The organism is Vicinamibacterales bacterium (assembly GCA_041659285.1).
Taxonomy (GTDB): Bacteria; Acidobacteriota; Vicinamibacteria; order Vicinamibacterales; family UBA2999; genus 12-FULL-67-14b.
Genome location: JBAZYO010000008.1, coordinates 57,672 through 115,191 on the forward strand (window position 1 = coordinate 57,672; position 57,520 = coordinate 115,191).

Annotated in this window: 50 protein-coding genes (2 of these 50 only partly in view); 26 read left to right on the plus strand and 24 right to left on the minus strand. The window is 67.2% G+C overall.

Annotation, left to right across the window (positions count from 1 at the left end):
* The 3 genes in view from odhB to WC815_14405 are tightly spaced (at most 14 nt apart) and all read left to right on the plus strand, a layout consistent with a single transcriptional unit that may run on beyond the window.
* Positions 1-816, plus strand: partial view of a 2-oxoglutarate dehydrogenase complex dihydrolipoyllysine-residue succinyltransferase gene (odhB, locus tag WC815_14395; protein MFA5909966.1) — the 3' portion only. It extends 468 nt beyond the left edge of the window; 816 of the gene's 1,284 nt are visible here — the last part of the coding sequence; its start codon lies off the left edge, out of view; the stop codon is at positions 814-816.
* Between the two features lie 14 nt (positions 817-830).
* Positions 831-1,586, plus strand: a complete 756-nt coding sequence (locus WC815_14400; GenBank protein ID MFA5909967.1) for a hypothetical protein — start codon at positions 831-833, stop codon at positions 1,584-1,586.
* Positions 1,553-2,176 carry a hypothetical protein gene (locus tag WC815_14405; GenBank protein ID MFA5909968.1) on the plus strand — a complete coding sequence of 208 codons (624 nt, stop codon included), beginning with the start codon at positions 1,553-1,555 and terminating at the stop codon, positions 2,174-2,176. The genes WC815_14400 and WC815_14405 overlap by 34 nt, the downstream gene beginning before the upstream one ends.
* A 38-nt stretch (positions 2,177-2,214) precedes the next feature.
* On the opposite strand, the gene WC815_14410 is transcribed toward WC815_14405, so the two are convergent.
* Genes WC815_14410 through WC815_14425 form a run of 4 tightly spaced genes read right to left on the minus strand, consistent with a single transcriptional unit; the run spans position 2,215 to position 6,752 of the window.
* On the minus strand, positions 2,215-3,465 hold the full coding sequence (locus WC815_14410; GenBank protein ID MFA5909969.1) for a CotH kinase family protein: 1,251 nt from the start codon (positions 3,463-3,465) through the stop codon (positions 2,215-2,217).
* 41 nt (positions 3,466-3,506) lie between these two features.
* The gene (locus tag WC815_14415; protein MFA5909970.1) at positions 3,507-4,739 is read right to left on the minus strand and encodes a porin; all 1,233 of its coding nucleotides are present in this window, start codon (positions 4,737-4,739) and stop codon (positions 3,507-3,509) included.
* A complete protein-coding gene (locus WC815_14420) occupies positions 4,736-5,668 on the minus strand; it encodes a phospholipase D-like domain-containing protein (protein ID MFA5909971.1) in 933 nt (310 codons plus the stop codon). The genes WC815_14415 and WC815_14420 overlap by 4 nt, the downstream gene beginning before the upstream one ends.
* Complete coding sequence (locus tag WC815_14425; GenBank protein MFA5909972.1) at positions 5,637-6,752, minus strand: STAS domain-containing protein; 1,116 nt, start codon at positions 6,750-6,752, stop codon at positions 5,637-5,639. The genes WC815_14420 and WC815_14425 overlap by 32 nt, the downstream gene beginning before the upstream one ends.
* A gap of 57 nt (positions 6,753-6,809) precedes the next feature.
* Between WC815_14425 and WC815_14430 the strand changes: the two genes are divergently transcribed.
* The 9 genes from WC815_14430 to WC815_14470 all read left to right on the plus strand — a co-directional run bounded on the left by WC815_14430 (position 6,810) and on the right by WC815_14470 (position 18,048).
* Positions 6,810-7,739, plus strand: coding sequence for a metallophosphoesterase (locus WC815_14430; GenBank protein ID MFA5909973.1), 930 nt, complete (start codon positions 6,810-6,812; stop codon positions 7,737-7,739).
* A 54-nt stretch (positions 7,740-7,793) separates the two neighbouring features.
* Positions 7,794-8,606 carry an FKBP-type peptidyl-prolyl cis-trans isomerase gene (locus WC815_14435; GenBank protein ID MFA5909974.1) on the plus strand — a complete coding sequence of 271 codons (813 nt, stop codon included), beginning with the start codon at positions 7,794-7,796 and terminating at the stop codon, positions 8,604-8,606.
* A 406-nt stretch (positions 8,607-9,012) separates the two neighbouring features.
* Positions 9,013-10,923: a S8 family peptidase gene (locus WC815_14440; GenBank protein ID MFA5909975.1), complete on the plus strand. Its 1,911-nt coding sequence runs from the start codon at positions 9,013-9,015 to the stop codon at positions 10,921-10,923.
* A gap of 8 nt (positions 10,924-10,931) precedes the next feature.
* On the plus strand, positions 10,932-11,591 hold the full coding sequence (locus WC815_14445; GenBank protein MFA5909976.1) for a GNAT family protein: 660 nt from the start codon (positions 10,932-10,934) through the stop codon (positions 11,589-11,591).
* A gap of 475 nt (positions 11,592-12,066) precedes the next feature.
* Positions 12,067-12,729 carry a GNAT family protein gene (locus tag WC815_14450; protein MFA5909977.1) on the plus strand — a complete coding sequence of 221 codons (663 nt, stop codon included), beginning with the start codon at positions 12,067-12,069 and terminating at the stop codon, positions 12,727-12,729.
* Positions 12,730-13,169: 440 nt separating this feature from the next.
* Positions 13,170-15,191 (plus strand): S8 family peptidase, encoded by a 2,022-nt coding sequence (locus WC815_14455; GenBank protein MFA5909978.1) that lies wholly within the window; start codon positions 13,170-13,172, stop codon positions 15,189-15,191.
* An 8-nt stretch (positions 15,192-15,199) separates the two neighbouring features.
* Positions 15,200-15,868: a GNAT family protein gene (locus WC815_14460; protein MFA5909979.1), complete on the plus strand. Its 669-nt coding sequence runs from the start codon at positions 15,200-15,202 to the stop codon at positions 15,866-15,868.
* A 132-nt stretch (positions 15,869-16,000) separates the two neighbouring features.
* Entirely contained in the window at positions 16,001-16,990 is a 990-nt protein-coding gene (locus WC815_14465; protein MFA5909980.1) for an RluA family pseudouridine synthase, read from the plus strand.
* Complete coding sequence (locus tag WC815_14470; protein ID MFA5909981.1) at positions 16,987-18,048, plus strand: D-cysteine desulfhydrase family protein; 1,062 nt, start codon at positions 16,987-16,989, stop codon at positions 18,046-18,048. The genes WC815_14465 and WC815_14470 overlap by 4 nt, the downstream gene beginning before the upstream one ends.
* Before the next feature lie 12 nt (positions 18,049-18,060).
* Here the strand turns inward: WC815_14470 and WC815_14475 are convergent, their stop codons facing one another.
* The 5 genes from WC815_14475 to WC815_14495 are packed head-to-tail and all read right to left on the minus strand — an operon-like array spanning position 18,061 to position 21,673.
* A complete protein-coding gene (locus tag WC815_14475) occupies positions 18,061-18,579 on the minus strand; it encodes a hypothetical protein (GenBank protein ID MFA5909982.1) in 519 nt (172 codons plus the stop codon).
* Positions 18,579-20,027, minus strand: coding sequence for a hypothetical protein (locus WC815_14480; GenBank protein ID MFA5909983.1), 1,449 nt, complete (start codon positions 20,025-20,027; stop codon positions 18,579-18,581). The genes WC815_14475 and WC815_14480 overlap by 1 nt, the downstream gene beginning before the upstream one ends.
* A complete protein-coding gene (locus WC815_14485) occupies positions 20,024-20,722 on the minus strand; it encodes a prepilin-type N-terminal cleavage/methylation domain-containing protein (protein MFA5909984.1) in 699 nt (232 codons plus the stop codon). The genes WC815_14480 and WC815_14485 overlap by 4 nt, the downstream gene beginning before the upstream one ends.
* Entirely contained in the window at positions 20,716-21,084 is a 369-nt protein-coding gene (locus WC815_14490; protein MFA5909985.1) for a hypothetical protein, read from the minus strand. Before WC815_14490 ends, WC815_14485 begins: the two co-directional genes overlap by 7 nt.
* A 37-nt stretch (positions 21,085-21,121) precedes the next feature.
* Positions 21,122-21,673, minus strand: a complete 552-nt coding sequence (locus tag WC815_14495; protein ID MFA5909986.1) for a GspH/FimT family pseudopilin — start codon at positions 21,671-21,673, stop codon at positions 21,122-21,124.
* Positions 21,674-21,969: 296 nt separating this feature from the next.
* On the opposite strand from WC815_14495, the gene WC815_14500 reads away from it, so the two are divergent.
* Positions 21,970-24,228: a DUF5916 domain-containing protein gene (locus WC815_14500; protein ID MFA5909987.1), complete on the plus strand. Its 2,259-nt coding sequence runs from the start codon at positions 21,970-21,972 to the stop codon at positions 24,226-24,228.
* A gap of 68 nt (positions 24,229-24,296) precedes the next feature.
* Here WC815_14500 and pruA read toward each other — a convergent pair whose 3' ends face one another.
* A complete protein-coding gene (gene pruA, locus WC815_14505; GenBank protein ID MFA5909988.1) occupies positions 24,297-25,931 on the minus strand; it encodes an L-glutamate gamma-semialdehyde dehydrogenase in 1,635 nt (544 codons plus the stop codon).
* Between the two features lie 54 nt (positions 25,932-25,985).
* Between pruA and WC815_14510 the strand changes: the two genes are divergently transcribed.
* Complete coding sequence (locus WC815_14510; GenBank protein ID MFA5909989.1) at positions 25,986-28,301, plus strand: PAS domain S-box protein; 2,316 nt, start codon at positions 25,986-25,988, stop codon at positions 28,299-28,301.
* A gap of 66 nt (positions 28,302-28,367) precedes the next feature.
* Here the strand turns inward: WC815_14510 and WC815_14515 are convergent, their stop codons facing one another.
* From WC815_14515 to WC815_14525, 3 genes are all read right to left on the minus strand, one after another.
* Positions 28,368-29,672: a BamA/TamA family outer membrane protein gene (locus WC815_14515; protein ID MFA5909990.1), complete on the minus strand. Its 1,305-nt coding sequence runs from the start codon at positions 29,670-29,672 to the stop codon at positions 28,368-28,370.
* On the minus strand, positions 29,669-30,670 hold the full coding sequence (locus WC815_14520; protein ID MFA5909991.1) for a hypothetical protein: 1,002 nt from the start codon (positions 30,668-30,670) through the stop codon (positions 29,669-29,671). Before WC815_14520 ends, WC815_14515 begins: the two co-directional genes overlap by 4 nt.
* Positions 30,671-30,739: 69 nt before the next feature.
* Positions 30,740-32,479: an amidohydrolase gene (locus tag WC815_14525; GenBank protein MFA5909992.1), complete on the minus strand. Its 1,740-nt coding sequence runs from the start codon at positions 32,477-32,479 to the stop codon at positions 30,740-30,742.
* A gap of 43 nt (positions 32,480-32,522) precedes the next feature.
* Here WC815_14525 and WC815_14530 point away from each other — a divergent pair, with 43 nt between their 5' ends.
* The gene (locus WC815_14530; protein MFA5909993.1) at positions 32,523-33,458 is read left to right on the plus strand and encodes a 2-dehydropantoate 2-reductase; all 936 of its coding nucleotides are present in this window, start codon (positions 32,523-32,525) and stop codon (positions 33,456-33,458) included.
* Here the strand turns inward: WC815_14530 and WC815_14535 are convergent.
* The 4 genes from WC815_14535 to WC815_14550 all read right to left on the minus strand — a co-directional run bounded on the left by WC815_14535 (position 33,424) and on the right by WC815_14550 (position 42,077).
* Positions 33,424-36,762 (minus strand): N-6 DNA methylase, encoded by a 3,339-nt coding sequence (locus WC815_14535; protein MFA5909994.1) that lies wholly within the window; start codon positions 36,760-36,762, stop codon positions 33,424-33,426. The two genes, WC815_14530 and WC815_14535, sit on opposite strands and share 35 nt — an antisense overlap.
* Positions 36,759-39,083 carry a helicase-related protein gene (locus WC815_14540; protein ID MFA5909995.1) on the minus strand — a complete coding sequence of 775 codons (2,325 nt, stop codon included), beginning with the start codon at positions 39,081-39,083 and terminating at the stop codon, positions 36,759-36,761. The genes WC815_14535 and WC815_14540 overlap by 4 nt, the downstream gene beginning before the upstream one ends.
* Positions 39,084-39,201: 118 nt before the next feature.
* Complete coding sequence (locus WC815_14545; protein MFA5909996.1) at positions 39,202-41,811, minus strand: M14 family metallopeptidase; 2,610 nt, start codon at positions 41,809-41,811, stop codon at positions 39,202-39,204.
* A gap of 98 nt (positions 41,812-41,909) precedes the next feature.
* On the minus strand, positions 41,910-42,077 hold the full coding sequence (locus WC815_14550) for a hypothetical protein (protein MFA5909997.1): 168 nt from the start codon (positions 42,075-42,077) through the stop codon (positions 41,910-41,912).
* A 304-nt stretch (positions 42,078-42,381) separates the two neighbouring features.
* Here WC815_14550 and WC815_14555 point away from each other — a divergent pair, with 304 nt between their 5' ends.
* On the plus strand, positions 42,382-43,182 hold the full coding sequence (locus tag WC815_14555) for a hypothetical protein (GenBank protein ID MFA5909998.1): 801 nt from the start codon (positions 42,382-42,384) through the stop codon (positions 43,180-43,182).
* On the opposite strand, the gene queF is transcribed toward WC815_14555, so the two are convergent.
* Positions 43,179-43,529 (minus strand): preQ(1) synthase, encoded by a 351-nt coding sequence (queF, locus tag WC815_14560; protein MFA5909999.1) that lies wholly within the window; start codon positions 43,527-43,529, stop codon positions 43,179-43,181. The two genes, WC815_14555 and queF, sit on opposite strands and share 4 nt — an antisense overlap.
* A gap of 108 nt (positions 43,530-43,637) precedes the next feature.
* On the opposite strand from queF, the gene WC815_14565 reads away from it, so the two are divergent.
* Positions 43,638-43,943, plus strand: a complete 306-nt coding sequence (locus WC815_14565) for an HU family DNA-binding protein (protein MFA5910000.1) — start codon at positions 43,638-43,640, stop codon at positions 43,941-43,943.
* A gap of 16 nt (positions 43,944-43,959) precedes the next feature.
* On the opposite strand, the gene WC815_14570 is transcribed toward WC815_14565, so the two are convergent.
* Positions 43,960-45,342 carry a sigma-54 dependent transcriptional regulator gene (locus WC815_14570; GenBank protein MFA5910001.1) on the minus strand — a complete coding sequence of 461 codons (1,383 nt, stop codon included), beginning with the start codon at positions 45,340-45,342 and terminating at the stop codon, positions 43,960-43,962.
* 45 nt (positions 45,343-45,387) lie between these two features.
* Here WC815_14570 and WC815_14575 point away from each other — a divergent pair, with 45 nt between their 5' ends.
* From WC815_14575 to lipB, 4 genes are all read left to right on the plus strand, one after another.
* A complete protein-coding gene (locus tag WC815_14575; protein ID MFA5910002.1) occupies positions 45,388-45,606 on the plus strand; it encodes a hypothetical protein in 219 nt (72 codons plus the stop codon).
* Positions 45,607-45,788: 182 nt separating this feature from the next.
* The gene (gene lpdA / locus WC815_14580) at positions 45,789-47,213 is read left to right on the plus strand and encodes a dihydrolipoyl dehydrogenase (GenBank protein MFA5910003.1); all 1,425 of its coding nucleotides are present in this window, start codon (positions 45,789-45,791) and stop codon (positions 47,211-47,213) included.
* Between the two features lie 45 nt (positions 47,214-47,258).
* Positions 47,259-48,515, plus strand: coding sequence for a dihydrolipoamide acetyltransferase family protein (locus WC815_14585; protein MFA5910004.1), 1,257 nt, complete (start codon positions 47,259-47,261; stop codon positions 48,513-48,515).
* Entirely contained in the window at positions 48,512-49,159 is a 648-nt protein-coding gene (lipB, locus tag WC815_14590; GenBank protein MFA5910005.1) for a lipoyl(octanoyl) transferase LipB, read from the plus strand. The genes WC815_14585 and lipB overlap by 4 nt, the downstream gene beginning before the upstream one ends.
* Positions 49,160-49,162: 3 nt before the next feature.
* Here the strand turns inward: lipB and WC815_14595 are convergent, their stop codons facing one another.
* On the minus strand, positions 49,163-50,008 hold the full coding sequence (locus tag WC815_14595) for a hypothetical protein (protein ID MFA5910006.1): 846 nt from the start codon (positions 50,006-50,008) through the stop codon (positions 49,163-49,165).
* An 18-nt stretch (positions 50,009-50,026) separates the two neighbouring features.
* Between WC815_14595 and WC815_14600 the strand changes: the two genes are divergently transcribed.
* Positions 50,027-50,743 carry an SDR family oxidoreductase gene (locus tag WC815_14600; protein ID MFA5910007.1) on the plus strand — a complete coding sequence of 239 codons (717 nt, stop codon included), beginning with the start codon at positions 50,027-50,029 and terminating at the stop codon, positions 50,741-50,743.
* Positions 50,744-51,283 carry a hypothetical protein gene (locus tag WC815_14605; GenBank protein MFA5910008.1) on the plus strand — a complete coding sequence of 180 codons (540 nt, stop codon included), beginning with the start codon at positions 50,744-50,746 and terminating at the stop codon, positions 51,281-51,283.
* On the opposite strand, the gene WC815_14610 is transcribed toward WC815_14605, so the two are convergent.
* Positions 51,276-52,259: a pyridoxal-phosphate dependent enzyme gene (locus tag WC815_14610; GenBank protein ID MFA5910009.1), complete on the minus strand. Its 984-nt coding sequence runs from the start codon at positions 52,257-52,259 to the stop codon at positions 51,276-51,278. The two genes, WC815_14605 and WC815_14610, sit on opposite strands and share 8 nt — an antisense overlap.
* A complete protein-coding gene (locus WC815_14615) occupies positions 52,256-52,606 on the minus strand; it encodes a hypothetical protein (GenBank protein MFA5910010.1) in 351 nt (116 codons plus the stop codon). The genes WC815_14610 and WC815_14615 overlap by 4 nt, the downstream gene beginning before the upstream one ends.
* A gap of 17 nt (positions 52,607-52,623) precedes the next feature.
* Here WC815_14615 and WC815_14620 point away from each other — a divergent pair, with 17 nt between their 5' ends.
* The 3 genes from WC815_14620 to WC815_14630 all read left to right on the plus strand — a co-directional run bounded on the left by WC815_14620 (position 52,624) and on the right by WC815_14630 (position 54,210).
* A complete protein-coding gene (locus WC815_14620) occupies positions 52,624-53,295 on the plus strand; it encodes an MBL fold metallo-hydrolase (GenBank protein MFA5910011.1) in 672 nt (223 codons plus the stop codon).
* 208 nt (positions 53,296-53,503) lie between these two features.
* Complete coding sequence (locus WC815_14625) at positions 53,504-53,776, plus strand: type II toxin-antitoxin system prevent-host-death family antitoxin (GenBank protein MFA5910012.1); 273 nt, start codon at positions 53,504-53,506, stop codon at positions 53,774-53,776.
* Positions 53,773-54,210, plus strand: coding sequence for a type II toxin-antitoxin system VapC family toxin (locus WC815_14630; protein ID MFA5910013.1), 438 nt, complete (start codon positions 53,773-53,775; stop codon positions 54,208-54,210). The genes WC815_14625 and WC815_14630 overlap by 4 nt, the downstream gene beginning before the upstream one ends.
* A gap of 533 nt (positions 54,211-54,743) precedes the next feature.
* Here the strand turns inward: WC815_14630 and WC815_14635 are convergent.
* Positions 54,744-55,214, minus strand: coding sequence for a hypothetical protein (locus tag WC815_14635; protein ID MFA5910014.1), 471 nt, complete (start codon positions 55,212-55,214; stop codon positions 54,744-54,746).
* A 22-nt stretch (positions 55,215-55,236) separates the two neighbouring features.
* Positions 55,237-57,520: the 3' portion of an ABC transporter permease gene (locus WC815_14640; GenBank protein ID MFA5910015.1), read on the minus strand. 410 nt of this gene lie beyond the right edge of the window; only the last 2,284 of its 2,694 coding nucleotides appear in the window; the start codon falls outside the window, past its right edge; the stop codon is at positions 55,237-55,239.

Here is a 57,520-nt window from a genome sequence, read left to right on the forward strand (position 1 = left end):
GATGTGTTGAAAGCCGCCGCTCCGGCGGCATCCGCCTCCGCTCGCTCAGGCTCTGGCGAGCTACGGCGAGACCTCGCCGTAGCGGCCTCCGGCCGCGAAGGCGGGCCGGCAGGCGAACGAAGTGAAACTCGTGAGCGAATGAGTAAGAGGCGCGCGACCATCGCCAGGCGTTTGGTTGAAGCCCAGCACACGGCGGCGATGCTCACCACCTTCAACGAGGTGGACATGAGCGCCCTGATGGCGCTGCGCGAGCGGCGCAAGGAAGCCTTCGCCAGGAAGCACGGCGTGAGCGTGGGCATCGCCTCGTTCTTCGTTCAGGCCGCGGTCGGCGCGCTCAAGGCGTTCCCGCAGATCAACGCGGAAATCCAGGGCGACGAAATCGTCTACAAGCACTACTACGACATCGGCATGGCGGTCGGCGCCGAGGGCGGGCTGGTGGTGCCGGTGTTGCGTGACGCCGACCAGCTGGGGTTTGCCGGCATCGAGCTGGGGATTCGCGACTTCGCGGCGCGCGCCAAGGACGGCACGCTGACGCTCGAGGATTTAAAGGGCGGCACCTTCACGATCACCAACGGCGGCGTCTTCGGCTCGCTGATGAGCACGCCGATTCTCAACCCGCCGCAGGTCGGCATCCTCGGCCTGCACAAGATCGCCGACCGCGCCGTGCCGGTCAACGGCCAGGTCGTGATCCGGCCGATGATGTACCTGGCCCTCAGCTACGACCACCGGCTGGTCGATGGCCGCGAAGCGGTCCAGTTCCTGGTGAAGATCAAGGAATACATCGAAGACCCGGCCTGGATGCTGCTGGACGCGTAGCCCCGGCATCCCGAATGGCGCGGACCGCGACGGCCCGGACGATCAAGCAGCTCATGGCCGCGCGTGAGGCGACGCGCGGCCTGCTGATTGCCTTTGAGGGCCCGGACGGGTCCGGCAAGACCACCCAGCGGAAGCTGCTGAAGACGTGGCTCGAGAGCCGGGGCCACCAGGTCCTCTCCACCCGCTGGGCGTCCTCGCCGCTGATCAAGCCGTTGCTCAAGGTCCGCAAGCGCATCCGCACGCTGTCCAGCGAGGAATACTCGCTGCTCCACGCCGTTGACTTCCGCCATCGCATCGAAACCTCGATCCTGCCGGCGCTGTGGGCCGGCAAGACCGTGCTCGCGGACCGCTATCTCTTCACGGCGCTCGCCCGCGACGCCGCCCGCGGCCTCGAACTCGACTGGCTGCTGCACGCCTACTCGCCGCTCCTCTGGCCTGACCTCGTCATCTACTTCTCGATGACGCCGGAGGATTCACAGCGGCGCATCGCCTCCACCCGGTCTCCCCACTTCTACGAGGCCGGCCAGGACGTGACCGGCATCGACGACCCGGTGGCCAGCTATGGCCGCTTCATCGATCGCGTGGTCACCGAGTACGAGAACCTCTCGGTGATCTTCAAGTTCGTGACGGTGGACGCCGGCGAAGCGGTCTATCGCCAGCACACCCAGGTCCGGGAGCTGGTCGAGAAGGTCGAGAAGCGCCCGTGGCCCGTGTTCAGCCAGGAAGCAGTGGAAGAATGGCTCAGGAAACCCAAGGCCCCGGCCGCCTGATCGCCATCGACGGCTCGCGCGGGGCCGACGTCGCCAAGGCCGCGGAGTCACTCGTGGCGCAACTGCGCCGGCGCGGCGTGACCTGTGCCGTCAGCCGCTGGGACGCGTCGGGCCTGTTCGGCGAACTGGCCCAGGCGGGCGAACGCGCCGCCGTCTCGCCGCGGACGCTGTCGCTGGTCTACGCCGCGGATCTCGCCTTCCGGCTGCGATGGGAGATTCGCCCCGCCCTCGACACCGGCGCTCTGGTGATTGCGGCGCCGTACGTGGAAACCGCGATTGCCTTCGGCGCCGGCTGCGGCCTGCCCGAGCAGTGGCTTCGTGAGCTGCTGCGGTTCGCGCCGCCGCCGGACGTGCAGGGCCTGGCGCCCGAACGCAAGGTCCACCGGGCGTGGAAGCCGCGGCTGGACCGTGGCTATCCCGAATACTGCGCCGCGCTCTTCGAAGCGTCGGCGCCCAGGCTGCTCTCGAAGAAGACGCGCGCACAGGTGATTGCCGCGCTCGAGAAGGCACGCGGCAAGCGCGTTTATCAGTTGTCTGGAAACGGGGTTGCGCAGGCCGCCAAGGCCGCTATGATCCGCCTTCGCCGCTGACGCGGCTACGGGCGAGACCTCGCCGAAGCTGGCGTGGATTACTGGCCAGCGGAGGCGGGGCACCCGGCCGGGCGCGTCGTCCCCACAGTCTTCGCCACCTCGCACTGTACGTAAGTAACGCGCGCGGGGCCGAAGGCCAGCATCGCATCGCGGGCGGTCGCGTGCTCGGCATTCGAATACGGCTTCAGCGTGTCGCTCTGCATGGCGTCGGCGATCATCGCCAGCTGGCGCTGCGTCTCCGCCTGCATCCAGTCGCTGGCCGAGGTGGCGGCTTCGAGCAGGACGCTGAAATACTGGGAGCTGAAGGCCGCCAGCTGGATGGTCTTGCGGGCGAGGACGTTCTCGTCCAGGCGCGTCGTGATCTGGAACTCGGGCGAGAGAAACGCGTTGTCTTCGTCCCACGCGATGAACACGTGAGTCGAGCTGTTCTCGAGGCGGTACAGGTAGAAGTTGTTCATTCCGTCGTAGCCGGTGAAGCCGTCGTTCTGCGCGATGAAGTTCTGGGCGGCGATGTAGCGGACGAAGGCGGCCAGGTCGAGCCTGGCCCCGACCGTCGCCTCGAAGCTGGTCGAAGGCGTGTCGTTGACCAGCCGCACCACTTCCTCGATCGGCCCCCAGATCGTGCTGTCGCTCTTGCTCTCGTTGGTCTTGATGGAGAACCGCTGCTTGTACGGTTCCAGGCTCGAACCCTCGTAGTCGAACCGCCACGGGCTGTCGAGCACGTAGTTGTATTCGAACAGGTAGCCGTCGTTCTGGACGTCCTCGCCGATGCTGCCGAACACCCGGCCCATCATCGTCTTGTCCACCGACTCGACCAGGCCGTAGAGCCCGGCGTAGGTGCCGTTCACGTAGAGGGCGGCGTGGGTCTCGCGCGGCGCGGGAATCCCGAGGCGCGCGAGGAACCCCATCGCCACGGTTTCCTTGACGCCCGAATGGTCCTGGGTCAGGTTGTCGAGCACGAACGACTTGAGGCCGAGAAAGGTCTGGTCGGTCGCGTACCTGTCGAAGTCCACGCGCAGGCCCGGCTTGGTGCCGCTGCGCGAGCCGAGGCCGCGCGAGCGGATGCCGACGTTGCGCACCGTGATGCCGTTCCAGGTCACGTCCGCGGGATAGTAGGTGTTCTCCTGGAAAGCGGCCTTCAGCTTGGACCAGTCCGACGAGTTCAACCAGAGCTCGAGGCGCTGCAGGGCCTCCGGGTTGAAGAAATCGCCGGACGTCTGCGCCGCGGCACCGCCCGCCACGCACACGACCATGGCGACGGCGAGGACGCAATGACGAAGCAACTTCATTCATCCATCCTGTGTGGATCAGAAGACAACTTGCAACCTCATCAAGCCGGACAGAACGACGCGGTGCCGGGCTGCGGAGTCCTCGAGCTGTCTTCGAAGTCCTCGTGGATCGCGTTGGTCATCACCCGCACCCAGCGGTTGAGCATCCAGTTCACGCCGAAGGTCCACACCCGATCGGAATTCGTCACCAGGTGATCCGATCGCGGGTTGGTGAAAGGGGTGCCGACTTCCGTCGCGCTGCCGAACGCCAGCCGATCGTAGCGCGCGCCGACCTCGATGGCGCCAATGCCGCCCTGGAAGATCGGGTGCCGCGGGTTGATGTCGTTGTCCTTGTCTTCACCCGTGACGAACCACGTGCCGCTCACATACCAGCCGGTGCCGATGAAATCCGACAGGTCCTGGTTGCGGTTGCTCTGCCCGGTGCGTTCTTCGCGTGACTGCATCCATTCCGCCTTGAGCCCGGTCGGCCCGGGCGTCCAGTCGAACTGCCCGCCGTACCGCTGCCGGCGGCCCTTCACGTAGACCGGCTCGAAGAAATCCTCGGTGCCCCACACCGACTGTCCGCGGAGGCTGTTGAGGCCTTCGGGCACGTCCGCCGTGGTGTAAGCAAAGCCGAAGTTGGCGCTCTTGAGCTTATCGGGCACCGGCAGCGCCCGGAACAGGTCCACCGTCAGGCGGCCGGCAAACGAGGGCCCGACCCCCTTGAGGTCCTCACCCGCCTCGACGAACTGCGGCTCCTTCAGCTCGCCGTTGTCGCCATCGTCATCGAACACGCCGAACTCGTAGCCGAGGCGTCCGAGCTCGCCGTAGGCCATCACGCCGCGATCGCGGCCCGGCGCGATCGTGGACGAGGCCAGGCTGCGATAGGCAAAGTCCACGTCGGTGGCGCCGGTGTTCTGTTCGAGGCCGAACGGCATCTTGAAGCGCCCGCCCTTGATCCGGATGACGTCGAACGTCGTCCAGTTGACGAACACGTCTTTCCACTCGCCGAACTGGCCGTCCTTGTCGATGGCGCGCTCGACCTCGTAGTCGAAGTGACGGGTGAGGTCGCCCTTTATCGCAACGCGCAACGTGCGGAAGTCGTAGGTGTCTTCGTCGATCACGGGATCGAACCGCCGCCAGTCCAGCTGCAGCTTGGCGCGAATGCCCAGCGTGATGTCGTCGCCGAACACGATCGTCGGGCGATCGTCCCAGACCAACCCGCCCTTGTCCTGGGCCGCCGCCGTCGTTGCGCCGGCCACCAGCACCAGGGCGGCCACCAGAATCTTCCTCATGCGATGCGGTCTCCGGGAAGGTGCGCGGCCAATGCCCCGGCCCGCGCGCTCAACTGTTGATACGCCATGTTGAGCTGTTTGACCAGCGCCGGGTGGTGAATGACCACCGAAACTTCCCGCCGGAAGTCCAGGCTCAGCGTTGACAGCGCAGTGCTGCCCAGAATTGCGCGCTGCTCGTCGATGATCATCATCTTGCCGTGCGGCACCACGGCGCCCATCGGGTGGCGGCCGATCACCGACACCGTGATGCCCTCGTTGCGGCGCGCCCGCAGCAGCCCGACCAGGTCGGGGTCCGACAGCTTGTGGTCGAGGATGCGGATGCTGTGGCTGGCGCCGGTAATCAGCGAGCGAATCTCGGCGCGCGACCGTTCGGGCCCGACAATCAGCCGGCGGCTGATCGGGCGCCGCGACGGCAGCGGCGCCCCGGTCGAATCGGCGCGAAACAGCGTCAGCAGGCCCGCCACCACCGAGGTGTCCTGGGTGATCAGCACGGCGTCCCACGTCCGCGAAAAGCACTTCCTGGTCGGATTCAGCGTCGTCACGATCGCCGTGGACTCGTCCGCCACCAGGTACTTGGCGTGGTACTTCACCACCGGGTCGGCGTAGCGCGTGACGACGGCGCCCATTTCTTCGAGGGCGCCCCACAACTTCTTGAGGCGCTTCTTGCCGCCCTTGGCGCGCTTGGTCAGGATGGCTTCGACCTGGCACCCGCGCTCGAGCGCGCTGGCCAGCGCATCGAGCACCGAGAAGTCGTCACACCGGAACAGCGACAGCACGAGACGCTGCTTCGCGCCCGCGATCACGCCCAACAGCGCGGCCTTGCGCTCGGCCGGGTCGAGTATGAGTTGTTCCTTGCCGGGAGTCGCGGCCCCGCGGGGCTTGGCGATGGCGCGCGGCTTAGCCGCGCTTGGGCGCCGACCAGGAGACATTCTTGATGCCCTTCTTGCCGTCGCCCATGAGCTGTCCGCTCAGGTCTTCGAGCGAGTCGGTCGGCTTGAGCGTGGTGAGGTACTTGGCGGTCGCCTCGTCGCCCTGCGACACTTCGCGGGGCTCAAAGAGGATGCCATTCACCGCGAACACGTGGTGCACGTGCGCGGTCGGGAACTCGCGATCTTCAGAAATGATCTCCACCGTCATCGTCCGCGGGCGCTCGGAACTGAAGATGTTGAGGATGGGGATCATGGCGCAGAGAAAGAGCGTGCCCAGCCCCGCCACGGCCAGCGCGCCGAGACCGGCCGCCATGCCGAGGCCCATCAGGATGAACAGGATGGTGATGTCGCGGGCGTCTTCGACCGGCGTGCGAAACCGGATGATGCTGGCGGCGCCGGCGATGCCGAAGGCGCGGGCCACCGAGTTGCCGATGATGATCATCATCAGCGCGCCGGCGATGCACAACAGCACCTGTGCCTGATCGAGCCCGGGGTTGGCTTGCCGTTCCGACCGGTACTGCCGGTGCACGACGGTCACCAGCATGCCGATCACCGCCGCGGCAATCAGCTTGACCAACTCGAACATCGGATGGGACAGCGGATACTCCGCCCCCGATCCGCCCTGGAAGGGCGCGTTGTCCGTCGCCCCGCCTGGGAGCCCGAGACCGGGCCAGGCCATGCCGACGCCGACGAGCGCGAGGCCGACGATGGCCACCGCGACGCCCGACCAGACGCGATCCCAGGGAATGGTCCGGGTCTTGGCCTCGACCAGCGAGTCCACGATTTCGAGCACGCGCGTCAGCAGCGACAGTTCGAGAATCTCGCGCACGCGCGGGTTGGGCGACACCAGCGTGAAGCGGCGATTCAGCCGCTGCGCCGTGGTGTGGCCGCGCACCAGCGCGCGGATGCCGGCGCTGTCGGCGTTGGGCACGCCGCGCAGGTCGATGACCACGTGTTCGTAATTGGCCTTGAACACTTCCTGGATGCGGCGTTCGAGCTCTTCCGCCGGACCTCCGGCCACCAGCGGTTCCTGGGGTGACAGCAGCAGCCGGTTCGACTTGGCGGATTTGTCAGTGGTGGCCATAAGCCTGAGCTTCGGTGGCGGAACGGTACCACGTATGCAACGATGGTGAAAAGGCCGATGCCGTTCACCACTCGCGGGACTCGACTCTTTCGAACGGCGATCACGGCGGCGGCCCTGGGCATGGCCTTGGGGTGTTCGGGCTCTCCCTCCGCGCCCTCTAACCCCGGTGGCGGTAACACGCCGGGCACCGGCACCCCTTCCGGACAAACCGTCGTGATGCTCGGCGTCGGCGACATCGGGATGTGCGACCGGCCCGCCGTGGCGCAAACCGCGCGGCTGGTGGCCGGCCTCGAAGGCCAACTCCTCCTCGCCGGCGACCTCGCCTACCCGCAGGGCACCGCGGCCAACTTCCGCGATTGCTTCAACCCGGAGTGGGGAAGGTTCCGGGCCCGGTGGCACGCCGTGCCAGGTAATCACGAATACGACAGCCCGGGTGCCGCCCCCTACTTCGAATACTTCGGGGCCGCCGCCGGCGTCGATCGCACGGGCTACCATGCCGTCATGGCCGGCGATTGGCTGATCCTGATGTTGAACTCCAACGTCCTCGCCGGACGCGGATCGGCACAGTGGGAGTTTGCCCGGCAACAACTCCAGGCGCAGCGCACGCCGTGCACGATGGCGGTGTGGCACCATCCGCTCTTTTCGTCCGGTCCCAACGGGCCGAACGCCTTCATGCGCGACATGTGGTCGCTGCTCGAAACGTCGCGCGTCGAAGTGGTGCTGAACGGCCACGATCACGTCTACGAACGCTTCGGGCGCCAGCTGGCGGACGGCACCCCCGATCCGGTCAACGGCATCCGCCAGATCACGGCCGGCACCGGCGGCGCCGATCTCTACAGCTTCGTGCGGGTGGCCGCCAATTCCGAGGCGCGCCTCAGGCAGCACGGCGTCGTCCGCTTCATCCTCAGGCCGGCCCTCGTGGAGTGGGCGTTCCTCGGTCTTGACGGCTCGGTCGGCGACTCGGGCCTCGACACCTGCCGCTCGTAGTTGCCGCTGCATTCGATCTTGCGCGGCCGCGGCTCCACGGTCCACGATACGAAGATGACTCGTCTCATTTCGACCCTGGTCCTGACGTTCGCCATGGCGTTGTCGCTGGCCGCGCAGCCGCGCCCGGCCTTCACGCCGATTCCCGCTCCCACAGACGTGGCCAAGCCACCGGCTGACGCCACCAAGACGACGTCGGGCCTGGCCTTCAAGGTGCTGACCCCGGGCACGGGCACCGCCAAACCCGGCGCCACCGACATGGTGACCGTGCACTACACCGGCTGGACGACCGACGGCAAGATGTTCGACAGCTCGCTCGCGCGCAACGCGCCGAGCACCTTTCCCGTGAACCGCGTGATCAAGGGCTGGGGTGAAGGCGTGCAGCTGATGGTGGCCGGCGAGAAGCGTCGCTTCTGGATTCCACAGGAGCTCGCCTATGGCGGCCAGCCCGGACGCCCCGCCGGGATGCTGGTCTTCGACGTCGAGATGATCGAGTTCAGCCCGTCGCCGAGCACCCCGCCGCCCGACGTGGCCGCCGCGCCCGCGGATGCGAAAAAGACGCCATCCGGCCTCGCCTACAAGTCGCTGCGCCCAGGCAAGGGCGGCGCGATGCCCAAGAAGAGCAGCAGCGTGACGGTCCACTACACGGGCTGGACGACCGACGGCAAGATGTTCGACAGCTCCGTCGAGCGCGGCCAGCCCGCGACGTTCGGGTTGAGCGAGGTGATCGAGGGCTGGACCGAAGGCGTTCAGCTGATGACCGTGGGCGAGAAGATGCGCTTCTGGATCCCCGAGCGCCTGGCTTACAAGGGCGAGCGTCCGCCGCGCGGCATGCTGGTGTTCGACGTCGAGTTGATAGCCATCAAATAGGGGCACTGGGGGCCCGGGGTGCCGAAAGGTGCCCTGGGCACCGGGGAGCACGCTTGCCGTAATTTCCCGCCTCTTCGTGTTCCAAAACAGAAATCGCCTCTCAAAATGAAACACGATATGAATAAATAGTTTGTTTTCTAGTAATTAGAGACGCAAATGCGCAGTTTTAATCCGATGGATGGGCTGGATTTGGACAGACAACGTTTCTGTCGTATATCGACGTCCTAATGACTGGCATGACAGGCATTCAAAAACATTGAGGAAACTCGATTAATAGGACTCAATACGACATTGTTGACGACAGAGTGCCAAATGGCCCTGAAATTGCTCTACAATGTGGCGTATGCGACTCCTATCAGCTCCCCCCAGCCCCCGGAAGAAGGCAGTCTGGGGCCGTTCCCTGCTCATGGCTCTGTTCGCGGCACTGCTGGCAACCCCCGTCGCGGCGCAGACCACCACCGACATCACGACCAAGTTTGATGATGCGGTGCGGGAAGCGTGGAATTCCGGCTCCTTCTCCCGGGTCATCATGCGGTTTGCGACCATCGCGGATCGCGACCGCGCCTTCGACGAACTCCTGACCAAGGGCGCCGCGGTGCGGAAGATGGATGGCGAAGAGTCGCCGTCCCTCAACGTGTTCGCGAGCCCGGCGGCGTTCGGCACCGTTGACTACGCGGAGCGCATCTCGTATGACGCGACCGTCGAAGTGGCGGCGGCCGAAACCCAGGCGCGCGCCAAGTTCGTGCGCGGCCTCGGCGCCAAGATCGCCAAGGCCAGCTACAACCGCCGCGGCACCGGCGTGACCGTCGCGGTCATCGACTCGGGCTACCAGCCCCACCCCGACATCGCGCCGGCCCGCATCCTCAAGTTCAAGGACTTCGTGACCGGAGGCACCACGCCGGTTGACGGTTGCGGCCACGGCACGCACGTCGCCGGCATCATCGGCGGCAGCGGCATCGCCTCCGAAGGCGACTACGCCGGCGTCTCGGACGAGTCCAATTTCGTCGTGGTTCGCGTGCTCGGCAACGACTGCTCGGGCAAGACCAGCGACGTCATCGACGCGCTGGACTGGGTCTACAAGAACCGCGCTGCCTACGGCATCAAGGTCGTGAACCTCTCGCTCGGCCACCCCATCTTCGAGCCGTCCTCGAGCGACCCGATGGTGAAGGCCGTGCAGCGCCTATCGGAAGCGGGCGTCGTCGTCGTCACCGCCGCCGGCAACATGGGGATTAACCCCAAGACCGGCGCGGTTGGCTACGGCGGCGTCGGCGTTCCCTGTAATGCGCCCCGCGCCATCTGCGTGGGTTCGGGCGACACCAACAACACCGCTGACTTCGGTGACGACCGCGTCGCCGACTACAGCTCGCGGGGCCCGTCGCGCTTCGACTTCTTCGCCAAGCCCGACATCGTCGCCACCGGCCACAAGGTGATTTCCCTGTCGGCGCCCGGCAGCTACCTGTTCAACACCTATCCTCAGCTGCAGGTCACTGGCGGGCTGGAGGCTGGCGGGCCGGCGCACTACATGACGCTGAGCGGCACCAGCATGGCGTCGCCGATGGCGGCCGGCACCGCGGCCCTCATCCTCGGGACCAACCCGAAGCTGTCGGCCAACAGCGTCAAGATGATCATGCAGTTCACCTCGCGCGTCATGCCCGGCGTGGACGCGCTTTCGCAGGGCGCGGGTTTCCTGAACGCGCTCGGCGCCACGCGCCTGGCGAAGATGATCAACCCCAACGCCAAGAACGGGGCCTACTGGCTGCGCCGCGGTTCGGTCCCCGGCGTCAACGAAGACATGTATGGCCAGACGGTGAAGTGGGGCAAACGCGTCATCTGGGGCGACCGTTTCATCACCGGCGACGCCGCCTACGTGCACATGAGCCGCTGGGACGACAACATCGTCTGGGGCATGGACACGTTGATGGACAACATCGTGTGGGGCAACTGCGCCGATGGTTGCGACAACATCGTGTGGGGCAACTACTGGGACGAGCTCGACAACATCGTGTGGGGCAACGTCTCGATTGCCGACAACATCGTGTGGGGCGACAACATCGTCTGGGGCGACAACATCGTGTGGGGCTACTGGGCCGAGAACATCGTGTGGGGCTTCTGGGACGACAACATCGTGTGGGGCAACGTCCAGAAGTACAACCAGGACAACATCGTCTGGGGCAACGACTGGATGGACAACATCGTCTGGGGCAACAGCGCGGATGACAACATCGTGTGGGGCAACAACGATGACAACATCGTGTGGGGCAACAACATCGTGTGGGGCCTGTTCAGCGCCCAGGTCCTGACGGGAGGGGTGCAGTAATGGAAAAGATGCCCTTCCAACCCGAATTGGCGCGGACCACGGTCATGGCGACCACGACGGCACCGGCGACGGTGACAACCAGCGACTGGAAGTCGGGACTCCCCGTGATGGTGGGCTCGACTTTCACCCTCCGCGAGTTGCGCCTCGAAGACGCCACCTCGTTGCTGGCGATGCTGACCACCGAGGAAGTGGCGCGCTTCATCTCGCCGCCGCCGACCACGGTCGAAGGCTTCGAGCGTTTCATCCAGTGGACGCACCGCGAACGCCAGGCCGGCAACTACGCCTGCTTCGCGGTGGTGCCCGACGGCCTGACGACCGCCGTCGGCATCTTCCAGGTCCGCTCGCTCGAGCCCGGCTTCGGCACCGCCGAGTGGGGCTTCGCGCTGGGCTCGCCGTTCTGGGGCACGGGCGTGTTTGTCGAAGGCGCCCGCCTGGTGCTCGACTTCGCGTTCGACGTCGTCGGCGCGCGCCGCCTCGAAGCGCGCGCGGCGGTGGCCAACGGCCGCGGCAACGGCGCGCTGCGCAAACTCGGCGCGGTGCAGGAAGGCGTGCTCCGCCGCTCGTTCCTGCGTCACGGCCAGTATCACGATCAGGTGCTATGGGGGATTCTCGCGGAGGATTGGCGCCTGCAGCGCCTCTCGCTCCAGTTCGCCGCCGTCACGCACTAACGCTTTTCCGTCGTCACCAGCAATACCTTCAGGCTCGGACATTTCCAGGGGTGTCCGGGCCTTTTTTTGTACCCTCCGCGCACTTCTGCCCGCCCTTCACTTCGGTCGTGTTCCCAGGCCCGGACCCTTTCCTCACCACGCTGCCAAAATGGTCAACCACTGTGCTGTTGCGGTGAATCGTGACCCATAACGACACACTTTTTGTTAAATGCCTATAGGTCAATCAGTTATCGTTGCTAGTTGAGGCAATATTGAGTCAAATTGGCCCTAAACGAGACACAGCCTGCGTCATTGAGTGCCATTTCGCAGTCGCGAATGAGGGCATATAAATACGTGCAAATATTGATGTTTAAGGGACTTTACATGACTGCACACACTGGTGCTTCGGTCGTCATTTCTGGTTGGCGTTCAGATTGCTAATGGCTGAGGTATGAGAACCACCTCACGGATCGGAGGGGCGCGCTAAATGGAAAAGATGCCCTTCCAACCCGACATCGAGCGCGCTTCCGCCATGGCGTCCACGATGCCGAGGCAGACGGGGGTGACGACGAGCGACTGGAAGGCGGGACTCCCCGTAATGGCGGGCTCGACCTTTACGCTCCGCGAGATGCGCCTCGACGACGCGTCCTCGCTGCTGGCGATGCTGACCACCGAAGAGGTGTCGCGCTTCATCTCGCCGCCGCCGACCACGGTGGAAGGCTTTGAGCGCTTCATCCTGTGGACGCAGTGTGAGCGCCAGGCCGGCAACTACGTTTGCTTCGTCGTCGTGCCCGCCGGCATGAACACCGGTATCGGCATCTTCCAGGTCCGCTCGCTCGAGCCCGGCTTCGCGACGGCCGAGTGGGGCTTCGCGCTGGGCTCGGCCTTCTGGGGCACGGGCATCTTCATCGAGGGCGCCCGCCTCGTGCTGGACTTCGCGTTCGACGTCATTCGTACGCGTCGTCTCGAAGCGCGCTCGGCGGTGGCCAACGGCCGCGGCAACGGCGCCCTGCGTAAGATTGGCGCGGCGCAGGAAGGCGTGATGCGCCGCTCGTTCCTGCGCGACGGCCAGTATCACGACCAGGTGCTGTGGGGGATGCTCGCGGAAGACTGGCGCCTGCTGCGCCTGTCGATCCAGTTCTCCGCCGTTTCGCACTAACGCGCCTCTCTCGTCATCAACCGCGGGCCCGGATCTCCAAGGGAGTTCGGGCCCCTGCTTTGTACGCCAAATTCTCAGCTGAACCGTTCCATATCGAGATTCTGTGTGCTGTTTAGAGTCAGTTTCTACTAATGTGTTTATAAACAGTTACTTACGGAATATTTGTAGGCTATTTGCGGCTCTTGATGGCCAATACAGCACACGGTGGACATCAAGAATTGGATTCCTGAGCTCTCCTTGAGTTCTGTATCGATGCATCAGATCTAGCGAATTTACGCGCGTTTAACTGACTCTAGATGACATTGAGCCACTCTTGATTCCTTCGTATACATACTTGGCCTTTAGATTGCACTAAGGGGGGCATGAGCCAGCGTCCGTCTCCTCGCGTAGCAAGCAAATTCACTTGGGGAAGAACCATCCTGTTCTCCCTGATCGCAACCTTGGCCCTGTGGACGCCGGCCGAAGCGCAGCGCGGTCCCGGTGCCCAGCGGCCCGCCAAGGTTCACCACGCCAAACTCGACAATGAGCTGAATCGCCTCGCCGATGGCATCGGCGATTCCGACGTCATTATCGAGTTCAACGACGACTCCGACAGCATCGCGCGGATCAAGGGGTCAGGCGGCAAGGCCGGTCGCCGCCTGGGCATCATCAAGGCGCGCACGGGCCGCATGCCCAACGCGCTGCTCAAGCGCCTCGCCAATGACCCGAAGGTCAAGCGCATTCACATTGACCGCGAGACCGAAGCGTTCGTCGCGCGGACCGCGGCGGCCATTGGCGCCAAGAACGTGCATGCGCAGTACGGCTACAACGGCGCCGGCGTCGGCGTGGCGGTCATCGACTCGGGCATCACCCCGTGGCACGACGACCTCACGGTGGCCAACCGCACCGGCCAGCGCGTCACCGCGTTCGTGGACTTCGTCAACGGCCAGACGGCCAAGTACGACGACTGGGGCCACGGCACGCACGTCGCCGGCATCATCGCCGGCAACGGCTACGACTCGACCGGCGCCCGCGCGGCCATCGCTCCCGGCGCGAACATCATCTCCCTCAAGGCGCTCGACGGCGAAGGCAAGGGCAAGATCAGCTACATCATTGCCGCCCTCGACTGGGCCGTCGCCAACAAGGCGGCCTACAACATCCGCGTCATCAACATGTCGCTCGGCGCCGGCGTGTTCGAGAGCTACAACACCGACCCGCTGACCCTGGCCGCCAAGCGCGCCGTTGACGCCGGCATCGTCGTCGTCGCCGCCGCCGGCAACATGGGCAAGGCGGCCAACGGCCAGCCCCAGTACGGCGCCATCGGCGCGCCGGGCAACGCGCCCTGGGTGCTGACCGTCGGCGCCTCCAGCACGATGGGCACCATCGACCGCCGCGACGACACGATGGCGCTCTACAGCTCGCGCGGGCCGACGATGATCGACTTCGGCGCCAAGCCGGACCTGGTCGCGCCGGGCAGCGGCACGGTATCGCTGAGCACGCCGAACAGCCTCTTCTACAACACGAAGCCGGCCTACCTGGTGGCGGGCAGGCGCACCGACCTGGCCTACCTTCCCTACCTGACGCTGAGCGGCACCAGCATGGCGGCGCCGGTCGTCTCCGGCACGGTGGCCCTGATGCTCCAGGCCAACCCGAGCCTTACTCCCAACATGGTGAAGGCCATCCTGCAATTCACCGCGCAGGTCTACCCCACCTACAACTACCTGACGCAGGGTGCGGGCTTCCTCAACACCCTGGGTGCGGTTCGCCTGTCGCGTTACTTCGCGCTCGGCAACAAGGGCGATGAGTATCCGAACATGAAGGCGTGGAGCAAGCACATCTTCTGGGGCAACCGCCGCGTCAGTGGCGGCGTGCTCACGCCCGGCGGCACCGCCTGGGGCCAGAACATCGTGTGGGGTGACGCGCTGACGCCCATCGGCCAGAACATCGTCTGGGGCGAGAACTGCGCCGGCGATTGCGACAACATCGTCTGGGGCAACAACATCGTGTGGGGCGCCTCCGACGCTAGCGACAACATCGTGTGGGGCAATACCGACGGCGACAACATCGTGTGGGGCAACAGCGATGCCAGCAACATCGTGTGGGGCAACGGCTCCGACGACAACATCGTGTGGGGCAATGCCGCCGATGACAACATCGTGTGGGGCAACGACTGCGCCGGCGCCGACTGCGACAACATCGTGTGGGGCAACGTCGGCGATGACAACATCGTGTGGGGTAACGCCGAAGGCATCGACAACATCGTGTGGGGCAACTCCGCCGCCGACAACATCGTGTGGGGCAACAGCGGCAGCGACCTGGACAACATCTCGTGGGGGAACTCGGCCGGCGACGGCGACGAATTCGGCGACGACACGGCGGAGGTCGAATCGTTCGACCCGAGCGTGTGGGAAGACCTCTTCTCGTTCGAGCCGTTCACGACGACGACCACCAGCATCTCGGTTCTGGGGGGAGGGATTCAGTAATGGAGAAGATGCCCTTCCAACCCGAATTGACCCGGACCACGGCCATGATGAACATGACGACCTCCACGACGAAGACCACGGTCACGACGAGTGACTGGAAAGCCGGCCTGCCGGTGTTGGCCGGCACGGGCTTCACGCTCCGCGAGTTGCGCCTCGAAGACGCCACTTCGTTGCTGGCGATGCTGACCACCGAGGAAGTGGCGCGCTTCATCTCGCCGCCGCCGACCACGGTCGAAGGCTTCGAGCGTTTCATCCAGTGGACGCACCGCGAACGCCAGGCCGGCAACTACGCCTGCTTCGCGGTGGTGCCCGACGGCCTGACGACCGCCGTCGGCATCTTCCAGGTCCGCTCGCTCGAGCCCGGCTTCGGCACCGCCGAGTGGGGCTTCGCGCTGGGCTCGCCGTTCTGGGGCACGGGCGTGTTTGTCGAAGGCGCCCGCCTGGTGCTCGACTTCGCGTTCGACGTCGTCGGCGCGCGCCGCCTCGAAGCGCGCGCGGCGGTGGCCAACGGCCGCGGCAACGGCGCGCTGCGCAAACTCGGCGCGGTGCAGGAAGGCGTGCTCCGCCGCTCGTTCCTGCGTCACGGCCAGTATCACGATCAGGTGCTGTGGGGGATTCTCGCGGAGGATTGGCGCCTGCAGCGCCTCTCGCTCCAGTTCGCCGCCGTCACGCACTAGGGCGCGTCCGCATCCGGCTAAGGCCGGAGGCTGCATCGCAGCAAGTTCGATCAGGCCCGGGCCCCTCCAGGGGGTCCGGGCCTTCTTCTTTGTACACGCAGGTCCGCGAAGCAGGCCAAGTAGACTGAAGTCGTGCCCTCTGAGATCTGGCGGACCGTTGCGCTCGACCGTGGCGATCTCGGTGTCCGGGTCGATCTCGTGCTGCTCAGGCACCTGCGCGACGAGCGATCGATCTCGCGCAACCGCATTCAGAAATGGATTGTGGCCGGCGACGTGCTGGTGAACGGCGCGCCGCCCTCGCGCGCGGCCTGGCGCATGCAGGCGGGCGATGACCTGCGCGTCCGGGTGGCGCAGCTGCAGCCGCGCCAGCGACCGGCGGCCCAGGCCATGGATCTCGACGTGATCTACGAGGATGACGACCTGCTGGCGCTCAACAAGCCGGCCGGCCTCGTTGTGCATCCGTCGTACAAGAACACGAGCGGCACGCTGATGAACGGCGTGCTCGAGCGGGCGAAGGGCTGGCCGGAGGGCTCGCGGCCCGGCCTGCTCGGACGCCTGGACAAGAACACGTCCGGCGTCGTGCTGGTGGCCAAGCGTCCCGCAGTACATGCGGCCTTGCAGCGCGCCATGGACGCCCGGCGCATCGACAAGGACTACGCCGCGATCGTCTGGGGACGGCCCAGTCCCGTCCGCGGCACCATCGACCTGGCGCTCGACCGCGACCCGTGGGATCGGCGCCGGATCACGGTCACCGATCGCGGCGGCCAGCCGGCGGTGACGAAGTACGAGCGACTCGCCACCACGGCGGCCCACTCCGTCGTTCGCTGCCGGCTGATTACCGGCCGCACGCACCAGATTCGCGTCCACCTCGCCGCGCGCGGCTGGCCGATCGTGGGCGATGCCACCTACGGACGCAAGCGTGGTGGTGGCGCGACGCCGGGGCCCCTGGACGAGGTCGCGCACACCTTTCCCCGGCAGGCCCTGCACGCGTGGCGCCTGTCGTTGCGGCAGCCCTCCACGGGCGCCGCACTCGAGATCCTCGCGCCCTGGCCGGACGACATGCGGCGACTCGCGACCGCGCTATGCTTGCCCACCGTAGCTCCAGCGAAGGTGAGATCATGACATCAAGCGCCGTCAGCCGCGTCCATGCGGCCCTGGCCCGGCAGCCGCGCCTTCCGCTCGCGCAGCTTCCCACGCCACTTCACGACGCCGTTCGCCTGCGCGAAGCCCTCGGCGGGCCGTCACGCTGTCCGCGGATCCTGATCAAGCGTGACGACCTCACGGCGCTGGGCCTGGGCGGCAACAAGGCGCGCAAGCTCGAGTACCTCGTCGCCGATGCGCGGGCGAAGGGCGCCACCACGCTGATCACTACGGGCGCGGTGCAATCGAACCACGCGCGCATGACGGCCGCGGCCGCGTGCGTCGCCGGCATGCGCTGCGTGCTGGTGCTGACCTCCACCACCGAGCATCCGCCGCTCGCCGGCAACCTGCTGCTCGATCGCCTGTTCGGCGCCACGGTCCGGTTGGTCGCGTCGATCGATCCCATGCTGGCCGTTGGTCAGGACGAGGCGGTAGTCGCCGAGGTGGTGGCCGAAGAGATCGCACAGGGCCGCACGCCGTATGTGATTCCGGTTGGCGGTTCCAGCGGCATCGGCGTGTTCGGCTACGTGGGCGGCTCGGCCGAACTGGTCGAGCAACTATCGGCGATGGGCGTGGCGCCGTCCCGCTTGTATTACGCGAGCGGCTCGAGAGGCACGCAGGCCGGCCTGACGCTGGGCGCGCTGCTGTGCGAGGCGCCATATCGCGTCTACGGCGTGGCGGTGAGCGCGGGAGAGCCGGAGAAGATCGAACGGGCGAAGCGCATTGCCAACGAAGCGGCGAGCCGGCTCGAACTGCCCGAGCGGCTGGACCTGCCGGACCTGATTACGGATCAAGATTTCATTGGCGACGGCTACGGCATTCCCACCGAGGGCGGCCTCGAAGCGATTGCCCTGGTCGCGCGGACGGAAGCCATCGTGCTGGATCCCTGCTACACGTCGAAGGGCATGGCGGCCCTGGTGCGGCACGTACGTAACCGGGAGTTGAAGGCCGGCGACACCGTGGTGTTCCTGCACACCGGCGGCATGCCCGCGGTGTTTACCGACGGCTTCGTTGACGCGTTCACGCGCCGTCGCGGCTGAGGGTTCGAACCCCTACTCGCGTGGCTCCTGGAGCCAGGCTTTAGGCACCTTGGTGGCATCCGCCTGCACCTCGAAAAGCTGCAACGCTTCTTCGGCCTGGGTCAGTGCGGCCTGACGGCTCTTGCGGAGCCGGTCGAGCAAGGCTTGTTCTCTCGGATCCGCATGCGAGGCGCCGGCAAGTGCGGCCAGCTCTTTAGTGGCCATGGCGACCCGTGCCCTTAACGACGCGGCGCGAGTTCTCCATTCCTTCTCATTAAGCAGCTCGGCTGCCGGCTTGGCGGCGGGAGCCGCGGCGCTCGAATTCGCAGGAGTCGCCGATGCCGCTGCCATCGGAAGTGGCGCCGTGTCGCGCGGAGCAACGGGCGCCGGGCCGGGAGCCGGCGACAAGCTCGAATTGGTGAAGACCTTCGACGGCACCCGAACGCTGGCGCGCCGTGCCTCCTCCTGCCGGGCGACATCGACCAGCGATTGCGCGAAGGCTGGGATCGCCACAGCCATGGCGAGAATGCACGAGAACGTGATGCGACCCATCAGCTCTCAATCCACCCGAGCACGTCGTTGACGTACGTGGTCGTTCCCGGTGCCGCCGGGGCAGGGGGCGGGGCCAGGCCCGGGAAGCTGCCGTTGTAGGTGACCTCGGGGTTGCCTGAAATCACGCTGGTGGTGACGTGGTTCTCGATCGGAGACACCGTGGGCATATTCTTGACGATGATTCTGCCCCGGATATCCGGGTTGCCGGAGATCATCAACTGGTCGCGCACCAGGCTCTGCCCCTCGACCGTGGTCGGGTCAATGTCAACGTTGCCGCCAAGTTTCAGATCACCGTTGGTCACGAACTGATAGAGAGACGCATTCTGCGGCTTGAGGTAGGGATTGCCGGAAATCTCGATCGAGCCTTCAGAGATGACCGAAAGGGCAATCGGGGTCTTGGCGGAGCCGGGGTTGCCAGAGATCTTCACCCCCCCGGTACCCTGGGCATAGAAGGTGCCCGAGGTCGCGCTGTTCCCGGCAATGGTCCACTCTCCACTGATGAATGACCAGTTGAGACATGGCGCGTTGCACGTCGCCGCCTCATTCGCGACGGTGCCCGGGTCGTCCAGGGTTTGGACCTGGCCGCCTGTCGTCAGGATGTGCGTGGCCAGGAACAGGTAGTCCGCGGCGTTGACGGTCGGTACGGTCACCGTAGGTTGGCCGCCGCCGGAGGAGCCACCGATGTTGGGGCTGCCGCTCGTGGTGTACGTCCCGGACGCGAACGCATTCTGCGTGACGGTTGGGTTACCGCTGATCGACATATTGCCATTGGCCTGGACGCTGCCGTTGGTTCCGTTGATATTGGGGTTGCCTGAAATTGTCAAATCCCCATCGACCACAATTGCGGCGTTGACACCGGCCGGCGGTGGCACGACCGGAGGAGGCACTAAGGTGTCGATGGTCGACAGGATTCGCCTGACTCGCACCGTGGTGCCGCTGGGCCCGAACCCGGTGGCCTGAAGGACCAGCCGATCATTGGTATTCACGAGCCCGGTGCCATCCTCATTGCCCATGGCCAGGAGCTGAGCGGCCGTGAGCGCCGTTGTGTACAACGACGGATCGTCGTCGTCGAGAATCTGAATCGTGTAGGTATATTGGCCGTCCGTGCCCAAAGCGTAGGTCGGCCCGCCCGTGAGCAGGAAGTCAATGCGGCCGTTATCCGTATTGGCCGCCGCGGCCGCGTTGCCGGTATCCACGACGCCGTCCTGGCCGGCGAGAAGATTCGTGCTCGTGTCAGCCCTAATCGCCGCCCTGGCGCGGTTGGCGCCGGCCTCGGCGGCGGCGCGCGCACCGGCGTAATAGATCTCGTTGGCGGCCATTGCGATTTCGACCTGGCCGTTCACCGTCAGGCCAGTTGCGAGTCCCGTCATGACGGCCAGCAGCAACAGCACGATGATCAGGGCTACCCCACGCTCCGAGCCTGCGGCACAAATAGGTGACGTCTTCATCTGCTCCTCACTCTGATCTCCGAACTGAGCGTCCTGGTCACGGGCGCATTGGTCGCCGGGTCAATGGTCCTCGTCCGAACGGTAATCTGAATGTCCACATAGCGAACGTTGGCTGGAGTAATTGGTGTCCCCGACCCCAGCGGGTCGTCGACGGCGTGTTCACTATTGCGGTAAATGAAGCGGAGATCCTGAATGACGGCGTCGGTACGGATTGACGCCGGCACGCCAAGGTTGTTGTCAAAAAACAGAATCGCGCTGTTCGTTGTGTCGAGCGAGATGGTGACGTCCTCGTTCGCCTGATCGCAGACGCCCAGGGTGCCGCCGACTTGTCCGTCGGGCGGATTCGAATCGGTCTGCAGGCGAATGTCGTTGTTGACGCCGTCGGCGTTGGGGTCGAATCGAATGGCGGCATACCCTGTTCCGGCCGTCGGGCAGTCGGTGGTCGCCACGTTGAAAGGATTGTTGTCGGCGCCGCGGATGAGCTTGCCGATCCACTCGAGGGCGTATCGCCCCTCCTGCTCACCCGCCGCCGCCTCGATCTGCCGGCGGTAGCCGTTCTGCACTTGGGAGGTCAGCGCGACCGCACCCCCGAGCACCAGCATCGACACGACTGTCGCAACCAGCAGCTCGATCAACGTGAAGCCACGTTCGCCTGCGCCAGGCTTGAAATGCCGGGAATGCGTCATCGCTACCATCGATGGATGATTGTTACGAGTTCGTAGGTCGACGTGGTCCGGCCGTCTGTCACCTCCGGAATCACGCGGACCGTGATCTCTCGAAGGTTGGGCTCGGCGCCCGCCGCACTGAGCGGGCCCGCCGCCACCACCCATCGGCGTCGGTAGCCAGGGACGGTGTCGTTATAGTTCGCAACGTCGGCGGTGAGCGAACCGCCGGGCTGGATGTTGGCTGCCAAGTCGAAGTTCTGGGACCTTAAATGGTCCATCAGGTCCACCGCCAGACGCACAGCCGACGTCTCGTTGCGGCCCAGCTGCTGCAGCCGCATCGTCACGGCCAGCAATTCCGCGAGCGACACCAACCCGATGGTGAGGATGACCATCGACACCATCGCCTCGACGAGCGTGAACCCGCGCTCGTCAGAACGTGGAGAAGGTGATCTGACCGGTCGCCGAAATAACGAGTGTTCGTGTACTTGCGCCATATGAGACTGAAACGGTGTGAGGAACAGCAGCGCCGACAACGGAGACGATGCCCCGGCCGGTGACCTGGATCGTGTTCGCCGGAGCGGACGAGACGTTCTCCGGTAGTACCTGCACGCCGCTGTCAAACGGCCGGGTCACGCTGCAACGGTCAACGGCATCATCGATGGCGGCGTCGCCGGTCATGACGAGCGAACGGAATTGTCCGACGGCGGGGCAGTTGAACCGAACCTGAAAAGTCGTATTGCGCGTGATCGCCTTCAGCCGGGCCTGCCGGATCTGGGCGCCGACCAGCTCGGAGCCAGTCCACAGGCTGTTTCGGGCGGACGACTCGATCATGACCGGCACCGATATCGCAGCGAGGACACCCGCGATACCCAGCGCAATCATCAACTCCGCAAGCGTAAAGCCCGATTGAGAACGCACACCCAGGAGATAGCAAGAGGCAGACCACCGACGACATACCCGGCTAACCCATTCAATAGACATTGGTTATGTGCTGAAATAGCGGGCCTGAATCGCCCCTGTTGTTCCGGTTTGGAACAAACGCCGACAGTATTGTAATTCCTCGCGGTATTTCCTTCACGCCGTGCGTTAGACCAGTACCGTAAATTCCCCGACAAGGTCAGGGGTGCAGATGTTCCGGGACGTCAACACCACCGGCTTCATGCAGGTGACGCGGCGCCAGTAAGCCCGGCCGCGCGCGCCCGATATAATGATGGACTTTGATGCCGTCCATCGCGCCAGTTGTATCCGTCTGTCTCCCGCGAGCCTCGCGGCTGGCGATGGCCACCATAATGTTCGTCGCGTTGATCCACCCGCCGGCGGTGGCCGCCCAGGACGCGCCGGTGCCACCCGACACCATTGCGCGCGATGCCAGCGGCCGGGCGACGATTCGCGCCGCCCGCCTGCCATCGCCCTTGCAGTTCGATGGCCGGCTGGACGAGCCGCTCTATGGCGAGACGAAGCCGTTTGGGGACTTCGTGCAGCAGGAGCCGCATTCGGGAGAACCCGCGAGCGACAAGACCGAGGCGTGGGTGTTTTTCGACGACGATGACGTCTACGTTTCGGTGAAGTTGTGGGAAACCGACTCGTCGCAGCGGGTCATGAGCGACATGCGTCGCGACTCGTTCAACCTTTACAACAACGACCACATCGCGTTCATTCTCGACACCTTCAACGACCACCGGAACGGCTTCGGTTTTTCGTCCAACGCGCAGGGCGGCATGTTCGACTGGCAGGCGACCAACGAACAGCCCAGCCCGAACTGGAACGGCCTCTGGGAAGTGCGGACCGCGGACTTCGACGGCGGGTGGACCGCGGAGTTCCGCATCCCGTTCCGGTCCATCCGGTTCAAGGAAGGCGGCGCCACCTGGGGGATTAACTTCCGCCGCATGGTCCGCTCCAAGAACGAGGTCTCGTACCTGTCGGCCGTGCCGGTGTCGTGGGGCCGCCGCGCTTTGAACAGCTTGTCGTCGGCCGGTCCCCTGGTCGGGGTCGAAACGCCGAAGGACCTCCGCAACATCGACGTCAAGCCGTACGCGCTCGGTTCGACCACCACCAACCACCGCTCCACGCCGCCGCTGTCCAATCACGGCGCCGCCGAATTCGGCGTCGATGCCAAGTGGGGCATCACGCAGTCGATCGTCGCCGACTTCACCTACAACACCGACTTCGCCCAGGTGGAGGATGACGAGGCGCAGGTCAACCTGACGCGGTTCAGCGTGCTGTTTCCTGAAAAGCGGGACTTCTTCCTGGAAGGCCAGGACGTCTTCAACTTCGCCGGCTCCGGCTCGAACCAGGGCGGCGGGAACGGACCGCAGGCCATCCAGGGCAACGGCGGCGGGGGCGGGAACAACGTCACGCCGATCGTGTTCTTCAGCCGCCGGATTGGCCTCCAGAACAATACGGTGGTGCCCATTCTCGGCGGCGCGCGGCTGATCGGCCGCGGCGGCGGCTACCAGGTTGGCGCCCTTCACATGCGCAGCGATTCGGAGCCCGCGGCCGGAGCCGAGGCCACTGACTTCTCGGTGATTCGCCTCAATCGCGACATCCTCAAGCGGAGCCGGGTCGGCCTGATCGCGACCCGGCGCGGCCCACGGCTCAACGGCGGCGGCGAGAACTACGCCTACGGCATCGACACGCAGGTCAACGCCAGAACCGAACTTCAGCTCAACGGCTTTTGGGCGGCCACCGCCGACTCGACGGGACGGGCCGGCGCGCAGTCGCAGAGCTATCGCGGGCAGTTCAATTGGAATGCCGACGCCACCGGCCTGCAGGTGGACCATCTGTTCGTCGGCGAGGATTTCAATCCCGAGATTGGATTTCTCCGGCGGTCGGCCTTCCGCCGCACCTTCGCCAGCACGCGGTACAGCCCCAGGCCGGCCGCGCGGACCGGCATCCGCAAGCTCTATTACGAAGCCAGCGTCGACTATCTCGAGGATCCGGGCGGACATCCCGAATCACGGGAATTGCAGGGCGCGTTCCGGCTGGAATTGAACAGCAGCGACCAGCTCGCCGCCGAGTACTCGCGTCAGTTCGAGTCACTGGTCGCCTCGTTCACGGTCACGCCTGGCCTGGTCGTGCCGCCCGGCGCCTATGACTTCTCGCAGGGAAAATTCCTGTTCACCACCTCGGCGCAACGGCCGGTCTCGGGAACGCTAATCCTGACCCGCGGCGGCTTCTACGGCGGCACGCTGACGGAAATCAGCTGGCGGGGCCGGGTGGAATTCGGACCCCGCTTCCAGGCGGAACCGACGGTATCGCTGAACCACTTCAAGACGCCGTGGGGGAATGGCGATTCGAACATCATCAGCTCCCGATTCACCTACACGCTGACGCCGCGGATGTTCGCATCGGCGCTGGTGCAGTTCCAGTCTGCGAACGATGCCATCAGCACCAACGTCCGCTTCCGCTGGGAGTACCAGCCGGGCAGCGAGCTGTTCGTGGTGTATAGCGACGGCAGAAACACCACAGGCCCCGGTTTTCCTGAACTGGATAACCGGAGCCTGGTGGTGAAGCTGACAAAGCTGTTTCGGTTCTAATCCGGCTGGATCTAATCCGGCTAAAGCCGGATGCTACATCGGCAATGTGGCGTCCGGCTTTAGCCGGACTATTCCTCTGTCATGAACGGATACGTGTAGTTCGTCGGCGGCGCGAAGGTCTCCTTGATCGTCCGCATGCTGACCCAGCGGACCAGGTTCATCTTCGACCCGGCCTTGTCGTTGGTACCCGAGGCGCGGGCGCCGCCGAAGGGCTGCTGCCCCACCACCGCGCCGGTCGGCTTGTCGTTGATGTAGAAGTTGCCGGCGGCGTTCTTGAGCGCCGTCGAGGCTTCGCGCACCGCGGCGCGATCGCGTGCGAACACGGCGCCGGTCAGCGCGTACGGCGAGGTGCGGTCCACGAGTTCCAGCGTCTCCGCCCACTTCGCGTCGTCGTAAACGTAGACCGACAACACCGGCCCGAAGATCTCTTCACACATCAGGCGATAGGCCGGGTCGCTCGATTCGACGAGCGTCGGCTCGATGAAGTAGCCGTCGTCGCCCCGGTAGCCGCCGCCCTGGATGACCTTGGCGTTCTTCTTGGCGTCGTCGATGTAGCCGCTGATCTTGGTGAACGCCTTTTTGTCGATCACCGCGCCCATGAAATTGCGGAAGTCGCGCACGTCGCCGACGCGGATCTCCTTCATCATCGCGACCATGCGATCGCGGATGTCGGCCCACCGTGACCTGGGGACGTACATGCGGCTGGCGGCGGAGCACTTCTGGCCCTGGTACTCGAACGCGCCGCGCACCGCGGCGACGGCCACCGCCTGCGGGTCCGCCGAGGCGTGCACGACAATGAAGTCCTTGCCGCCGGTTTCGCCGACCAGGCGCGGGTAGCCGCGATACTTGCCGAGGTTCTGGCCGACGCGCTGCCACATGCCGTTGAACACGGCGGTGCTGCCGGTGAAGTGGATGCCGGCCAGGTCCGGATGGTCGAGCAGCACGTCGGAGATCTCGACGGCGTTGCCGGGCACGAAGTTGATGACGCCCGGCGGCAGCCCGGCGGCCTCGAGCAGCTTCATCACGTAGTAGGCGCTCAGCATGGCGGTGCCGGCCGGCTTCCAGACGACGGTATTGCCCATCAGCGCCGGGGCGCCGGCGAGGTTGCCGCCGATGGCGGTGAAGTTAAAGGGCGAGATGGCGTAGACGAAGCCTTCAAGGGGCCGGTACTCCATCTGGTTCCACACCGCGTGGCTGCTGTCGGGCTGCTCGGCGAGCAGATCCTGTGCAAAGGCGACGTTGAAGCGCCAGAAGTCCACCAACTCGGAGGCGGCGTCGATCTCGGCCTGGTAGGCGGTCTTCGACTGACCGAGCATGGTGGCGGCGACGATGGTCGAGCGCCACGTCGTGGTGAGCAGCTCCGCCGCGCGAAGGAACACGGCGGCGCGATCTTCGAACGGCCAACTGGACCATTCCTTGCGCGCTTCCAGCGCGGCGTCCACGGCCTGGCGCACGTGCGCGGCGCCGGCCTTGTGGTAATTCCCCAGCACGTGGCGATGATGGTGCGGCATGACCGCGTGCTCGGTGACCCCGGTTCGGATCTCCTTGCCGCCAATCACGATCGGAATGTCCACGGTTTCGGCGGCCATCGTCGACAACCGGGCCTTGAGGTCGTCCCGCGCGGGCGTACCCGGCGCGTAAGTCAGGTTCGGGTCGTTCTCGGGCCGGGGAACCCGGCGGCGGCCAGTGATTGCATCAGGCATGAGCGCAATTCCTTTTGAGTGAGGGCGAACTTCTATTGTAGTTACAATTTGCCCGTGGGCCCGCGCCGGCTCGGCATCGCAATCGCCTTGGGCATGCTCGTGGTGCCCGGCGCCCCCGCGCGCGCGCAGGACACTGTCCGGGATTCCCAGGCCCTGGTCTACGGCGGCGACCAGGAGTTCCCTCCCTACGAATATCTCGACGACAACGGCGAGCCCCAGGGGTTCAACATCCACTTGATCCGCGCGCTGGCGCGCGAGGCGGGCATGGCGGTGGAGATCCGGCTGGGCCCCCGAAACGAGCGCATGGCCGAGTTCGACCAGGGCAAGACGCACGTCATGTTCCTGACGTATTCCGAGGAGCGGGCGGCGCGCTACCAACTGCTCGATCAGACTTGGACCCTCGCGCAGGTGGTGATGATGCGATCCGGCCTGCCGCGCTATCCGCACGGACTGGACGACTTGTGGGGCGTGCGGATTGCCGTGGACGCCGGCTCGATCAACCACCTGCTGCTGTCGAGCCTGCCCGAGGCGCGGCGGCCGTTGCTGCGAGTGGTGGCGACCCGCGGCGACGCCATCCAGGCCTTTGCGCGCGGCGAAGTGGACGGCGTCGCCGGCAATCACCTCACCATGCGGGCGCTGATGGGGCCATTGGCGGATGGCGCCGTCGAAGTGCCGCTGCTGTCGCGGCCGTACCAAATGGCGACGTTGAAGGGCCGCGAGGGCGACGTGGCGCCGCTGCGCGCGGCGCTCGATCGCATGAAGTCCACCGGCGAGTTCGACCGCCTGGTGGAACAGTACTTGAGCAACCCGATCCGGCGGACGTGGCTCGAACGCTACGCCGCGGTGCTCGGCATTGCCGGCGGGCTGGTCCTGCTGCTGTTCGTGGGCGGCACCGCCTGGAACCGGTCGCTGCACAAGCAGGTGCAGGCGCGCACCATGGCGGTGGAGCGGACCGAGCGGCGGTATCGAGACCTGGTGGACAACGCCAGCGACATGATCTACCGGACCGATCCGTTCGGCCGGCTCTCCTTCGTCAATCCGGTGGCCACCCGCATTCTCGGCTACCCGGAATCCGAGCTGCTGTCGATGAAGTACTTCGAGCTGATGCGGCCCGACTGGGTGCCACGGGCGATGGCCTTCTACGAAAAGTCGGCGAAGTCGCGCGAGGCCACCTACCTCGAGTTCCCGGTGAGGCGGAAGGACGGCACGGAGATCTGGGTCGGTCAGCACGTGCGGGTCATCATCACCGGCGGCCGCGTCGAGGGCTTCCAGGGCATGGCCCGCGACATCACCGACCGCGTCAACGCGCAGACCGAACTGCGCGCCGAACGCGACTTCGTGTCGGCCATTCTCGACACCGCGCCCAGCCTGATCATGGTCCTCGACGCGCAGGGCCACATCGTCCGCTTCAACCGGGCCTGCGAGATCCTGTCGGGGATGCCGATGAGCGAGGCGGCCGGCCGGCCGATTTGGGAATTGCCGTTCGTGCTGGAAAGCCGTGACGGCATTCGAGAGAGCATTCCGCGGCTGGCCGCGGCCACCGGGCCGGTGACCCTCGATCGCACGTGGGTGAGCACGACCGGGGCGCGCCACGTCATCGCCTGGACGGTGATGGCGCTGCGCGGCCAGTCGGGCGCGACGTCGTACCTGATTGGCATCGGCTCCGACGTCACCATGACGCGCGAGCTGGAACGGCTGAAGTCGCAGTTCATCTCGATGGTGAGCCACGAGCTGCGCACGCCGCTCACGTCGATCCGCGCCTCGATGCAGCTGCTGATTGCCGAGGCGATGACCGGCAACGACGACGCCGATCAGCTGGTGCGGGTGGCGCTGTCGAACGCCGATCGCCTGATCCGCATCGTCAACGACATCCTGGACATGTCGAAGATCGAGGCCGGCGAGATGATGGTGTTGCCGAGGCGGACGCCGCTGCGGCCGATCATCGACGACTCGGTGCGCTCGGTCGCCGGCATCGCCCGCGATGCCGGCGTGACGGTGGTGGTTCCGGCGGCCGACCTGCCGGACGTGATGGCCGATCCGGACCGTAGCGTGCAAGTGCTGGTGAACCTGCTGTCGAACGCCGTGAAGCATGCCCCGACCGGCTCAACCGTCGAGGTCCTGGCGGAACGCGACGGCGCCATGGTGGCGGTCGCGGTCCGCGATCACGGACCGGGCATCCCCGCCCACCAGGTGGACTTCATCTTCGAACCGTTTACACAGCTCGACGGCAGCGACACCCGTCGCATTCCCGGAACCGGTCTCGGATTGACGATTGCGCGGGCCCTGGCGGAAAAGCAGGGCGGCACCATTCGCGTGGACTCGCGCGAGGGCGAGGGCGCGACGTTCACGCTGACCCTCCCGTTTGCCTAGACGCACCGGCGACGGAAGCCGAGGAAGGCGATCCCCTTCCGGCGCAGTCGACATGAACGGGTGGGGTCACTTGAACGTGACGCCCATGCCGAAGTGCCAGCGGACGTCGCCGGTGCCGTGGCCGCGCGCCACGTCCAGCGAGAGGCTGAGGATGGTCAGGTGCAGGTAAGCGCCGCCGCCGTAGCCGCGGTCGAGCGCCTGGTCGGAGAGTTTGGCGCCGTGCGCGTATGCGGTCCCGGCATCGACAAACGCCTTCACACCAAACCGGCCGATCGACAACGGCGCGGTCACGGGAACGCGCAGTTCCGCCGATACCACCGCGAGGTTGTCGTCGGCCCTGTAGCCGGCGTCGTATCCCCGAACCGAGGCGGCGCCGCCAAGCAGTCCCTTTTCGTAGTCCGGCAGCGGCGCCGTGGACGTGAGCGACATGGCCCGCACCGCGAGCACGGACTGTCCGAGGAGGCCCACGTAGCCCCGGACATCGGCGGTCCGGCGGTTCGCGGTGCCGGCGTCGAACGACAGCCGCTCGATCCCGAACGTGGCGTGCACGGCGTTACGCGGGAAGGCCGGGTCAACGCGCGTGTCGAGCGTCACGTCGCCGCCGGCGCGGACCAGCCGGTCGCGCGCCTCGCCAAACTTCACCTGGTCGAGGCCGGCGCCGGCCCCGAGGCGGAGCCACCGCCGCACCGCCGACTCGGCGCGGACCTGGCCGGATGTGCGGGTGTCGCCGATTGCGAAGTGCGGGTTCTCGCGGCGGCCGATGCCGGCCTCTCCCGACAGCCGGGCGATCGGTCCGCCCGTGAACGAGCGCTCGAGCTGCGCGCGGGCCTGCCGCTCGCCGCCCCACGTGAGGGGGAATGAGACGCGGCTGCGCGGCCCCAGCCGATCCACGAAACTCATCCGCGCCCCGTAGGTGAACCCATACCCATCGTCATGGTGGACGATCGGGAGGAACATGCCGCTGCTCTTGAGAGTCTTCCACGGGCCCGGCGTCAGGTCGTCGGCTGAAATGCCCGGCACCTCGTCCACTACGACCATCAACAGGATGTCGTCGGGGTTGTCGATTGAGCGGAACCGCTTGCGGACATCAACGCCTTCGAACCGTCCGCTCTTCTCGATCCGGGCGGTCACTTCGGCGACGAGCGCGTCGGTGGCCGGCTTGCCGACCACGTCGCCGACGATGGCCAGCACATCGGCGTCGGGCGTGGTGTGATTGCCGTGCACACGCACTTCGCCGACCACGCCAGGTGAGGTTTGCGCGGGTAAGGTCCGGCTGGCCACCTTCGCCGAGGCTTCGGTGGTCGACGCCACATTCATCCCGGACAACATCAACGCGAGCGACGCCGCGCACCTGAAGCCACGAGCGGTCATTTGATTTTGTAGGTGACGTCGGCTTGCTTGTAGTTGACGTAGTCCACCTGGTAGCTCGCATCGACCGCGCCGACCGCCATCATCATGCCGAAGCGCATCTCGATGCTGCGGGGCAGCCACACCTCGGAAAACGCCTGGCCCATGCGCATGGTGGCCTTGACGTCGCTGACGCGCATCAGCGCGCGGCCTGGGAAGAAGTCCATGCCGATGTCGTCGAAGGTGTACTGCAGGATCTGGTGGGTCGCCGGGTCCACCCACAACGTGACCAGCGACACCTTGTTCATCTTCTCTTCGATCTCGTCTTCCCGGTCGCGCACCTTCCGGTTGGGACGCGACTTGCCCTCTTTGAACAATCCTGACTCCGGGTAGTACTCAATCTTCAGGGCATCGCGGTGGTCCACCTTCTCGCGGCCGGCCAGGGCGTAGCGCCCTTTCTCGAAGCGGAACTTGAGGAAGTAGGCGGCCGACACGAACTGCGGATCGGCGCCCTGCTTCAGCAGGTCGTCCATGTTGGACGGCAGGTCCGCGGGCGTCGTGCCTTGCTCGTCTTTGACCTCGATGCCGGTGGGGCTGATCACCACGGCGCGCTTCTCGGCGTCGGCGGCATCCGCTGGCAGGCCTTGTCGATCTCTTTCGGCGCGCCGCTGGCGCCGTTCCTCGCGGCCCTGCTCCCGCTTGAGCCACTGGTCTTCCGCCTTCCGCCGGTCGGCCTCCGACAGCGCCACGCCGTTGGCCTTCACCGGGCTGCGCACGAAGATGCCCTGGCGGATGAACCACGAATACTCGCGCCGCATGCCCCAGAGCGGGAGGCCGCCGGGGCCGGTGAGGTCGAAGCCCTCTTTCTCTTCGAGCACGTATTGCTGGAGCTTCTTCCAGTTGTCGTCGCGGCGGGCCAGCACGCGTTCCATGAACGCGTCCAGGTCCGACTGGGCCATCGCAGGAAGGGTGGTCCCGAGCAACGCCAGGCATAGCAGGGCGACGAGGGATTTGGCTCGCATGGTGGATCTTGGAATCAGACGGAGGCCGGTTGAACTCGGTTCCCCCGGAGTGGAGAATCGTCCGGCCGATTACGGCGTCGAGGTGGTTTCGACCGGCTCGCGGCGGTAGACCACCTTGCCGTCGACGATGGTGACCATCACCTGGGCGTCGGTGAGCCGCGCGGCCGGCGTGTCGAAAATGTCTTCCGACAGCACCACCAGGTCGGCGAGCATGTCGCGCGCCAGCACGCCCTTGCGCTGTTCGTCGAACGAGGCCCACGCCGCGTCGCTGGTGTAGGCGTCGATGGCCTGGCGCAGCGGCAGCCGCTCGGCCGGCAACCAGCCGCCCGCGGGCAGCCCGTCTGCCGTCGTGCGGTTCACAGCCACGTGCAGGCCCATCATGGGGTCGAGTGTCATCACCGGCCAGTCGCTGCCAAACGCCAGCCGCCCGCCGGCCTTGGCGATGCTGGCCCAGAGCCACCCGCGTGCAGCGCGTTCGGGGCCGATGTTCGTGCTCCACACGTCGCCCGGGGTCGGGCTCGGCGTGGCGTGCACGGGCTGCATGGAGGCAATCACGCCGAGCTTGCCGAACCGCGCGACGTCCGCCTGGTCAACGGTCTCGATGTGCTCGATGCGGTGCCGGCGCCCACGCTCGGGCGCGGGATTGGCCTTGGCGGCGGCCTCGTAGGCGTCCAGCGTCATGCGCACGGCGGCGTCGCCGATGGCGTGCGTCATCACCTGCCAGCCTTCGCGATCGAGCATGGCCACCGTCTTGTTGAGCTGCTCCGGCGTGAACCGCGCCTCGCCCCTGGTGGCGGGCCGGTTCTCGTAGGGCGCGAGCATGGCGGCGGTGTGCGACTCGATCACGCCGTCGGCGATCAGCTTCACCGCGCCGGTCTTGAGCAGCGGGTCATCCGCGAATTGCTCGCGCACCTTGCCGAGTGCGGCGAGCCCGGCCTCGTCCAGCGAGGCGTCAACCGGCAGCGCCTGATACACCCGCACCGTCAACTCGCCGCGCTTGCGCAGGCCGTCATAGAGCGCGAGGTCGTCGGCCGAACCGCCGGCGTTCTGGACGCTGGTGATGCCGACGCGATGCGCTTCGACGAGGCCGGCGCGGATGGCGGCGGCCTTGTCCTCCGCGGTGGGCTGTGGCGCCACGTTCATCAACGCCATCGCCGCCTCTTTCAGCGCGCCGCTCGGCTCGCCGGTGCGCGAGTCTTTCACGATCACGCCGTTCAGCGGATTCCTGGTGTGCCGGGTGATGCCGGCGAGCTTGAGCGCCCTGGTGTTGGCCCAGCCGGTGTGGCCGTCGTAGGCGATCAAGTACGCCGGGCGATCGGGGACCAGCGTGTCGAGCAGCTGCCGCGTCGGGAGCGACCCCGCGAACGGCTGGTAGTACCAGCCGCGGCCGGTGATCCACGCCCGCTCCGGATGCACTTCCGACCAGATGCGAACGGTGTCCTTGATGTCATCCAGCGTGGTGGCGTCGAGCAGGTTGACCTGGTCGAGCGAAAGGCCGCCGCTGATGAAGTGGGTGTGCGCGTCGTTGAAGCCCGGCACCACGGCGCCGCCCTTGGCATCGACGACGGTGGTCTGGGCGCGGCGCAGCCGCTGGATCTCGCGGTTGGATCCGACGCGAATCACCTTGTTGCCGCGAATCGCCACCGCTTCGGCGAGATCCGCCTCGCCGTCGCCGGCGTAGACCTTGCCGTTGATCACGATCAGGTCAACCGCGTCGTCGCCTTCGCGCTGCGCGCCGACAATCAGGCCGGCGATGAGCGTAACGCTGACGATGCAGGCCACCAGATAGGCCGTGATGCGGGCCGCCATTAGGCAAATTCTAGCACTGTGCTAAAACGTCTGCGGAGGCTGAATGAGATTCGCAATTCTGGGGTCGGGAGCGGTGGGAGGCTATTTTGGCGCCAAGCTGGCGCGCGCGGGCCAGGACGTCACTTTCATTGCCCGCGGCGCGCACCTCGAGGCCATGCGCGCCAAGGGCCTCGACGTGAAAAGCGCCCAACTCGGCGATTTCAATGTCCAGGCCCCGGCCGAGAGCGACACCGCGAAGGTCGGCCAGGTGGACGTGGCGATCGTGTCGGTGAAGGCCTACGACAACACCACCGCGCTGCCGATGCTGACGCCCCTGATTGGACCGGACACCGTGGTCCTCACCCTCCAGAACGGCGTGGACAGCGTCGATGAGGTGGCTGCCGTGGCCGGCGAGCGGCACGTCCTTGGCGGCACCACCTACGTCGCCACGGCGCTCGAAGCGCCGGGGCTGATCGTCCAGACCGGCGTGCATCGCTCGATCATTTTCGGCGAGGTGTTCGGAGACCGCAGCCGCATCTCACCGCGCGTGCAGGCGGTCGCCGACATCTTCGCCACCGCCGACATCCAGGTGACGCCGGTGGCCGACGCCCGCGTGCCGATCTGGGACAAGTTCGTCTATCTCGTGGCGTTCTCGGGCTTCACCGGCGCGTCGCGGCTGGCGATTGGCCACATCTGGAAGTTCCCGCACGTCCAGGAGATGTTCTACGCCACCTCGCGCGAGATCGCGGCCATCGCCAGGGCGGAGGGCGTCACGATCTCCGCCAACCGCTTCGACACGCTCAAGGAATATATGGACCACATCCCGCCCACTACGCGGTCGTCGCTGCTGATCGACCTGGAGCAGGGCAAGCGCATCGAGGTGGAAGCCCTGCAAGGCGCGGCCGTGCGCCGCGCGAAGAAGCATGGCGTGCCGGTGCCGATCACCTCGACGCTCTACGCCGTCCTCAAGGCGTGGGAGTCCGGGCCGGTGAAGAGCTAGCCTGTTGGTAGGCGGCAACGCAAGCGGTTCGGAGCGGTTGGGAAATCAAGGGGAAGCTCGCGACCACGTGCTCGTAGTGGTCCGGCGTGAGTCCGTAGAGCCCCGCGACGATCGCGTTCAACCGTGCGTAGCTGCCTGGATCGCCGTCGATGCCGGATGTCGACAGCGCCCGCGCGAGCGCGGCCAGTTCGCGGAACGCCGGCGAGCCGTCTTGCGGGCGCGGCACCGGCAGGCGCGACATCAGCGCGGTGGTGACGTGAGTGGTGACGCTCAGCCGCACGAGGTAGTTGGCGACCAGGCTGTTGAGCAGCGCGAGCAGGCACCACTGCGCGCCGGCGCCGAACGCGGTCTTCAGCACGAACACCGTGTGCGTTGACAGCGTGTGCCTCGGCAGCAGCCCCGCGATCAGCGTCAACCGGTTGGTCGCGCTCGCCACATCGCGATACGCGATCCGCTCGCGTTCGAAACTGATGGCTGGATCGATCAGGCGCCCGGCCTGCTCGACCGGCACCGCCAGCGTCGCGAGGTCCGGCGACACGGAGAACGGCGCGACGTGCTTGCCTTCGATGATCGGCATCACCGGGCGGCGATCCGGCCGAGGGCGGTGGATGAAGTGCCCGCGGTCGTCCGTGGCATTCAGCTCACGGCCGAATCGCGCGTTCCAGCCGTGGGCGGCGCCCAGCGCCGGCGCCGCCACGGCGGCGGCCGTCAGAATCGCGAGCGCCGCCGGTGACGTCAATTCGGGAACGGTGAGGTGTTCCGGATCCCACGCCTCCAGCCGCGACCGCGACACCGACAGCAATTCATCTCCTTCGTCCTGACGCGGGTCGCTGGGGCAGCGATCCAGCAGGCGGGGATCGTGGACGCCCGACCGGAAACGCAACGATTCGGTCCGGCCGCCGCTGGTGGCCGCGATCAGCGTGAAGCGCACGCTGCGATGGATGGGAAAGATCGCCGCCTTGTTCTCGAGCCCCAGCCAGGTGTCGATCGCGCAGCGGTCGAAGAGCTGCCGCCGCAATCGCGCGCTGCCGTGATCGGTCGCAATGCCCGACGGCAGGATCAGCCCGACGCGTCCGCCCGGCCGCGCGAGCTGCAACGCGCGTTCGAGGAACAGCTGGTAGCGGTTGGCATGGCCGTGCCCCTGGGCGGCGTAGACACCTGACGATCGAAAGAAGCGGCGCACCGGTGCCGCGCGCGCACGGTCTGCTTCCCGGCCCGCCGCCGGTCCGCTGTCGGCGCGCAGCATGTCCCAGGGTGGATTGCCGAGCACGGCATCGAAGCCGCCGTCGGGCCGCCAGTGCCCACGGGCATCGAAGAACACTTCGGGAAAGGCCAGCTCCCAGTGGAACACGGCATGGCTCGCGGCGATGTCGGCGGCCTGGGTCAGCCCGTGCGCCAACTGATCCGCCGGCAGCGTGGTGGCGCGTCCGAGCCGTGACGCGATCCACTCGTTGACAAGCGCAGGCGATGGCGGCGGGCCGGGCCACAATGCCGCGGCGCACCAGGCATCCGCCGCGCGCGACCAGTTCGCGAATGGTCCATCGGCCGCCGACAGGCGCTCGAGCGTCCGCTCCTTCTCGCGCACCGCCTGCAGCGTGTCGGACGGTTCGAGCGCCAGCCGCAACCGTTCGGGCAGGACGCGTGCCGCCACCACCTCGCACCCCCCATCGTCGAAGAGCGGAAGCGGAACCTCGCGGGCGGCTCGTTGGCGCACGGGCGGCTTCACCAGGTCGGCGAGCCGCGCGCCCAGCAGGCTGTTCCCCACGGCGAGGTGGTGGTCCAGGAAGGTCAGCGGCTTGCCGGAGGCCAGCGTCGTGAGCCACAGCGACAGCCGCGCCAGTTGCACCGCGGTGGGATTCAGGTCGACGCCGTAGAGGCACTGCTCCGCGACCTGGCGGCGAAGGTCCGCACGGCCGGCGGGTGTCGCGTCATCGGCGCGCCACTCGCCGTCGCGAATCAAAGCCTGCTCGCACTGGTCCGCCAGGTAGTGGCAGGCCGCCACCAGGAACGCACCGCTGCCCATGGCGGGGTCAACCACCCGGAGCCCGAGAATGTCCCGTGCCGGCCGGTTCATCACCACGGGATGCAGCGTTCGCCGCACGAGGAACTCGGTGATCGAACGCGGCGTGTAGAAGCTGCCGGTGGCCTTCCGCTCGGTCGAGGTGCGTCGCAGCACGAGGCCGGCGCGGGTGGCGACCGGCTCGTGTTCGAGCACCCGCTCGTACACCGCGCCGAGCTGTTCGACCCCGAGGTCGTGGTACGCGATGCGCCGCCGGCCGGCGGGTGAGTCGGTGGTGGCGAGCGCCAGCACCACGGCCTTGACCACGTCTTCGGGCACTCGCCGCTGCTCCACGAGCGGGGCGTGGCGGGGAGAGAACAGCCGGCCGTTGAACGCCGTGACGTCGAGATCGCCGGCCTTGCACCCGGCATGCGCCATCCGGGCAATCGCCTGCAGCGCCGCCCACAGTCCGCGCGGCGCGCGCGGCTCCAGGGTGCGCCGATAGAGCGCGTCAATCGTGTAGGCCTCCCGATACACGGGATGCCACACCGGCACCAGGCCGCGCGCTTCGGCGAACAGCAGGAAGAGCACGCGGTAGACGACGGTGAGGGCCTGGTCGTAGGGGCTGCCGGCTCGCCTGCCGCGCCCGCGGCCGCCCGCGGCCAGCGCCGCGGTCAGTTGCGGCAACGCCCTCAGCACACCGTCGCCCAGCGCGTGACACACGCGCGCGGCATGGAGATCCGATTCGTTCGCCCGGGCCCGCAGTGCCGCGGTCCCGGCGTCGCCGAGGGTCGCGTCGGCGCCGGCGAGCACCCACAGCAGCAGCGGTCCGCGCGGGTTGGCAAAGAGCGGCTCGAAGTCGAAGTGCAGGGCCTGCCTCGCCCACGGGCGGCGGCAATCGAGGATGCGCAGCGCCCGCCCGTTGGTGACCAGCGCCCAGGCGGCGTCTGCCCCGACGCCGCCGCGGATCGCATCGCGCCACGCCACGTCCACGCCGGCCGACCACGGCAGCGCGATCATCAGCGCGGCCTGCGAACCGCCCGCCGACACCAGGCCCATCAGCATGTCGGTCACCGGCCGGACCCGCGCCGCGCTGTAACCGAGCGAGTCAAGCAGCGGTGACGCGGCGACGTCGAACACCTGCCGCGCTCCAGCGGACGGACCGATCGATCGAGTGACCACGCGCCACCATCGCGCCGCCGCGTGCTCGAACGCCGCCGCCGCAGCCGATCGATCCAGGCCGGGCAGCACGTGCTGCTCGAGGTAGGCGTGCGACAGCAGGTGACCGGTGATTCCGGGAATCACGGCTCTCCACGCAGCGGCCACAACGCGATCAACCGCGCGTGGGCCGCCCGGCTTTCGGCAGGGTTCAACGATGCTGCGCGTCGAGCGAGCGCGGCATCAAGGCGGGCGGCCACCTCCCGTCGCGCCCCCGCCGCGCGCTCGGCGCGCCGGTCGAACAGCGCGCCTTGGTGCGCGAGCGGCTGGGACCGGGCCAGTCGCGCGCGAGCCTCGGCGATTCGCGCGATGACGGCCTCCCGTAACGGCGGCAGGTGCGCGGCCGTGTCCGCGGCGACTCCGGAGCCGGCGGCGGCCACGGCGAGAGCCCGCCACGCTTCGTGGGTGCGCAGGCGGGGGACGGCAATGACCAGGGCGACCACGCGGCGTTCGACCATGCCCCCGGTCAGCCCCTGTTGCGAACACTCGTAGAGCGCGACCGCGGCGCGGCGCCGGCGCCGGACACGGCGCGGCACGGCGAACACCGCGCGATCGAACGCCACGGTGCCGGGATGGCGAAGGCGGCGCTGTTCGGTGACGCGCCGCAGTTCGTCACCGGCCGCGTCGATTCTGGTCGAGGCGACGCGCGCGCGGCCGCCTGGCGGCGGCGCCACGGCGTCGAAGACCGACCGGGCGATGTCGTCTTCAGTCGGGCCCTCATCATCACCGAGCGCCTGCGCGGCGCGCCGCCGCCGGCCTTCGACGTGGGACCACACCGCATCTTCCACGGTTCCCCGGTGCAGCAGGTGCACGGCGTGCACCCGGCGCTGTTGCCCAATCCGATCGACACGGCCCACCCGTTGTTCGAGGCGGCGTGGGTTCCAGGGCAGCTCGAGGTCGATCACCAGGCGGCAGCGCCGATGGAGGTTGAGGCCCTCGCCGGCGGTGTCGGTGGCCAGCAACACGTCGACGTCGCCGCGTTCGAACTGGCGAATCACCTCCTGCCGCATCGGCGCGGGCACGCCGCCGTGGATCACACCCAGCCGGAACGCTGACGCCAGTTGCGCCGAGGCCGCGTGAAGCGTGTCGCGATACTCGGTGAACACCACCGCGGGTTCCCTCGCGCGATCGAGGAAGCGCCGCAGGGCTCCCAATTTCGACGAGCGGCGCGACGCGGCCCGCGCCAGGTCGATCAGATCGGCGAGCTGCCGCCGTTCCGCGTCGTCGTCAAGCAGTCCCGGGCGCGCGAGCGGCTCGTCCAGTTCATCGCCATCGCTGTCGTCGGCGTCATCCAACGGCAGCCAGCCCTGGACGGGAACCGCAGGCGCCCCGCCGGAGAGGAGCGCGAGCCGCCGTGACAGGGTGCGCTCCAGCGCCGCGGCGCTGGACGCCGCGCGGCGGGCGAGGGTGATGGCCACCAGCTGCACGGCGCGCTCGGCCCGGCCGCGGGCCTGCCAGATGGCCCGCGCGTAGCCGTCCGTGGCGCCAAGCAGCCGCGTCTCTTCGGGGGTGGGGGCAACGCTCAGCATCCGAACGCGCCGTTGGTCCGGCAACCCGACGTCGCGGCGGCTGCGCCGAAACACGGTCAGCCGGTCCGAGAGCGAGCCGATGGCCGTCAGGTAATCGAAGTCGGCCTGGTCGCCCGAATGCGGCGTCGCCGACACCAGCACGAGCCACGGCGTGCGCGCGCCCAGGCGATCGACCGCGGCTCCGCGATCGCTGGCCGGCGTCAGGTGATGGGCTTCGTCGGCGATGACCAGGTCGAACGGCACCTCTTCCACCGCCGCCAGCACCTCGGGGCGCTTCACGAAGTCGATCGAGGCGACGACCACGGGATGTGCCGCCCACGGATTGACGCCGGCCGGCAGCGCCTGGAGGCCGAGTGCGATGGAGGCCTGATCCAGCACGGCCGCGTGAATGCCGAAGCGATCGTGCAGCTCGCCGGCCCAGGTGCCGCGAAGGCCGGCGGGGCAGAGCACCAGGGCGCGTTCCACCAGGCCGCGCGACCGGAGCTCGGCCAGGATGAAGCCCGCCTGCACCGTCTTGCCGAGGCCGACGGCGTCGGCGAGCAACACGCGCGTGGCGCCGCGAAGCACGGCGAGCGCCGGCTCCAGTTGATAGGCCAGCAGGTCGAGCGACGCCTCGGCGGCGCTCCACAGGCCCAGCGCCGGCCGCTCCCGCGCGAGCGCGCTCAGCGCGCAACGGAGAACGGCGCGCCGCTTCCGCCGCTGCGGACGCCTGTCGGGTGATGCGCTGATGCGATCAAACGGCGTGATGGCGCGGAACACCCGCCCCGCGTTGTCCGGTCCGCTCCCTTCGAGGGTCAGCAGGGTGCAGTGCTCGAACGATTCAGCGTGCGCGACGGTCCAGACTTCGTCCCGCAGCGTCACGATTGCGCCAGGTCGCATGCCGCCATTGCTGCAAACCCGCGGCCGGGCGAGGTATCGCGCTTTCTCGTGGAATTCGCCGAAGCCGTCCTGTCCGCGGCGCAGTTTCTGCGACGCGACGGGCGTTACCGTACGGCAATTACTGAGCGCTACGCGAGCCGTGGAGCGCGTTGAAGAACAGGCGGAAGGTGGCGTGTGACTGGGCGCGGTGTTGGGGCCGGAACGCGAACAGGATCGCGCGGCCCTGGCCCGACTTGATCTCCACGAGCGCGCCTTTGCCGGCAATCACGCGCTCGCCTTCGAGCCAGCCGCTCAGCAGCACGCCGCTCTTGGCATAGCGCCCGACCACGCGAGCCGTGGGCGCCGCGGCGCCTCCCGGCGCGGTGGCGGCCGGCGGCACCACGTCGAACGCGCTGTTGAACGCGCAGAACCCCGCCGTCTCGCGAGGCATGCCGTAGGTGAGCGGATCCGGATCCAGCTCGAGCCGGATGACCGAGCCCGGGCAGAAATACTCGTTTGGGGGCAGCCCGCGCGTGACGTCCTTCACCGGCGCGTCGAGCAGGTTGATGGCCAGCTCGCTGGCCGAGTCGAGCGCGATCAGCGTGCCGCCGCCATCCACGAACTGGCGGAGCATGTCGGCGCCCTCCATGCCGAGGCCGCCAACGTACTCCGCGGGCATGGTGCCGGCCGGGTGACCGGCGATCAGGCGCTCCGCGCCTTGATCGGGGATCACGACCGCGTCGAAACGCGTGCGCAAGCCGCCGCGCCGGATGTCGGCGTCGGTGATGGTCTCGAACGGGAACTCGTACTGCTCGAGCAGCCAGCGCGTCCAGCCCTCGTCGATGTTCTCGACCCACGGCTTGTAGAGCGCGATCCGCGCGCGCCCCAGCGGCCGCGCGTCTTGCGGCGGCCGTCCTGCTGCGGCGGTGACGCGCAGGCCCAGGTCGCGAGCCACGGCGTCCACGGCCTCGCGCACGCCCTTGGCTTCCGTCACCACCATCGCCCCGGGTTGATACGTGTAACCCTGGATCTCCAGCGGTACGGCGAGCCACGACACCCGCGCCCCGGCCTTGAGCAGCCGGTTGAGGGCGATGCTCGCGCCATTGCCGCGGCCGTCGATGACGTAGTACGCGGCCTTCTTGGTGTCGCCCCAGACACGCGCCGGCGCGATTGATGCGCGATCGAGGCGCGTGGTGGTGGGCGGCTCGAAGTACTGCTCGATGCGATCGACCTTCACGTTCATCTGGAGCGGCAGCGTCCAGCCCGCGACATCGTAGGGACGGTCAACCGGCGCGCCCGGCGCGGGCTTGCGCACCGGATAGTCCTGCTTCTCGAGCAGCGTCTTCGCGTAGGCGCGGAACGGTTGCGCCATCAGGATGATGTCGGTGCCCTGCGGGTAGACCGTGTCGGCGACGCGGAACGGCTCGACCGTCCGCCGGATCTCCACCGCGCCCTCGATCAGGAGCTGTTCGAGCTTGCGCGCCGCGTGCGCGTCGAACTGTTCCGGCGGGATGATGAACGCGAACGGCCCGCCCTTCAGCCCGAGTTCCACCTGCCGCTTGCCCATGCGATAGAAGTTGCGGACCAGGTCCTCGCGGTAGCGCGCCGCGCCGCCGAGGAGGCCCCGCGCCGCCGAGAGGTCGTAGTCAACGATGTCGCGGAGGCGCCAGGCGCCGCCGGGCCACGGGTTCGGGAAGGTGGTGGACGGCTGGTGATCGGGAAAGCCGCGGCCGCCGGTCAGCTGATTCGCCGCCACCGTGATCGGCGTGCCAATGCGCACGCTCGCCGCCTCGGTCAGCATCGTCACGGTGTTGTGGCCGAGCGGGGCCGAGTCTTCGTAGCCGGGCCAGTAGTAGTCGTACAGCGCGTTCTGCAGCACGCCCGAGCGGCCGTCTTCCTCGAGGGACAGGGCCATGGCGTGGCCGAGCAGGCCGGCGATCCGCCAGATCAGCGGGTCGTAGTTGCGGTCGATCGGGTCGGTGTTGGGCGGCACGAAGAAGCGTGGGCCGCGCGGTCCCATCTGGTGCATGGTCAGGAAGACCTGAGGATGCCATCGGCGATAGAAGAAATCCGCGAGCGAGCGGTTCTCCGCCATGTTCATCATGAACGCGTCGCGGTTGATGTCGTGGCCGACGTACTTGTGGTACAGCCACGGCATGTTCGAGCCCTCGAACTCGGTGCCCTTCCACTTGCGGTACCAATCCACCGTGATGGTGTGGCCGTCGGGATTGAGGGACGGAAACAGGATCAGCACCACGTCGCGCAGCGAGCGGAGGACTTCCGGATCCTGGGACGTCGCCAGCGTGTGCAACAGCTCCGGCGCCGCCTGCGTGGCGGCAATCTCGGTGGCGTGGATGCTCATGCCGAGCGCGACGATTACGGGCTGGCGTTCGGCCAGCGCCATGGCCGCCGGCTCATCGAGCGTGCGCGGGTCGGCCAGGCGCAGCGCGTTGGTCCGGATCTGATCGAGCCGGGCGATGTTCTCGGGCGACGACACGATCGCGGCGACCAGGCGCCGCCCTTCGGTGGTGGGTCCGGCGTCCACCAGCTCGACGCGATCGGACGCCGCCGCCACCGTCGTGAAGTATCTCTCCAGGGTGGGCCAGTCGGCGAGCTGGCCGTCGGCGCCCATGCGGAACCCGAACATCGCCTCCGGTGTCTGGATCGCCGGCGGCGCCACCGGCGACTGGGCGCCGAGCGACACCGAGAGAATGGACGCCAGGAGCAGGCCGATCGATCGTGCGCGCATGACGCGCGATCATAGCGCCTTCGCAACGGCGGGTCGCGCGTACAAAAAAGTGGGGTGCCGCGGTGGCACCCCAAGGGACTGTGAGGAACGAGGAAGGGCTACTTCGCGTCGCGCAGGGCTGGCCGCTCGAGTGCGGCGGGATTCTCTGTGGCCTTGGGGCCGTCACTGACCGGCGTCGTCGAGCGGGAGTCGATCCGCGCAAACAGCGCGGCAAGTCCAGCCTGCTGGGGGTCGTAGACACCCCATTCGTCTTTGGCGGGTCGCACGGGTTGAGAGTTGGTAATGGCCATAGTTGGTCTTCGGACAATCGAGGGAGACGCTGACCCATAGAGCAAGGCACGTGCCGGGAACCAGCCAGCCGCCGCTGGCCTCGGAACCTGTCGAATTGCCGTGATTTACCGGCTCGTCCCGAATTCCAGCATCGCCTGGGCGGCGCCGCCTCAGCCACGAATCACGTGGACACCCTTACATTTGTGGCGGGCTCCGGGACCGGCTGGGGACGGAGGCCGGGCCTTCTCCTCGGAGGTTCCGCTTTCTCGCTCTGGCACACGGGTTGCGTCCGCTCCCGGCATGATCGTGAGCTACCTCGGCACCAAGGGCGGCACCGGCACCACCACGCTCGCCGTGAACGGTGCCGCGGATATTCGCCGCCTTTCCCGGAAGCCGACCGTGATCGTGGACCTCAAGACCGGCCCCGGCGACGTCGCCCTGTTCCTCGGCCTGCGGCCGAGGCACACTGTCTTGAACGCCATTGACCATCTCTCCTGGCTGGATCCCGGCGCCATCTCGAAGTTCGTCATCCACCACGAGTGCGGCCTGCACGTGCTCGCCGCCGGCGACGAATTCGGCCGGCCGGCGTCGCGCGACGTGGACGGCGTCGAGCAAATGTTGCGCTGCCTCAACGCGCTGTACGACTTCGTGATTGTGGACGTCGGCAGCACCCTGAGCACCTGCGGCGCCATGGCCCTGCAGCTGTCGGAGACGGTGATGCTGGTGGCCAATCCCGACGTGCCCTGCCTGCGCAACCTGCAGCGGCTGATCGACGCCGTCAAGCTGACCGGCGTTGGTGGCGACCGCCTGAAGATCGTGCTGAACCGGGCCTCCGAGTTCGGCGTGCTGTCGACCGGGCAGATCGAGCGCGTGCTCGGGCTGAACATCGACTACAGCGTCAACAGCGACTACCGGACGGTGGCCTCGGCGGTGAACTCGGGGGTGCCGGTGTCCACCATGCGCGCCCCGGCCGAGCTCCACCACCAGCTGGACGCCATGGCCCGGGCGCTGTGCGGCGCACACGCCGGCCGCGGGCGCCATGAAGCGGGGCCCGGCGCGGAGGATGAGGAAGCCGGGGTAGAAACCCGGCACCAGCTCTAGGGCCTGGCGTACTCCGCCGTGACCTTGGTGGTAATGCCGCCGCGGGCGGTGAAGTCGCCCACCACGGTCATCCGGCGAGGGGCGCAGGCGCCGACCAGGTCGTCCAGAATCTGGTTGGTGGCCGCCTCGTAGAAAATTCCCTTGTTCCGGAACTCCAGCAGATAGTATTTGAGAGACTTGAGTTCGATGCATCGGGCGTCCGGCACGTAGCGGATGCGGATGACACCGAAGTCGGGTAACCCCGTCTTCGGGCACATCGACGTAAACTCGGGGCAGTCGATCGCGATCTCGAATTCACGCTCGGGCCGCGGGTTGGGAAACGTCTCGATGGTCGACGCGGTAGACATGGTGATCAGTCTACGGCAAAAGGATGCAGTCTTCGGATCGGCGGCGATTGACAGCCCCCAAGGTCGGGGTTAGCATACACGCCGCCAACATTGACCCTGGGGGACACGATGGACGAAGCCCGGAGGATGGGCAAGTCGGAGCTTTTTTCACACTTCGCCGAACGGTTCGACATCAAGCGTACGCAGTCGCGCGAGTTCTTCGACGAGCTGGCGATCCTGTGCGAGAAGGAACTGAAGCGCACCGGTGAATTCGTGATCCCCGGTATGGTGAAGCTCGTCGTACAGCACCGGAAGGCCCGGACCGGCCGCAACCCGGCCACCGGCCAGCCGATCGAAATCGCCCCCAAGACCGTGGTCAAGGCGAGAATCGTCAAGCAGCTGAAAGACGCCATTCTTCCCAAGAAGGCAAAGTAACGGACTGGCGAGGGACCTACTTCTTGATCTTCCTCGCCAGCTCCCGGATTTCCAGCCGTTCCATCTTGAACTTCAGCGTGCTCAACGGCACGCCCAGGTAGCGCGCCGTCTGCGTGACGTTCCAGGCGTTGCGCTCGAGCGCCCGCACCAGGAAGTTGCGCTCGAAGGTCCCCAGCGCGCGATCGAGCAGGCTGGTGTCCGACTTGGTGCGATCGAGCTCCACCACGTGGAACTCGAACGGCAGGTCCTCATCCGTGATCCATTCGTGGTCCGAGACCGCGACCAGCCGCTCAATCAGGTTCTCCAGCTCGCGGATGTTCCCCGGCCACCAGTAGTGCGACAGCATGCGCAGCGTCGATTCCGCGATGCCGCGGACCGGCTTGTGGAAGCGCGCGCTGTAGCGGCGGAGGAAGAAGTCGGCCAGCACCGGGATGTCGTCGATGCGCTCGCGCAACGGCGGTAGCCGGACGGGAATCACGTTGATCCGATAGAAGAGGTCCTCGCGGAAGGTCCCGTCCTTCACCGCCCGCTCGAGGTCGACGTGGGTGGCCGCGATCAGCCGGAACGCGGTGCGCACCGGCCGCGTGCCGCCGACCCGCTCCACTTCGCCTTCCTGGATGGCGCGCAGGAGCTTGGCCTGCAGGTCGGACTTGAGGTCGCCGATCTCGTCGAGGAACAGCGTGCCGCCGTTGGCGAGCTCGAACTTGCCGATGCGCTGCTGCACGGCGCCGGTGAAGGCGCCCTTCTCGTGACCGAAGAGCGTGCTCTCGACCAGCTCGCGCGGGATGGCGGCGAGGTTGACCGCCACAAACGCCGCCTCCGGATTCGCCGACTCGCGGTGGAGGAGCCGGGCCAGCAGTTCCTTGCCGGTGCCGCTCTCGCCCAGGATCAGCACGGTGGCCGACAGCTTCGCCACCTTGTGCACCGTCTCGAGCACGTCCTTCAGCGCGGTGCTCGGGCCGGTGATGAAGTCGCGGCCCCCCGCCTCGCCGGCCGCGTCCTGCAGCGTCAGCACGTGGCGATTGAGGTCCTGGCGCTCGCCGGCATGGCGCACCAGCGCGCGGAACACGTCGGGGTCGGCGTCCTTGGTGAGGAAGTGGTAGGCGCCCAGCTTGATCGCGCTGACCGCGCCGTCAACGTCGGGCGCGGTCGAGGTCATGATCACCTCGACCAGCGGGAAGTTCTCCCGCACCACCTGCAGCAGGTCCAGCCCGGCGAGCGCCGGCAGCTGCATGTCAGCGACCAGCACGTCCACGTCCTCGCGGTCCATCAGCGCCAGGCCGGCTTCCGCGGACGAGGCGCGAATCACGCGGTAGTCGCGCCGCAAGGTCTGCGACAGGCGCTCGCGCGCCTCGTCTTGGGCGTCAATCACCAGCACGGTCTTGCGGCGGACCGACATCAAGAGGAGTATAAGGGGTCTGACCCCGGGACCAATTCAACCCCTATGACGAGTGTCTGGATCGTGGCGCTGGCGGCATTATCGGTGGCAGTGGTGGCGTACGCACAGGCCCGGCGGACCGCCCGCCAGCTGGCGCAGATCACGGAGATGTACTGGCAGCTCAAGTTCGACCATGGCGAGCTCAAGGCCAAAGTCGACCCGTCGACGCCTCCCGCGCCCAAGCCGAAAGAAACATTCGTCCCGCTGACGCAGCTGAAACGCTGACTTGCGAGGTTTACCCCGCCGAAGCCTTGGCGGAGGCGGGCGCTTGACCTTCCGTTCAGTTCCGAGCGACATTGAGGGGTTGGCCGCCTTCGCCGGAGGCTTCCTCTTGGCCAAGGCTCAGGAGGGCAAGACGGCTGGCGACGCTCGTGCGGCACCGCATTCATATCTGGTAACGGATCTATATGGCGAACGCATACGACGTGGTAGTGGTTGGCGCGGGGACTGGCGGGTACGTCGCGGCCATCCGCGCCGCGCAGCTCGGCCTCAAGGTGGCGGTGGTCGAAAAGCAGAAGGCGCTGGGCGGCACCTGCCTGATTTGGGGATGCATTCCCACCAAGGCCCTGCTCGAGCACGCGCACGCGCTCAAGGTCGCGCAGGGCGCGAAGGAATGGGGCCTGCTCGGTGTCGACGGCGCCGCCGTGACCATCGACATGCCGGCCGTGCACGCGCGCAAAGACAAGATGATCTCGGGCCTCACCGGCGGCATCGAGATGCTGTTCAAGAAGAACAAGATCGACTGGATCAAGGGCACCGCCCGCCTCACCGGCAAGCAGGGCGTGGAGGTCACGCTGCACGACGGCGGCAAGCAGCAACTCACCGCGGCCAAGGAGATCATCGTCGCCACCGGCTCGGCGGCGCGCAGCGTCCCCGGCATCGAGGTCGATCGCCAGCGGATCATCTTCAGCGACGAAGCCATTCACCTGCCCTACGTCCCCAAGTCGATTGCCATCATGGGCAGCGGCGCGGTGGGCGTGGAGTTCGCGTCGATCTTCAGGAGCTACGGCAGCGAGGTCACCGTCATCGAGCTGCTGCCGCGGGTGGTGCCGGGTGAAGACGAGGCGGTGTCGGCCGAACTCGAGCGCGCGTTCAAGAAGCGCGGCATCAAGGTGATGACCGGCTCGAAGGTCACCTCCGCCAAGGCGGGCGCCAAGGGCGTCGACATCGACGTGCAGAGCGGTGATGGCAAGTCGCAGAAGCTGAGCTTCGACCTGCTGCTCGTGGCCACCGGCCGCGGCCCGGTCACCGAAGGCCTCGGCGCGGAAGCGCTCGGCATCAAGATGGACCGCGGCTATGTGGTAGTGGATTCGCTGTTCAAGACCAGCGTCCCCGGCATCTCGGCCATCGGCGACGTCATCACCATGGGCGGGCCGCACTACCAGCTCGCGCACGTGTCATCGATGGAAGGCGTCCTGCTCGCGGAGCGGATTGCCGGCCACGCCGTGCAGCCCATCAACTACGACCACGTGCCGCGCTGCACCTACAGCGATCCGGAAATCGGCAGCGTCGGCCTCACCGAAGCGCAGGCCAAGGAGCAGGGCCACGAGGTCCGCATTGGCACGTTTCCGTTCCGCGCCCTGGCGCGCGCCCGCATGGCGGGTGAGACCGACGGCTTCGTGAAGATCGTCGCCGAAAAGAAATACGACGAGATCCTGGGCGTCCACATCATCGGCCCGCGCGCCACCGAAGTGGTGGCCGAGGCGGTGATGGCGCTGCGCATGGAAGTGACCGTCGAAGAACTGGTCAGGACCATCCACGCGCACCCGACCATGTCGGAGGCCGTGCTCGAAGCGGCGCACGCGGCGCACGGAGCCGCCATTCATATTTAGGGCCTGAGGCCTGGGGCGTCCGAGCCTGTAACTTGAGAAGTAACTATGTCTACACCGGTAGTAATGCCCCAGATGGGCGAGTCGATTGCGGAAGGCACCATCGTCCGCTGGATCAAGAAGGTCGGCGACGCGGTGGACCGCGACGAGCCGCTGTTCGAGATTTCAACCGACAAGGTTGACGCCGAGATCCCGTCGCCCGCCGCCGGCGTGCTGATGTCGATCGCGGTGAAGGAAGGCGAGACGGTCCCGGTCAACAGCGTCGTCGCGACCATTGGCGCCGCGGGCGAGATGGTGGAAGCGCCGGCTGCACTTGCTGCACCTGCCGCAGCTACTGCATCCGCGGCACCAGCGGCACCAGCGGCACCTGACGCACCTGATGCACCTGATGCACCCGACGCACCCGGTGACCGCCAGAAGTCTTCGCCGCTGGTCCGTCGCATTGCCAAGGAACACAACGTGGACATCAGCCGGATCCACGGATCGGGCATCGGTGGCCGCGTCACCAAGCAGGACATCCTCGGCTTCATCGACAGCGGTGCGGCCGCGGTCCCGGCGGCGCCGGCGGTTGCCCGGCCCGCCCAGGAACACCCCTCGACGCCGGTGGTGCGGGCGGCCGGCGACACCGTTGTCCCAATGTCGGTGATGCGCAAGAAGATCGCCGAGCACATGGTGGTCAGCAAGCGCACCTCGGCGCACGTCTACTCGGTGTTCGAGGTGAACTATTCGCGCGTCGATCAGATCCGGAAGGCGAAGAAAGACGAGTTCGAACGGTCGGGCGCGAAGCTCACGTTCACGTCCTTCATCGCCAAGGTGGTGGTCGATTGCCTGCGCCGGCACAAGGTCATCAACGCCTCCATCGACGGCGACAACATCATCTACCGCAGCGACATCAACCTCGGCATTGCCGTGGCGCTTGAGAACGGGCTGATCGTGCCGGTGGTGAAGGCCGCTGGTGAGAAGAACACGCTCGGCCTGTCCAAGGCGATCCAGGACATCGCGGAGCGCGCCCGCGCGAAGAAGCTCAATCCCGAGGAAGTGCACGGCGGCACCTTCACCATCACCAACCCCGGCAACTTCGGCGCGCAGTTCGGCCTGCCGATCATCAACCAGCCGCAGGTCGCCATCCTCGGCGTTGGCGCCATCGAGAAGCGCCCGGTGGTGATCGACGATGCGATTGCGATTCGGTTGATGGGCTTCCTGACGCTGGGCTACGACCACCGGCTGGTGGACGGCGCGGTGGCCGATCAGTTCATGGCTGACGTCAAGAAGGGCATCGAGACCTTCGACCCGGCACAGGTGTGACACCGCTCCAGGTCCGGCGGCTCGGCGTGGTCCCGTACGCGGACGCGCTCGAGCTGCAACGCGGGCTGGTCGAAGACCGCAAGACCGGGCGCATTCCCGACACGCTGTTGCTCCTGCAGCATCCGCATGTCCTGACCATCGGCGTGAAGAAGGATGGCCGGCGGCACATCCTGGCGGCGCCCGACCTGCTGGCCGCGCGCGGCGTCGAGGTGTTCGAGACCGGCCGCGGCGGCGACGTCACGTATCACGGGCCCGGCCAGCTGGTGGGCTATCCAATCATCGACTTGAATCCGGACCGGCGCGACGTGCACCGCTATGTCCGCGATCTCGAGGAGGTCATGATCCGCGTGTGCGCCGACTACGGCGTGGTGGCCGATCGCGTGACGGGGATGAGCGGGGCCTGGATCGGCGACGCGAAGATCGGCGCCATCGGCGTCCGCATTTCGCGCTGGGTCACCAGCCACGGCTTCGCCTTCAACGTCACGACCGACCTCGACTTCTTCAACCTCATCGTTCCCTGCGGCATCGCCGACCGCGCCGTCACCTCCCTGGCCGCCCAAACCGGCCGTGCCGTTGAGCTCGACGAGGTCGAAGATCGCTTTATCCGCCATTTGTCGGAAGTCTTCGCGCGCGAACCGCTCTAGCAGCTAGCGGAGGGTCGTTTCGTAGCGCACGCGGTCGCGTGTGGATAGCGCCGGCGCCACCACCGTTGCAATGCCCGATGGCTGAAGGGTCACGGGCATCATCGACGAGCGGCCCGGCGTGCCTTCGTCTCGCGTCACGGCCACCAGCGCCATGTGGAGGCGCGGCGATCGCGTGATCGCGGTGCGAATGATGCGGGTGGCGGCCGCCGCCAGCGCATAGGGGCCGGGCGGCCACAGGCGCGCCACCCGCGCGTCGAGCCGGGCCAGCTGTGCGGCCGACAGCACGCGCGGGATGGTGCGCCCGCCGATCGCCGCTTCATCCCACGGCACGATCACCTGGTGCGGGGGCCGGCCCAGCACCGACAGCGAGATGTCCGACGGTGCCGCGTTCGCTTCGAGCGCGGTGATGGCGGTGACCGCGGATCGCAAGGCTTCGGCGCCGGTGCCGAACAGCCTCGTCCGCGGGATGCCGAGTTCGTTCACGCCGCGCTCGACCAGCCCGGACTGGGCGGCACCGGCGCAGAGCAAGGGCGCCGACTGGTTGAGTCCCGCCACCCGTCTCAGGAGCGCGAGCCCCGCCTCGTCTTGCCACTCGCCGCCGGGCTGCCCCGCGCGATCGGCGAACACGATCATGGCGGCGCCCACCACGGCGGCGACGTCGTTGGTGCCCGCCATCACCGTGTGATACCGGTCCACCGGCCCCGATTGCGCCACGTCCAGGGCCTTGCCCTCGGCGACCGTGCCCAGATCGTCCACCAGGACGATTCGCGACACCAGGTCAGTGGCGGCCAGCTGGCGCGCAAAAGCGCTACCGATTTCCCCGGCCCCCAGAATCACGACAGTCGGCACGCGGACTATTCTATAGGCATGGCACGAGTCACCTTGGTCACCGGCGGCACGCGGGGCATCGGCTACGCGCTGGCGGAAGCGCTCCTCCGGCACGGCGATCAGGTGGCCATCACCGGTACCTCCAGCGACAGCGTGGTGCGTGCGGAGCGCGCCCTGGCCACGGCCGGCGGCGATGCCGGCCGCGTGGCGGGCATTGTCTGCGACGTTCGCGACCCGGCGTCGGCGGAGCTCGCGGTGCGGACCGCCGCCGCCCGATTCGGCGGACTCGATGCGCTGGTCAACAATGCCGGTGTCGGCGTCGGCGTGCCGATCTCGGAGATGCCGCACGATGAATGGGACCGCATCATCGGCACCAACCTCACCGGCGTGTTCAACTGCTGCAAGGCGGCCATTCCCGTGCTGCGCGAGCGCGGCGGCGGCTGGATCGTGAACGTCAGCAGCCTCGCCAGCAAGAACCCTTTCGTTGGCGGCGCCGCCTACTGCGCGTCGAAAGCCGGGTTGAACGCGTTCAGCGAAGCGCTGATGCAGGAACTGCGCGGCGACAACATCCGCGTCACTTACATCCTGCCCGGTTCGGTGGCGACCGGGTTCTCGGGCCGTGAAGAGACGACCGGCGCGGACTGGAAGCTCCAACCGGAAGATGTGGCACAAGCCATCGTCGACGTGCTGAACCATCCCGGCCGCAGCCTGCCGAGCCGCGTCGAGATCCGTCCCTCGAAGCCGCAGAAGAGCTAAGTGATCGCCAACCGCTACGAGCCGCTGGAAGTGGCGCCGCCGGGCGCGGCGGTCAAGGCGCGCGACATGCAGACGGCGCAGACCGTGATGCTGCGGCCGGTGATGCGTCTCGACGAACGGCTGCGCGGCATCTTTCACCCGTCGCTGGTCACCATCTTCGACATCGTGCACGACGGGTCGGCGACGTTCGCCGCGTGCGAGTTCGTGCTCGGCCGCAGCTTGCGCCTGATCATGGGCGGCCAGCCATTCAACGGCCGCCGCGCCTCGGAGATTGTCGCGGAGATCTCAGACGGTGTCGCGGAGCTTCACGCGCGGGGCATTCACCACGGCGCCATCACCATCGACACCGTGTTGCTGACGACGAAGGGCAAGTCGAAGTTGGATCTGGTGCACGCCGTGGCGTCCACCGAGGCCACCGACCTCGATCACCTGCGCGGGTTGCTGGCGGACCTGACCCACATTCGCCCGCCGGCGCCCGAACTGGCCTCGGTTGACTCCGCCGCCCTGTTGGCGGCGAAGCTGCGCGCCTGGCCTAGCTGATGGTGAACAGCCATTTCGGCAGGTCCACGTTGCTGCCGCTGATCATCGTCACCACGCGCTGACCCGGCGCCGAGGCCTTGCCGGCCATGATCGCCGCGGTGGCGGCGGCGCCGGCGCCTTCCACGATTAGCCGCTCTTCGGTGGCCAGGCCTTTCATGGCCCGCGCCAGGTCGTCTTCGCTGACGGTGACTATGTAGTCCACGACCTGCTTCACCAGCGGGAACGTGATGCTGCCGGCCTCGATGTTCCCGGTGAGGCCGTCGGCGAGCGACTGCCGCGGCGTGATCTCGGTGATGCGCCCGGCCTCCAGGCTCAGCGTGAACGGAGACGACGCTTCGACTTCGACGCCGACAATGGTCACGCGCGGCGCCGCGGCCTTGAGCGCGAGGCCCATGCCGCTGGCGAGACCGCCGCCGCCCAGCGGGATCACCACCACGTCGAAGCCCGCCATCGCCTCGACGATCTCGAGGCCGATCGTGCCGGCGCCGGCGATCACGTCGGGGTGGTTGTACGGGGACACATACACCGCGCCTTCGGCCACCGCGTACTGCCTGGCCTGTTTCTCGGCGGCGTCGTAGTCGTCGCACTCGCCGTGGAGCACGGCGCCATGGCGGCGAATCGCGTTCTTCTTCGCTTCAGGCGCGCCGGCCGGCGTGAAGACCACGCACGCCATGCCCAGCCGCTCCGCCGCCAGCGCCAACGCGCGCCCATGATTGCCGGCCGAGGCCGTGACGATGGTCAGGTCCCGCGGCGACACCGGCGCGCCGTCGTCGGCCGGCTCGATTAGCCGCAACGCCGCGTTCAGCGCGCCGCGGATCTTGAAGGAGTTGGAGAGGTTGAGCGACTCGATCTTGAGGAAGACGCTGCCGTCGGCAATGGACGACAGCCAGTGCGACGGCAGCAAGGGCGTTGGCTGCAGGTGCGGCGCGAGCCGCCGCCTGGCTTCGTAGATATCGAGCGCGGTGGGCAACATCATGAACCCTGCAGCAGTTGCGGCAACTGCGTCACGAACGCCGACCTGGCCATCACCTGGCCGACGCCGGCCTGGCGGGCCTGGGCGATCAGGTCGGTTTGCACGTGCGACACGAACCCGACGGTCGGCACCGAGGCCAGCGCCGGGTCGGCCCGCAGCGCGGCCACCGCCTCGAGCGGACGCACCTTCACGCTGTTGAGGTCGAAAATGACCAGGCGCGGCGCCTTGGTCCGGACCGCCTCGACAATCGCCTCGGGCGAGCGCGCGAAGGCGATTTCGACGCCCAGGGCTTTGGCGGCGCTCGAGATGCGCGATGCAAACATCAGATCGTCCACGGCAACGATGACCACCCCTGTATCCTAGTTCAATGATCCTCGGGGCCGCGGCGGAAGGGCCATTTCAGAAGAACGGCTACGTGCTGGGGTGCGAACGCACGAAGGACGCCGTCTACATCGATCCCGGCGACGAGGTGGAGCACCTGCTGGAATTCGTCTCCGTCCAGGGTCTGACGGTCAGCGGCATCCTGCTGACCCACGCTCATGTCGATCACGTGTCGGGCGTTGCTGAGGCCAGGCGGCGCCTGGGCGCGCCGATCTACCTGCACCGGGCGGACCAGCCGCTGTACGACCACGCCGCAAGGCAGGGCGCGATGTTCGGCATCCAGGTGGAGCAGCCGCCGCCCGTCGATCGCTATTACGAGGGGCAGGGGCCCATCACCTTCGGTGACTACGTGGTGCACGTTCACCACACGCCGGGTCACGCCCCGGGCGGGGTGTGCCTGGCGGTCTCGAAAACCGGCGACGCCGCGGCGCCGGCGCTGTTCGTCGGCGACACCCTGTTCGCCGGGTCGATCGGCCGCACCGACCTGCCGGGGGCCGACTACGAGACCCTGCTGAAGGCGATCACCGGCGTGCTGTTCGCGTTTCCCGACGAATCGGTGGTCTATTCCGGCCACGGGCCCGAGACGACGATTGGCCGCGAGCGCCGGACGAACCCGTTTGTGTTGGAGTACTTGGAAAACAAGCGGCTTGGGGCTTGAGACTTGGGACCCGACTATTGAGCACCGGGAAAGAATGGTGGCTGAAACAACTCGTAGTCAATTGGAAACCGCGTCCCCTCTCGCGAGAGAAGCCCGACCACGAAAAGCAGCTGGCCTGGTCGCCTGAAGTCTGGCCGACTCACCGCGTCGACGCGGTCACAGAGACCACATCGTGCTATTCTTGTGACTACATGTGGAGGTGTCGCACGTGGAAACAGTCGGCATTCGCGAACTGAAGAGCGGTCTGAGCCGCTACCTGAGGCGGGTGCGCGCCGGTGCGCGCGTGACCGTGACTGAGCGCGGCCGAGCGATTGCGACCATCACGCCGGTCAGTCTCCCAGCCGACCTGAAATGGGCGCACGCGCTGGTGATCGGTGGACGAGCGCAGTGGGCCGGCGGTAAGCCCGCGGGCGCCAAGCGTCCGAAACCAACGGCCTCAGGGCGTTCGGTCTCGGCCGCTGTACTCGAGGACCGGCGATGACGCTCTACCTCGACACGAGCAGCCTCGTGAAGCTGTACGTGGCCGAGGCCGAGAGCGAGTCGGTGCGCCGGCTGGTGGACCATGCCGACATCGTCGCGACAGCCGCGATTGCCTACCCCGAAGCACGCGCGGCGCTGGCACGCCGCCGACGTGAGGGTAACCTGCCGGCACGGGCCTTTGCGGCGGCAAAGCGGGCACTCGACGACGACTGGCCCCGATACCTGGCCGTCGACGTGACGTCCGCGGTGTGCCGCGAGGCGGGCGCCTTGGCGGAGCGCCATGGCTTGCGCGGCTACGACAGCGTGCACCTGGCCGCGTTCCTGCACCTGGCCCGTGCTGCTGGCAAAGCGGCGGTGCGGTTCTCGTGCTTCGACGACCGCCTGACCCGTGCGACCCGCACCGCGCTTCGGACGCTCCGGCCAGCCGGGCGCTGAAGGCATCTCGGACTGGGAGAGTGTGTCGCCGCAGAATTCGCCCGTCATGCTGCGGTGACGGGCCAGTTGCGAGGTTCGTCCCAGACACCCAGCCAACTCGTCCGGAAGGCATCGGCAGCGACGTGGAGATCGTCCTGAAGCCGCGCGCTCGGACGGCGGGTCGAGCGCGGGTGCTGGTCGCCTGAGATCTGTCCGACATTTGTATGCATACTTCGGACAGCCTCATCCCGACTCGGACCCACGAGATCCGGGAACGACTCGTTGTGAATGGTTGCACCGGAGGCCGCCCGTTTCACGCTGCGTGATGAGGTCGCTGCGAGTTCCGTCTCATACACCAGCCGCAGAATTTCCGCGCTTCACCAGTTTCTTGCTCCAAGGACAAATGCGCAGCGAGCCGGTCGGTCTCCGGTCGGGACAACCGGCCAGTTGCGAAGGTCGTCCCAAAACACCAACTGGAGAGATTCAGAATGGCTCTTAAATGGGCGTAACGTGCGATGGGGCCGGGCGCGCGGCGTGTCTTCCGTTGGGGACCGTTACTTCGGCGGCCCGAACGGCAGCGTCTTGCCGTCGGCGAGCTTCGCCTCGACGCCCTGCGCGAGGCGGCCGGCCTTCAACGCCGCGTCGGCAACCGCGCTGATACCCGTCGGCATGGTTTCGCGCAGCTTGGCGCCGAGTGTCTGCGCGGCGGTCGACGCCGGCTTCGGCAGGAACACCGACACGCTCGTCGATATGCCCGGCTTTACCTGCCCGGCGGGGCCGAAACGCCATCCCGCTTTCATCAGGACTCCAATCACGTCTCCGGCCACCACCCATTGCTCGGACTTGCCGTTGTTCTGCACCGTCATCAGGAAGCAGACGGGCAGCTCGCCCGGCGGCATGATGACCGCGTCGACCGTTCCGGCAAACGAGACGCGGTGCGAGGTATCGTAGTGTTCCGCCACGGTCCCTTGCGCCAGGAGCGGCGCCAGTGACAGGACAGCAATCAACGTGACGGTCTTCATCATGTCGCTCCTCTTTTGAGTAATGTCACTCTTCGCGCAAGGCGCTCACCGGATCGAGGTGAGTCGCGCGGCGGGCCGGCAAGTAGCAGCCGATCGCTGCGACACCGGCAAACGCCAGCGCCACCGCCACGAAGGTGGTGGGATCGGATGGGCCGAGCCCGAACAGCATCGCGCGCAGGTACTGCGTGAGGTTCAGCGCGCCGGCGAGGCCAATCGCGATCCCGAGCCCGGCAAGTGCGGCACCTTGCCCAAGCACCAGCGCCAGAATCTTCGGACGTGGCGCGCCGAGCGCCATGCGAATGCCGATCTCTCGCGTGCGTCGCGTCACCATGTAGGCGATCACACCGTAGATCCCGATCGCCGCCAGGACGGCGGCCAGCACACCCAGCACGCCGATCAGTGCCGCGTAGAAGCGCGGCCTGGCAATCGACATCGAGACCAGCGCGTCCATCGTGAAGATGTTCGTCAGCGCCGCGTCAGGTTCAGACTGCGCGACGATGCTGCGCAGATCGGGGACCAGCGTCGTGGGGTCGTCGTTCGTCCGTACTACGTAGAATCGGCCGCCGAGCACACGATCGGTCATCTGCAGCATGGGATCGCCAGGCAATTGACGAAAGTCGAGGAAGAACTGCGGCGCGGGCTCGCGATCGAGCGTGGCCTGGCGGATGTCGTCGACCACGCCGATGATCTGCCACGGCGCCGGCCCGATCGAGTTGACGAGGGTGCCGACCGGGTTGTCCGCGCCGAAGTACTGTCGCGCCAGGGCGCGGTTGATCATCATGGCCGGCTGCGCACCGGCGCCGTCCTGCTCGCCGAACCACCTGCCGGCGACGAGCGGCACCCCCATCGCGCGCAAGTAGTCGCGGCTGACGAGGCGTGCCTGGGGAAGTTCCACCTGGCCACGGGCGAGGTCCGGCCGCTGCGGCACCGCGAACCGTAGTCGCAGCGCGAGCGGCGCGAGCGGCAGCACGTTCGTCGCACCGGCAACCTGCACGCCCGGCAGCATACGGAACCGGGTCAGGAGTTCTTCATCGACAGCCTGACGTTGTTGGCTCTCCGCAAGATGTCCCTGCGGCATGACGACCTGGAAGGTCAGCACGTTTTCCGGGTCGTAGCCGATCGGCACGCTGGACAGCATCACGAAACTGCGGCCGAGCAGACCCGCGCCGACCAGCAGCACCGTCGCCAACGCGATCTCGGCCACGACCAGCACGCTTTTCGTCAGGTTCTGACGGCGGAAGCTGAAGCCGGCGGCCACCGACGCGGTCGCGTCCTTGATCACGTGCACCGGATCGACCTTCGCGAGATGCGACAGCGGCGCAAGGCTGCAGAGCAACCCGGTTGCAAGCGATGCCGCTGCGGCGAACAGCAGCACTCGCCAATCGATCGCCACCTGATCGACCCGCGGCAGGATGGCGGTGCTGCCTGTCGTGAGCCACGCCGGCGCATTGACTGTCGAGAGCGTCTTGAGGAGCGCGATGCTGCCGTAGGCGATGACGATCGCGGCCAGTCCGCCGGCAGCGGCGAGCACGATCGTTTCGGTCAGCACCTGGCGAGCGAGCCGGGCACGGCTGCCGCCGAGCGCGGCGCGAATGGCGAGTTCCCGCTCGCGATTGCTGCTGCGCGCGAGCAGCAGATTAGCGACGTTCGCGCAGGCGATCAGCAGCACGAAGACGACGGTCGCAAAGAGTACGAGCAGCGCCGGCCGCACCGGCGCGACCAGTTGATCGTTCGCGCGTGTCACCGTAAATCGCTGCTGCTCGGAATCAGCGGGCGGGCTGCCTCGCATCTGTGCCCCGATCACATTTGCCTCGGCCGAGGCGGCCTCCAGTGACACACCGTCCGCGAGCCGCGCGATCATCGAAACCCGTGCGATGCCGGTAGCCGGCATCTCCGTCGGGACCAGAGGAACCCAGAACTCGGTCTGTGGATCGGGAAAGTCGAAGTCAGGCTGCGCGACTCCGGTCACTGCATACGATCTGCCGTCGAGCATCAACGGCGTCGTCAGGACATTGCGGTCCCCTGCGAAGTAGCGTTGCCATGCCCGGTAGCTGAGCACGATCCGCGGTTCCGCGCCCGGAGTCGCATCGCGCTCATCGAAGACCTGGCCGATGAGCGGTGGGACACCGAGCGTTGCGAAGAGCGCGGGCGAGACGCGCCGCCCGTTCAAACGCACGGCCTCACCCCGGCCGGAGAGCGTCATCGCTACGGGCGAGTAGATCGCCATGTGCGACAAGGTGCGCGACTGCTCGCGCCATTCGAGGAATTCGTGCTGTTGGACGCCCGACACGCGCAGCGCCTGACCGTTT

What these genes read in the sequence shown, in the direction of transcription:
- WC815_14630 (MFA5910013.1), top strand. Translation starts at nt 53,773, where the DNA reads ATGACGCTCTACCTCGACACGAGCAGCCTCGTGAAGCTGTACGTGGCC.
- WC815_14460 (MFA5909979.1), top strand. Translation starts at nt 15,200, where the DNA reads ATGCCCTTCCAACCCGAATTGACCCGGACCACGGCCATGATGAACATG.
- WC815_14435 (MFA5909974.1), top strand. Translation starts at nt 7,794, where the DNA reads ATGACTCGTCTCATTTCGACCCTGGTCCTGACGTTCGCCATGGCGTTG.
- WC815_14515 (MFA5909990.1), bottom strand. Translation starts at nt 29,672, where the DNA reads ATGACCGCTCGTGGCTTCAGGTGCGCGGCGTCGCTCGCGTTGATGTTG.
- WC815_14485 (MFA5909984.1), bottom strand. Translation starts at nt 20,722, where the DNA reads ATGGTAGCGATGACGCATTCCCGGCATTTCAAGCCTGGCGCAGGCGAA.
- WC815_14565 (MFA5910000.1), top strand. Translation starts at nt 43,638, where the DNA reads ATGGACGAAGCCCGGAGGATGGGCAAGTCGGAGCTTTTTTCACACTTC.
- WC815_14495 (MFA5909986.1), bottom strand. Translation starts at nt 21,673, where the DNA reads ATGTCTATTGAATGGGTTAGCCGGGTATGTCGTCGGTGGTCTGCCTCT.
- WC815_14445 (MFA5909976.1), top strand. Translation starts at nt 10,932, where the DNA reads ATGCCCTTCCAACCCGAATTGGCGCGGACCACGGTCATGGCGACCACG.
- WC815_14520 (MFA5909991.1), bottom strand. Translation starts at nt 30,670, where the DNA reads ATGCGAGCCAAATCCCTCGTCGCCCTGCTATGCCTGGCGTTGCTCGGG.
- WC815_14480 (MFA5909983.1), bottom strand. Translation starts at nt 20,027, where the DNA reads ATGAAGACGTCACCTATTTGTGCCGCAGGCTCGGAGCGTGGGGTAGCC.
- WC815_14570 (MFA5910001.1), bottom strand. Translation starts at nt 45,342, where the DNA reads ATGTCGGTCCGCCGCAAGACCGTGCTGGTGATTGACGCCCAAGACGAG.
- WC815_14450 (MFA5909977.1), top strand. Translation starts at nt 12,067, where the DNA reads ATGCCCTTCCAACCCGACATCGAGCGCGCTTCCGCCATGGCGTCCACG.
- WC815_14575 (MFA5910002.1), top strand. Translation starts at nt 45,388, where the DNA reads ATGACGAGTGTCTGGATCGTGGCGCTGGCGGCATTATCGGTGGCAGTG.
- WC815_14610 (MFA5910009.1), bottom strand. Translation starts at nt 52,259, where the DNA reads ATGATGTTGCCCACCGCGCTCGATATCTACGAAGCCAGGCGGCGGCTC.
- WC815_14440 (MFA5909975.1), top strand. Translation starts at nt 9,013, where the DNA reads ATGGCTCTGTTCGCGGCACTGCTGGCAACCCCCGTCGCGGCGCAGACC.
- WC815_14415 (MFA5909970.1), bottom strand. Translation starts at nt 4,739, where the DNA reads ATGAGGAAGATTCTGGTGGCCGCCCTGGTGCTGGTGGCCGGCGCAACG.
- WC815_14420 (MFA5909971.1), bottom strand. Translation starts at nt 5,668, where the DNA reads ATGTCTCCTGGTCGGCGCCCAAGCGCGGCTAAGCCGCGCGCCATCGCC.
- WC815_14400 (MFA5909967.1), top strand. Translation starts at nt 831, where the DNA reads ATGGCGCGGACCGCGACGGCCCGGACGATCAAGCAGCTCATGGCCGCG.
- WC815_14620 (MFA5910011.1), top strand. Translation starts at nt 52,624, where the DNA reads ATGATCCTCGGGGCCGCGGCGGAAGGGCCATTTCAGAAGAACGGCTAC.
- WC815_14555 (MFA5909998.1), top strand. Translation starts at nt 42,382, where the DNA reads ATGATCGTGAGCTACCTCGGCACCAAGGGCGGCACCGGCACCACCACG.
- WC815_14525 (MFA5909992.1), bottom strand. Translation starts at nt 32,479, where the DNA reads ATGGCGGCCCGCATCACGGCCTATCTGGTGGCCTGCATCGTCAGCGTT.
- WC815_14405 (MFA5909968.1), top strand. Translation starts at nt 1,553, where the DNA reads ATGGCTCAGGAAACCCAAGGCCCCGGCCGCCTGATCGCCATCGACGGC.
- WC815_14430 (MFA5909973.1), top strand. Translation starts at nt 6,810, where the DNA reads ATGCCGTTCACCACTCGCGGGACTCGACTCTTTCGAACGGCGATCACG.
- WC815_14490 (MFA5909985.1), bottom strand. Translation starts at nt 21,084, where the DNA reads ATGGTCATCCTCACCATCGGGTTGGTGTCGCTCGCGGAATTGCTGGCC.
- WC815_14540 (MFA5909995.1), bottom strand. Translation starts at nt 39,083, where the DNA reads ATGCGACCTGGCGCAATCGTGACGCTGCGGGACGAAGTCTGGACCGTC.
- WC815_14500 (MFA5909987.1), top strand. Translation starts at nt 21,970, where the DNA reads ATGGCCACCATAATGTTCGTCGCGTTGATCCACCCGCCGGCGGTGGCC.
- WC815_14600 (MFA5910007.1), top strand. Translation starts at nt 50,027, where the DNA reads ATGGCACGAGTCACCTTGGTCACCGGCGGCACGCGGGGCATCGGCTAC.
- WC815_14470 (MFA5909981.1), top strand. Translation starts at nt 16,987, where the DNA reads ATGACATCAAGCGCCGTCAGCCGCGTCCATGCGGCCCTGGCCCGGCAG.
- WC815_14475 (MFA5909982.1), bottom strand. Translation starts at nt 18,579, where the DNA reads ATGGGTCGCATCACGTTCTCGTGCATTCTCGCCATGGCTGTGGCGATC.
- WC815_14585 (MFA5910004.1), top strand. Translation starts at nt 47,259, where the DNA reads ATGTCTACACCGGTAGTAATGCCCCAGATGGGCGAGTCGATTGCGGAA.
- WC815_14545 (MFA5909996.1), bottom strand. Translation starts at nt 41,811, where the DNA reads ATGCGCGCACGATCGATCGGCCTGCTCCTGGCGTCCATTCTCTCGGTG.
- lpdA (MFA5910003.1), top strand. Translation starts at nt 45,789, where the DNA reads ATGGCGAACGCATACGACGTGGTAGTGGTTGGCGCGGGGACTGGCGGG.
- pruA (MFA5909988.1), bottom strand. Translation starts at nt 25,931, where the DNA reads ATGCCTGATGCAATCACTGGCCGCCGCCGGGTTCCCCGGCCCGAGAAC.
- WC815_14425 (MFA5909972.1), bottom strand. Translation starts at nt 6,752, where the DNA reads ATGGCCACCACTGACAAATCCGCCAAGTCGAACCGGCTGCTGCTGTCA.
- WC815_14410 (MFA5909969.1), bottom strand. Translation starts at nt 3,465, where the DNA reads ATGAAGTTGCTTCGTCATTGCGTCCTCGCCGTCGCCATGGTCGTGTGC.
- queF (MFA5909999.1), bottom strand. Translation starts at nt 43,529, where the DNA reads ATGTCTACCGCGTCGACCATCGAGACGTTTCCCAACCCGCGGCCCGAG.
- WC815_14635 (MFA5910014.1), bottom strand. Translation starts at nt 55,214, where the DNA reads ATGATGAAGACCGTCACGTTGATTGCTGTCCTGTCACTGGCGCCGCTC.
- WC815_14530 (MFA5909993.1), top strand. Translation starts at nt 32,523, where the DNA reads ATGAGATTCGCAATTCTGGGGTCGGGAGCGGTGGGAGGCTATTTTGGC.